The following is a 53,595-nucleotide window of genomic DNA, read 5'->3' on the forward strand; positions in this document are numbered from 1 at the left end:
GATAGGGGGGTTCGGCCGGGCGATCAACGCGCAAATGCGCAGAACCCGCGTCACCCGGCCATTCCCCTGCGCCGGCCCCTATGGGCTGTGCCGCTTGCCCGGGGCCGCGCGCCGGGCTGCCCGGTCGCGACGCCGGCGGTCGCGCATCTCGCGATAGGCGCGGATCATCGGCAGGCTGGCCAGATAGCCCGCCGTCGCGAAAACCACGCCCGGCCCCAGCCCGCCCAGCATATAGGGCAGGAAATAGCCGTGATAGAAGCTTTCCAGGCGTTCCCAGCGCGTCGGTTCGGGGGTGAAGATCGCCCAGACATTGGTCCAGAACTCGGCCCCCGCCCGGGCGAAGACGATCAGCACATCCGAAGTCGGCGGCGCATCCATCGCATTGCCCAAAAGCAGATGGCCCAGCTGGATCGACCCCACGGCGATGAAGGGGAAGGTCAGCGGATTGCCCACCAGCGTGGCCAGCAGCGCCGCGATCACATTGCCGCGCATTGCCCAGGCCAGCAGCGCCCCCAGACCCAGATGCGCGCCGAACAGCGGCGTGAAGGAGACGAAGATCCCCGCCCAGATCCCGCGCGCGATGCGATGCGGTGGATCGGGCAGACGGGTCATCCGCGCCCAGACATAGCGCAGCCCACGCCCCCAGCCGCCCCGCGGCCAGACCGCGGATTGCAGCCGCTCTCGCAGCGGCGGTTTGCTGCGCCGTTTGAAGATCACCTGTCTTCCTTTCCGTGATGCCGTGGCGCCCTGGGGCGCCTTAGGGCTTGCGGGAGGAATCCCGGTAGCGGGACACCTGCGCCACGTCCGTCTCGGCTTCGAGCGCGGTCATGACCATATGCAGATGTTCGACATCCCGAAGGTCGACGTCAACGATCAGCCGGTAAAAATCCGGTTTACGGTCGACGAAGCGCAGATCCGAGATATTGGCCTTCTGCTCGCCGATCAGGGTGCAGATCCGCCCCAGCACGCCCGCATCGTTGGAAATCGTCAGATCCAGCGCGACGGTGTTGCTGGCCGGATGGCGGCCCGATTTCCAGTGCAGATCGACCCAGCGGTCGGTCTGATCTTCGAATTCCTCAAGCGCGGGACAGTCGATCGCATGCGCGACCACGCCCTTGCCGCGATAGGTGATGCCGACGATCCGCTCGCCCGGCAGCGGCTGGCAGCAGGGGGCGCGGCGCATGTCCTGGCCGGGCTGCAGGCCCAGGACGGGGCGCTTTTCATCGACCACCTCGTCCTCGGGCGGGACCAGTTCGGGATAAAGCAGCTCCACCACCCGCCGCGCGGTGATCTCGGCACTGCCCAGCCGCGCCAGAAGATCATCGGCATCGGTCAGGCCCATCACCCGCGCCGCGGTGCCAAGAGCCTTGTCGCTGGCCTTGCGCCCGACATGTTCGAACGCCGCCCGCGCCAGTTCCAGACCCAGCCGGATGAAGCGCCCGCGGTCTTCTTCGCGCAAAGACCGCCGGATCGCCGCCTTGGCGCGGCCGGTGGTGACGATATCCACCCAGGAGGGCTGCGGCTTCTGCCCTTCGGCAGTGATGATCTCGACCGACTGGCCGTTCTTGATCCGCGTCCACAGGGGCACGCGGATGCCGTCGATCTTGGCCGAAACCGTGGAATGGCCGATCCGCGTATGGATCGCATAGGCGAAATCCAGCGGCGTGGCGCCGCGCGGCAGCTGGATCACATCGCCCTTCGGCGTGAAGCAGAACACCTGGTCGGAATACATCTCGAGCTTCACGTTTTCGAGAAACTCGTCGTGATCGCCCTGATCCAGCCTTTCGGTCAGCTGCGCGATCCATTTCGCCGGATCGACTGCGAAAGGGTTCTTGGCCCGCACGCCTTCGCGATAGGACCAATGCGCGGCCACCCCCGCCTCGGCCACTTCATGCATTTCGCGGGTGCGGATCTGCACTTCCACCCGCTTGCCGTCCCGGCCCGAAACCGTGGTGTGGATAGACCGATAGCCGTTCGACTTGGGCTGGCTGATGTAATCCTTGAACCGCCCCGGCACGGCGCGCCAGCGCTGATGGATCACCCCAAGGATGCGGTAGCAATCGGCGACCGTGGCACAGATCACCCGGAAGCCGTAGATGTCGGACAGGCGCGAGAAGGCCAGATCCTTCTCCTGCATCTTGCGCCAGATCGAATAGGGCTTCTTCGCCCGGCCGAACACCGCCGCCTCGATCTGCGCCTTTTCCAGCTCGTGCCGGATATCGCCGGTGATCTTGTGGACGACGTCGCCCGATTCCTTCTGCAAGGTCAGGTAGCGGCGCAGAATCGAATTGCGCGCCTCGGGATTCAGCACCTTGAAGGACAGGTCTTCCAGCTCTTCGCGCATCGACTGCATGCCCATGCGGCCTGCCAGAGGCGCGAAGATCTCCATCGTCTCGCGTGCCTTCTGCTGCTGCTTTTCCGGCCGCATCGAGCGGATGGTGCGCATGTTGTGCAGACGGTCGGCCAGCTTGACCAGGATCACCCGCAGATCCTTGGACATGGCCATGAACAGCTTGCGGAAGTTTTCCGCCTGCTGGCTTTCGGTGGAGGAGAGCTGCAGATTGGTCAGCTTGGTGACACCGTCGACCAGTTCCGCGACCTCATGGCCGAACTTGGCCTCGATCTCGGTATAGGTGGACCTGGTGTCCTCGATCGTGTCGTGCAGAAGTGCTGTGATGATCGTGGCGTCATCCAGCGACTGTTCGGTCAGAATGGCGGCGACGGCGACGGGATGGGTGAAATAGGGTTCGCCCGATTTCCGCATCTGGCCGTCATGCATGGCCTGGCCGTACAGATAGGCCTTGCGGATCAGATCCGCGTTGCAGCGCGGATTGTAGTTGCGGACAAGCGCGATGAGGTCTTCGACGTCGATCATCGCGCTTCCGCGGGCCGGGCCCGAACCGGGCCTGGCGCCGTGCCCCCCTTAATGTTCGCCCTGGGCTTCCATCAGGGCACGCAGGAGCTTTTCTTCCGACATGTCGTCCACGACCGGCCGGTCGATATCCGAGGCCATCATCAGCGCCATCTGATCTTCTTCCGGCTCGTCGACCTCGATCTGGGTCTGGTAGCTTTCGATCATCCGCTCGCGCAGGACCTCGGCCGACTGGGTTTCCTCGGCGATCTCGCGCAGGGAAACGACCGGGTTCTTGTCATTGTCGCGGTCGACGGTCAGCGGAGCGCCGGCCGCAATCTCGCGCGCCCGATGGGCGGCCAGCATCACCAGTTCGAACCGGTTCGGGACCTTGTCAACGCAATCTTCAACCGTCACGCGGGCCATAGGACACCTTTCGTCGCATGGGCTAGGAAGTCGCCTATCTATGCGCGAAAGCCCCGCTTGACAAGCGCGGAATCGCCGCGGCGGGCTACAGCGGCACCAGCGCGGCCCGGTCTTCGGCCGGCAGGGCCGCCAGCATCTGCAGGACGGTCTGGCCCAGGCGCGGATGCGTCCAGTCCGGCGCGATCTCGGCCAGGGGCACCAGCACGAAGGCGCGGTCCTGCAGCCGCGGATGCGGCAGGATCAGCTGGTCGGGCGCGGTGATGCGCTGCGCGTCGGGCGGCAGATTGCGCCAGGCATCCTGGGTCGCGGCGTCGGGCCGCACCGAATCGCCCAGCGCCAGCAGGTCCAGATCCAGCGTCCGCTGCCCCCAGCGCTGCCGCCTTTCGCGCCCGAAGGCCGCCTCGACCCGGTGCAGATCGGCCAGCCAATCCTCGGCCGCGCGCCCTTCGGGACCGGCCAGCCGCGCCGCGGCGTTCACATAATCGGGACCGGATCCGGCGGGGAAGGCGGGCGAGCGGAAGAATCGGCTGACCGCCAGAACTTCATGCCCGAAATAAGCCTTAAGGCTATGCAGGGCTTCCCAAAGCGTTTCGGACGGCGACTGTTCCAGAAACGACATATTCGTGCCCATCGCAACCAAAGCGTGTGACTTTTGTGTAAGCCCTGAAAGTTTCATACCGTATTGTTCACTTGTGGGACCGCCCCTGCGACGCTATCTGCGTTTGGTTCCCCCGACGGATTTGTACCGGAAGGCTCGTTAACAGACGAGAGTTGCAGCGGAAGTTTGGGCGGGACGACATTTCGAGGGGATGAAGGAATGTTCTACAAAGACGAACGGCTTGCGCTGTTCATTGACGGGTCAAATCTCTACGCGGCGGCAAAGGCCCTGGGGTTCGACATCGATTACAAGCTTCTGCGCATGGAATTCATGCGCCGCGGCAAGCTTCTGCGTGCCTTCTACTATACTGCGCTGCTGGAGAACGAGGAATATTCGCCGATCCGGCCGCTGGTGGACTGGCTGCATTACAACGGCTTCACCATGCGCACCAAGCCGGCCAAGGAATATACCGACAGCCAGGGGCGGCGGAAGGTGAAGGGCAACATGGACATCGAGCTGACGGTCGATGCCATGGAACTGGCCGCCCGCCTGGACCATGTGGTGCTGTTCTCGGGCGATGGCGATTTCCGGCCGCTGGTGGAAAGCCTGCAGCGGCAGGGCGTGCGGGTTTCGGTCGTCTCGACCATCCGCTCGCAGCCGCCGATGATCGCCGACGAATTGCGCCGCCAGGCCGATAATTTCATCGAACTGGACGAATTGCGCGATGTGATCGGTCGCCCGCCGCGGGAACCGCGCCCGGCCCCGGCCGAGGAAACCACGGCGGAAGCCAAGTGATGCAATCCGGGATCGGGCCTGCCAGCGGCCCGGCCCCGGCTTACGGATCCGGGCCTCAGCCAGCCCTGCGCCCCAAAGCTTTGCCCCGGGGCCGCCAGCAAGGACCCTCCCGCATGAACCCGCGCCGATGACAGACCCCGCATGACCGGGCTTTTCGGCATGTTCCTGACGGCGCTTGCCGCCGCCTCGCCGCTGCCGCTGCCGTCCGAGCCGGTGTTTCTTGCCATGCTTGCCGCCGGCTGGGCGGCTTTGCCGCTGTGGGGCGCCGCCACGGCGGGCAATGTTCTGGGCGCCTGCATCACCTTCGCCTGCGGCCGCGCCGTCATCCGCTTTCAGGACCGGCGCTGGTTTCCCGCCAGCCGCGCGCAGATGGCCAAGGCCGAGGCCTGGTTCAACCGCTGGGGCCGCTGGTCGCTGCTGGTGACCTTCCTGCCCGGCGGCGATGCGCTGGTGCTGGTGGCCGGCGCCCTGCGCGTGCCGGTGCCGGTGTTTCTGGTCCTGGTCACCCTGGCCAAGGGCGGCCGCTATGCGGCCCTTGCCCTGGCCATGGCGGGGATCTCGGCCGGCGCGGCGTGACCCGGCCTTTACCTTGGCCGGCTTTGCCCCTACCTCTGCCCCCAGGCAACCGGACTGGCGCGCATGACGGACAACCCCGCCCTGACCCTATATCTCGCAGCCCCGCGCGGCTTTTGCGCGGGCGTGGACCGTGCGATCAAGATCGTCGAGATGGCGCTGCAGAAATGGGGCGCCCCGGTCTATGTCCGGCACGAAATCGTGCATAACCGCTTCGTGGTTGAAGGCCTGCGCGCCAAGGGCGCTGTCTTCGTCGAGGAACTGGACGAATGCCCGCCCGACCGGCCGGTGGTGTTTTCCGCCCATGGCGTGCCGAAATCGGTACCGGCCGAGGCGTCGCGGCGCGAGATGATCGCGGTCGATGCAACCTGCCCCCTGGTCACCAAGGTGCATAACGAAGCCGCCCGCCATGCCGAGGCCGGCACGCAGCTGATCTATATCGGCCATGAGGGCCACCCCGAGACCATCGGCACCATGGGCCAACTGCCGCCGGGCGAGGTGCTGCTGGTCGAGACGGTCGAGGATGTGGCCCGCCTGGACGTGCGCGATCCGGGCCGGCTGGCGCTGATCACCCAGACCACGCTTTCCGTCGATGACACGGCTGAAATCGCCGCCGCGCTGAAGGCGCGTTTCCCGGCGATCCAGGTGCCCGCGCATGACGACATCTGCTATGCCACCACCAACCGCCAGGCCGCGGTCAAGGCCATGGCGCCGCAGATCGACGCGCTTCTGGTGATCGGGGCGCCCAATTCCTCGAATTCCAAGCGCCTGGTCGAGGTCGGCCGCGCCGCCGGCTGCAGCTATTCGATGCTGGTCCAGCGCGCCGCCGATATCGACTGGCGCGCGCTTCAGGGCATCCGGGCGGTGGGCGTGACCGCCGGGGCCAGCGCGCCCGAAGTGCTGGTGAACGAGGTGATCGCCGCTTTCCGCGACCGCTATGCGGTCACGGTCGAGCAGGTGGAAACCGCGGTCGAGGCGATCGAGTTCAAGGTGCCGCGCATCCTGCGCGCCCCGGTGGAGAGCGCCTGATGGCCCTGGCCCCGCTTCTGGCGCTGCGCCCGCTTGTGCCGCAGGCCGCCGCGATCCTGCTGTTCTGCCTGGCCCTGGCCGCGCCGCTGCGCGCCCAGGATGTCACGGCTTTCGCGCGCTGGGGCAGCAGTTCCGGCGCGCTTCCGCCGGACCATGCCTGGGATTATACGGTGACCTTCACCACCGATCGCCGCGTGACGGTGGAGTATTGCAAGGGCTATGCGCAGGAGGCGCCCGGCTGCGCCACGGTGTCGCGCCGCCTGTCGCAGGCCGATTATGCGGCACTGCAGGAAAAGCTGGTGCCGCTTCTTGCCGGTCTGGCCGAAGCCCCGCCCCAGCCCGATCCCAACCCGCCGGTTGGCGGCGGGTCCAGCTGGGGCAGCGTGTCCGTCGCGGGCAAGGACATTGCCCTGCCGGGCTTCCCGGTAGATCAGGACTATGTCCGGGTCCGGGCGATCCTGACGCTTCTGGCCGATTACACCCCCAAGGGCGCGATCGACGCTGCCCAGCGCCGCGCGAAGGCGGGCTGAGCATGGCCGATCTTTTCGCCTATACGGATGGCGCCTGCTCGGGCAATCCCGGCCCCGGCGGCTGGGGGGTGCTGCTGCTGGCGCGCGAAGGCGGCGCGGTGATCAAGGAGCGCGAGCTGAAAGGCGGCGAGGCGCAGACCACCAACAACCGGATGGAGCTGATGGCGGCGATCTCGGCGCTGGAAAGCCTGACCCGGCCCTCGGCCCTGACCATCGTCACAGACAGCGCCTATGTGAAGAACGGCGTGACCGAATGGATCCATGGCTGGAAGCGCAATGGCTGGCGCACGGCCGCCAGGGCGCCGGTCAAGAATGCCGAGCTGTGGCAAAGGCTGGATGCGGCACAGGCCACCCATCAGGTCACCTGGCGCTGGATCAAGGGCCATGCCGGCCATGCCGAGAATGAACGCGCCGATGCGCTGGCCCGGGCCGGCATGGCGCCGTTCAAGCCGAAAGCCGCGCCCGCATCCTAACCCCCCGCACGGCAGGGTTGAAGGCGAACGCATGTTCGCCTAGCCTCGGCCCATGCCCCGTACCCGCTCGATCCCCGATACCGAAGTTCTGGCCCTGGCCCGCGGCCTTTACGCCGCAAAGGGCGAGAAGGCGGTCAGCTTCGGCAGTGTCGGGCAGGCCGCCGGACTGGCGCCCTCGACGCTGGCCCAGCGCTATCGCTCGGTCGAGGGCATGCTGGCCGCCGCCGCCATCGCCGGCTGGGATGCGCTGATCGAGGCGAGCGCCCAGGCCGACCAGGCCGCGGCCGACAAGGGGCCGCAGGGCTATCTGAAGCTGATCGACGCCTCGGAGGCGCCGCTTTTGCTGATGCTCGGCAATCGCGACGCGCAGGCGCGGGCGCGCGCAGCCGACTGGCGCGCCGCGGTCGAGGCGGCGCTGATCCGCCGGCTGGGCCAGGGCGACAAGGCGCGCTCGGGCGCGCAGGCGCTGTTTGCCGCCTGGCAGGGGCAGTTGCTGTGGGACGGCAGCGCCTCGGGGCTGAAGGACATCGCCCGCCGCCTGTCTTAGGCCGGCTGTCCTGACGCGCCTATCTGATCCAGGTCTTCCAGGCCCAGATCAGCGCCACCGCCCCCAGAAGCGCGCCGACAAAGCCCGCCGCCGTCGCGAAAGCCACGATCAGCAGCCGCAGCACCAGCCCGCCGATCAGCGCACCGACGATGCCAATCGCAATGGTGGTGGGCAGGTCGGCATCGACCCGCATGATCCGCGTTGCCAGGAACCCGGCCGCGATGCCGATGATGATCAACCAGACAAAGGCCATGCTCGGGCCCCCCTTTCCTGACAAGGAATATGGGGGCTCGACCGCGGCGGCGAAAGGTGGGCCTTCCCCCCGTCGCGCAAAAACGGCCCGGCCTCAGCCCAGCGTTTCTGGCAGGACCAGCCCCTTCAGCACCTCGGCCGCCGGCATCGGCCGCTTGCCCTCGCGCTGCGCCTCGGTCACCTCGACCGCGCCGGTCCCGCAGGCGATGGTGAAGCCCGACAGAACCTGCCCCGGCACCCCGCCGCCTTCGGCCAGGCGCGCGCGCAAGAGCTTGACCCGCTCGGCCCCGATCTGCACCCAGGCGCCGGGGAAGGGCGACAGGCCGCGGATCAGCCGGTCAACCTCGACCGCCGGGCGGGTGAAATCCACCCGCGCCTCGGCCTTGTCGATCTTGGCGGCATAGGTCACGCCGGTCTCAGGCTGCTGCGGCGCGGCCACCAGATCGGGCAGCCGCTCCAGCGCCTGAACGATCAGCCGCGCGCCCAGCGCCGACAGCCGGTCATGCAACCCGGCCGCGGTTTCCTCGGCCCCGATCGCCAGCGCCTCGCGCAACAGCACCGGCCCGGTGTCCAGCCCCGCCTCCATCTGCATGATGCAGACGCCGGTCTCGGCATCGCCCGCCATGATCGCCCGCTGGATCGGCGCCGCCCCGCGCCAGCGCGGCAGAAGCGAGGCATGGATGTTCAGACAGCCCAGACGCGGCGCATCCAGCACCGGCTGCGGCAGGATCAGCCCATAGGCCACCACCACTGCCGCATCGGCGCCCAGGTCCGCGAATTCGGCCTGCGCCTGCGGATCGCGCAGCGTCACCGGATGGCGCACCGGCAGACCCAAGGCCTCGGCCGCGGCCTGCACCGGCGAGGGGCGCAGCGCCTTGCCCCGCCCGGCGGGCCGGGGCGGCTGGGTGTAGACGCACAGGATCTCATGCCGCGCGGCCAGGGCCTGAAGAACGGGCACCGAGAAATCGGGCGTGCCCATGAACACCAGCTTCATCCGCGCCTCCGCAGCTTTTCCGCCTTGGCGATCAGCATCTTGCGTTTCACGCTGGACAGGTGGTCGAAATACATCTTGCCCGCCAGATGGTCGATCTGATGCTGCGCGCTTGTGGCCCAGAGCCCGACGAAATCGCGCTCTTCCACTTGCCCTTCGGCATTCAGGAACCGCACCGTCACCGCGCGCGGCCGGGAAATCACCGCCGAGACGCCGGGCAGGTTGGGGCTGGCCTCTTCATGCTCGCGCAGCTGCACGCTGGCATGCAGCACCTCGGGGTTGGCCATCAGCACCGCCTGCCCCCGCGCCTCGGAACAGTCGACCACCGCCAGCCGCAGCGGCACGCCGATCTGCACCGCGGCCAGGCCGTAACCCGGCATCGCCTCCATCGTATCGACCATGTCGCGCCAGATCGCGCGCACGTCTTCGGTGATCTCGGCCACATCGGCGGCGGGCTGGCGCAGCACCTGCGCGGGCCAGGGAATGCAGATCCGCGCGGTCATGCCAGCACCTCGGCCTCGGCCCGGGCGCGGTCTTCCGGCGCCAGCCGGTCCAGCGTCAGGATGCCGTCCAGATGGTCATATTCATGCTGGGCGCAGATCGCGGCAAAGCCCTGCAGCAGCGCCTCTTGCACCGCACCGTCCAGCCCCTGCCAGCGCAGCCGGATCTCGGCCGCGCGGGTCACCTGCACCGTCGGGCCCGGGATCGACAGGCAGCCCTCGGGGCCGGTCACCACCGCCTCGGACCGCCAGAGGATTTCGGGGTTCGCCATCACCAGGGGCGCCGGTGTGCCCTCTTTCCAGCTGACATCCATCACGAACAGCCGGATCAGCTGCCCCACCTGCGGCGCGGCCAGACCGCGGCCGGGCGCGGCATACATCGTCTCAAGCATGTCTTCGGCCAGAGCCGTCAGGGCCGGCCCCGGCAGGGCGGGCTCGCAAGGGCTGGAAAGCCGGACATCGGGCCAGCGCAGGATCGGCAGGATCATACGGAATACCTCAGCTGTGTGGCGCCGGACTTAGCGCTATCACCGGGTGAAGTCACCCCTGCCCGAGGCTCCGATGCACAAGCCCCTGACCGCCGCCCTTCTGTCGCTGACCCTTGCCGCGCCCGCCCTGGCCGATGGCGGGGTGACCGTCGCCCTGCCCGATCCGGGCAGCGTGGCGCGCGTGGCGGACGAGGCCTTCCTGCATCAGCTGGTGCTGGCCAATGTGGTGGGGATGAATTGCGACGGCTTCCGGCTGACGGATGGCGAATGGGCGCTGATCACCGGCACCGCCGATCTGGTCGCCGCCGCGCTGAAACTGGACACGGCCGCCTATGACAGCGGCTTTTACGGGCCCGCCTTCGACGCGCTGGACCGGCCCGAGACCTGCGCGACCGAAGGCCCGAAGATCGCCCCGCTGATCGAGCGGCTGAAGGCCATGGGCGGCGGCACGACCCCGATCGGCTAAGGCCGGGGCCTATCGGCCAAGGCCGCGTCCGCAGGCGCGAAGGCCGGGGCCGCGGGCGCATGGGCGGCGCGCGTCAGAACCCGCGCGCGCGCTCGCGCTTCAGCTTTTCCATCTTGCGGGTGATCATCTGCCGCTTCAGCGGGCCCAGATAATCGATGAACAGCTTGCCATCGAGATGGTCCATCTCATGCTGCACGCAGGTCGCCCACAGCCCTTCGAAGGTGCGTTCCTGCGGCGCGCCGTCCAGATCGGTCCAGCGCACGGTGACGGCGGCGGGCCGCTTGACCTCGGCATATTGCTCGGGGATCGACAGGCAGCCTTCCTCATAGGTCGACACGTCTTCCGAGGCCCAGACCGTTTCGGGATTGATCAGCACCATCGGCTCGGGCGGGCCGTCCTTGATGCAATCCATCACCAGAACCCGCTTGTTCACGCCCACTTGCGGCGCGGCCAGACCCACGCCCGGCGCGTCATACATGGTTTCCAGCATGTCGGCCGCCAGCCGCTTCACCTCATCGGTGATGTCGGTGACAGGCGCACAGGGCTTTTTCAGGCGCGGGTCGGGATGGATCAGGATGGGACGGATCATGCCCCTGATCTAGGGGAAGCCCCCCGCCCGACGCAAGACCCCGAAGCATGACCCGCCGCGCGCCCCCCCTGATATGACTTTCGCGGGTGACTTCCGCCCGCCGCCCCCGTATCAAATCAGCCGGACCCAACCAGCAGCAGTGCCGATCATGAACTTTGACACGCCGATTTCCCGCCAGGGAACCCATTGTGCGAAATGGGACATGATGCAAAGCCTTTACGGGCTTTCCCCCGAAGAAGGCCTGGCCATGTGGGTGGCCGACATGGAGTTTCGCCCACCCGCCGTGGTGCAGAAGGCGCTGCAGAAGATGCTGGACCATGGCATCTACGGCTATTTCGGCGATGATGCCGCCTATCTGGCCGCGATCCGCTGGTGGATGGAAACCCGGCACGGCTGGTCGCCCGATCCCGCGCATATCTTCACCACCCATGGGCTGGTGAATGGCACGGCGCTGTGCATCGACGCCTTCACCAAGCCGGGCGATGCGGTGGTGCTGATGACCCCGGTCTATCACGCCTTCGCCCGCATCATCCGCGCCGCCGGGCGCGAGGTCACCGAATGCCCGCTGGCGGTGGTGAACGGCCGGCACGAGATGGATTTCGCCGCCTGGGAAACCTGCCTGACCGGGCGCGAGACCATGCTGATCCTCTGCTCGCCGCACAATCCCGGCGGGCGGGTCTGGTCGCGCGACGAATTGCAGGCGGTGGCCGAGTTCTGCAAGCGCCACGATCTGGTGCTGGTCTCGGATGAAATCCATGCCGATCTGGTCTTTCCGGGCGGGCCGCGGCATCTGCCGATGACGCTTGCCGCGCCCGAGGCGCAGGACCGGCTGGTGATGATGACCGCCGCGACCAAGACCTTCAACATCGCCGGCGCCCATACCGGCAATGTCACCATCGCCGATGAGGCGCTGCGCAAGCGCTTTGCCGGGCGGATGAACGCCATGGGCATCTCGCCCAACAGTTTCGGCATGCAGATGGTGACGGCGGCCTATTCGCCCGAGGGGGCGGCCTGGGTCGATGGGCTGATGGCCTATCTCGATGGCAATCGCCGGATCTTCGATGCGGCGGTGAATGCGCTGCCGGGCCTGTCCTCGATGCCGCTGGAAGCCACCTATCTGGCCTGGGTCGATTTCTCGGGCACCGGCATGACGGCCGAGGAAATCCGCGCCCGGGTCGAGGGGCAGGCCAAGATCGCCACCAATTACGGCGAGGCCTTCGGCCAGGGCGGCGCCAGCCATCTGCGCTTCAATCTGGGCGCGCCGCGGGCCCAGGTGGAAGAGGCGGTGGAACGGCTGACCGCGGTCTTTGCCGATCTGCAATAGATGCGGCGAGGCCTTGGCCGGCTTTTCGCGGCGCTGACGCTTCTGGCGGTGATCGCGGCGGCGGCGCTGATCTGGCGCGGCCCGCCCGCCCCGCCGGAGGACCCGCTTTCTGGCCCGATTTCTGGCCCGATCTCTGGACCCGTCGATCTGGTGCTGATCGAGAAATCCGCCCGCCGGATGACGCTGCTCCGCGGCGGGCAAAGCCTGCGGACCTATCGCATCGCCCTGGGCTTTGCCCCCGAAGGCGACAAGGAACGCGAGGGCGATGGCCGCACGCCCGAGGGCCGCTTCACCATCGACCGGCGCAATCCCGGCTCGGCCTATACGCTGTCGCTGGGGATCGACTATCCTCGCCCCGAAGACCGCGCCCGGGCCCGGGCCGGCGGCTATGCGCCGGGCGGCGACATCATGATCCACGGCCAGCCCAATGCGCTCCCCGACGGCCAGGCCCTGCCCGGCGACTGGACGGCCGGCTGCATCGCCCTGACCAATGCCGAGATCCGCGAGATCTGGGCGGTGGTGGATCTGGGAACCCCGGTCGAGATCCGGCCCTGAAACCGCCGGCTCCGCCCCGCCCCCTTGCGCCTGCGGCGTTTCGGCAGTATTGCCCGGCCCCTTCCCGGATTTGTTGAGATCGGCGTCGCTGCGCGCTAGTTTGGGAACAGCCCGGCGCCGGGGCACGTGGACGGCGCGCCATCTGGAGGACCCAAGTCCTGTCCCATTCTGACCCCAAGACGGGGCTTCCGACCGCCCCGCGCGAAGCGCGCCTCGCGCCCGACGATGTCACATCCGAACAGATCCTCGCGGCCGTGCTGGCCTCGGTCGATGACGACAAGGCCGAGGAGATCGTGTCGATCGACCTGCGCGGCCGTTCGGACGTGGCCGATCACATGGTGATCTGCTCGGGCCGGTCGTCCCGCCAGGTCGCGGCGATCGCCGAGAAACTGGCCGACCGGCTGAAACAGGCCTTCGGGATCAATGTGAAGATGGAAGGGCGGGAAACCGGCGACTGGGTGCTGATCGACACCGGCGACGTGATCGTCCATGTCTTCCGCCCGGAAGTGCGCGATTTCTACCAGCTGGAAAAGATGTGGATGCCGGCGGATCAGGCGGCGGCACGGCCGATCTCTGCCAGCAAGGCCTGATGCGGCTGCATCTCTGCGCCGTGGGCCGGCTGCGGGCCGGGCCCGAGCGGGTGCTGATCGACGATTACCTCGACCGTCTGGGCAAGACGGGCCGGGCCCTTGGCTTGGGCCCGGTTGCCGAGCATGAGGTCGAAGACCGCAAGGGCGGCGGCATGCAGGCCGAGGCGCAGCTTCTGGCGCGCGCGGTGCCGGCGGGCGCCGTCCTGTGCATTCTGGACGAACGCGGCCTGCAGCTGACCTCGCCCGATCTCGCCGCCCAGCTGGCGGGCTGGCGCGATGGCGGGCGGCAGGATGCGGCCTTCCTGATCGGTGGCGCCGACGGGCTGGCGCCGGACCTGCGCGCCCGCGCCGATCTGGCGATCAGCTTCGGGCGCATGGTCTGGCCGCATATGCTGGTGCGGGTCATGCTGGCCGAACAGCTGTACCGCGCCGCCACCATCCTTTCCGGATCGCCCTATCACCGGGTCTGAACCGGAGCGCTGCCCCTGCCAATAGAGGGGGCTCTGCCCGTGCGAAAAGAGGGGGGCTCTGCCCCCCGGGCTCCGCCCTCCCCCCGGGATATTTCTGCAGAGAGGAAGGCCAATGCGGCTTTCTTCCTGCCGCCTTCCTCTCTGCAAAAATATCCCCGCCGGAGGCATCCGACGCCGCCACAGGCGCCTCAGCCGCGCAACTCGGGCGTGATCCGCACCGGGCCCGCGGCGCCCTTCAGCTTGGCGCGATAGATCACCACGCCCTCGGTCACCCGCATCACATAGGTGCGGGTTTCCTCGAAAGGCACGGTCTCGATCCAGTCGATCACATCCACCGCCGGATCGCGCGGGTCGCCGAATTCGGTGATCCAGCGCCGCGGCCGGCCGGGGCCGGCATTGTAGCCCGAAGCGACAAGCGCGATCGACGGGCCGAATTCTTCCACCATCTTCGCCAGATAGGCCGAGCCGAGCCGGGCGTTATAGGCCGGATCGGTCATCAGTTTGGCTGACTCGAATTCGATCCCCAGATCCTCGGCCATGTGTTTCGCGGTCGAGGGCAAGACCTGCATCAGCCCGCGCGCATCGGCATGCGACCGCGCCGCCGGGTCGAATTCGCTTTCGCGCCGCGCGATCGCCAAAGCCAGCGCCCGGCTGACCTTCAGCCCCTCGGCCGGCACCAGATCGGGCACGGGGTAATAGGCGAAGGGCAGGATCACCCCGCGCTCGGCGGCGGCCTTGCCGACCAGAACCGCGATATGCGGCTCGTTCATCTGCATCGCCATATCGGCCAGCTGCGCCAGTTCGGCATCCGACAGGCCTTCGCCCAGATGCAGGATGAAGCGCTTGGCCAGCGTCCGGTCGCCGGCCTCGGCCAGAAGCCGCGCCGCCACCAGGACCGAGGCATTGGCGAAACGCGATTGCCGCCAGTCGGCCGGCCGCGTGTCGGACAGAAGCGTCGCGTCCAGATCCAGCCCCAGCCGTTCCGCCGCCAGAAGCCCGTAAAACGCGGTCTGGTGGCGGGCGGCGGCCTTGTAATGCGCCTCGGCCTCGGGCTTGCGGCCGGCCGCCTCTTCGGCGCGGCCCTTCCAGTATTCGCCGCGCGCCATCGAGATCGGGGTCGAGACACCCTCGCGCAGATGGTTGAAATGCCGCAGCGCCCGCGCCGGATCGGCCAGTTTGCGCAGCGCGATGAAGCCCGACAGGAATTCCAGATCGGCATAGGCCGAGCCGCGCGTCAGCCCGTGCTGCGAGGCCAGCGCCAGCGCGTCCTTCGCCCGGCCCTGCCGCATCAGCCAGCGCGCCAGCGTGGCGCGGCGGGGCGCCCAGGCCTCGGGCCGGCCCAGATCCTCGGGCTTCAGCCCAAGGGCCAGTTCGGCCGCGCCGTCGTAATTGTTCTTCTTCATCCTGTAGACGAAGCGTTCATACAACAGCCCCGGATCGCGCTGCAGCCGCTGGGGCACCGCCGCGACCAGCGTATCGACCCCCGCCTCTTCGGCGCGCAAGGCCAGCCGGGCGCGGGCAAGCTTCTGCACATCCGCATCCATCTGCGGCAAAAGCCGCAGCGCCTCGGCCCGGCGGCCGTCCCAGAGCAGGTTTTCCAGCCGCATCGCGTCGGCAGCCTTCACCGCCTCGGGCATCAGCGCGCGCAGCGCCGTCTCTTCCTCGGCGGTGAAGGGCAGGCTGGCCCAGGCCGCCATCGCCTCGGTCTCGGCCCGGGCCGGGCTGCCGGTGGCCAGCGCCGCCCGCACCAGCGCGATCGCGCCCTTGGCAGTGGCCGGCGCCGCGTTGCCGAAATAGCCCAGCACCCGCTGCGGGGTTTCCGACCGCGCCGCGGCCTCTTCTCCCTTCTGCTTCAGAAAGGGCAGGCCCGGCCAGTCGGGGCGGCGCTTCAGGAAATCTTCGTAATCGCCCAGCCGGCCCTCGCCCGTGCGCAGCCATTGCCACAGGATCACGTCCCGCCCCACCCCCGGCGGCGCGGTGGACAGCGCCGCCTCCCATTGCTTGCCCGCGGCCAGTTGCAACGCGGTTTTCATCGCCTGCACCTGATCGGCGCGGGCGGGGGTGGCAAGAAGCAGGACGGTCAGGACAAGGCGCAGGACAAAGGACATGGCCCGGAATCTGGCGCAGCCGCCCGGCGACGACAAGCCACGATCCCGTGGGCAGGCGCAGACGGGCCGCCGCAGGCGCTTGGCAAGGCCTTCGGCCCGCATTATGGAGGCCAGCGGAGGCAGGCGGTGGTCGCCCGCCGCGACAAAAGGATGCGTGTCATGTTCAAGGGGTCAATGCCTGCCCTGGTCACGCCGTTCAAGGACGGCGCTGTGGACATGGAGACGCTGAAAAAACTTGTCGACTGGCAGATCGCCGAAGGCTCGTCGGGCCTGGTGCCGGTGGGCACGACGGGCGAAAGCCCGACGCTGAGCCATGAAGAACATGAGGCCGTGGTCGAGGCGGTGGTCAAGTTCGCCGCCGGCCGGGTGCCGGTGATCGCGGGGGCGGGGTCGAACAACACCGCCGAAGGGATCCGGCTGATCCGCCATGCCGAGAAGGTCGGCGCCCAGGCGGCGCTGGTCGTCACGCCCTATTACAACCGGCCGACCCAGGCCGGGCTGATAGCGCATTTCACCGCGCTGCACGATTGCTGCAGCCTGCCGATCATCATCTACAACATCCCCGGCCGCTCGGTCGTGGACATGCTGCCCGACACGATGGGCCAGCTGGCCAAGCTGCCGCGGATTGTCGGCGTCAAGGATGCGACCGGCAAGATCGAGCGGGTCAGCCAGCAGCGCGCAACCTGCGGCAAGGATTTCATCCAGCTCTCGGGCGAGGATGCGACCGCGCTGGGCTTCAACGCCCAGGGCGGCACGGGCTGCATCTCGGTGACTGCGAATGTCGCGCCGAAACTTTGCGCCGAATTCCAGGCCGCCACGCTGCGCGGCGATTATGCCACCGCGCTGGCCTATCAGGACCGGCTGATGCCGCTGCATGAGGCGATCTTCCTTGAGCCGGGTCTGGCCGGGGCGAAATACGGCCTGTCGCTGCTGGGCCGCTGCACCGAAGAGGTGCGCCTGCCGCTGGTCGGGCTGACCCAGGGCACCAAGGACCGCATCACTGCGGCCATGCGTCATGCGGGGCTGATCAACTGACCGAAGCGCTCGCCCGGGCCGCAAATCTGCGCGGGGCGGGCTTCATGACCGCCTCGATGGCCGGCTTTGCCGTCGAGGATCTGTTCGTGAAATCCGCCTCGGTGCATCTGCCGCCGGGCCAGATCATCCTGACCATGGGCCTTCTGGGCCTGGGCTTCTTCGCGCTTCTGTCGGCGCGGCGGGGCGAGCAGGTCTTTCCCCGCGCCCTTCTGGGCCGCGCCATGCTGCTGCGGTCGGGCTTCGAGATCTCGGGCCGGCTGTTCTATGCGCTGGCGCTGGCGCTGACGCCCCTGTCGACGACTTCGGCCATCCTGCAGGCGACGCCACTGGTGGTGATCGCCGGCGCGGCGCTGCTGTTCGGCGAGCAGGTCGGCTGGCGGCGCTGGGCGGCGGTGCTGGCGGGGCTGGCCGGCGTGATGGTGGTGCTGCGCCCCGGGGTCGAAGGCTTCTCGGTCCTGTCGCTGCTGGCCGTGGCGGGGATGCTGGGCTTTGCCGGGCGCGATCTGGCCACGCGGGCGGCGCCGAAAGTGCTGTCGAACCGGCAACTGGGCACGCTGGGCTTTTCCATGCTGGCCATCGCCGGGGCGTCGATGCTGGCCGTCACCGGCGGGGCGCGGATGCCGGCCCTGCCCGAAGCGGGGCTGGTTCTGGGCGCCACCGTCTTTGGCGTCTTCGGCTATCACATGCTGACCGGCGCCATGCGCACCGGCAGCGTCGCCTCGGTCACGCCCTTCCGCTACACGCGGCTGGTCTTCGCGCTGCTTCTGGCCGCGCTGGTCCTGGGCGAGCGGCCGGATGCGCTGACCATCCTGGGCGGCGCCGTCATCGTTCTGGCCGGGCTTTACGGCCTGTCGCGGCGTGGATAGCGCGCCTGTCGCGCAACAATGGTGCAGCAGCGGCGGTGGCCAGCGATCCGGGCCCCGGCGCGCGCCCGACAACCATGTCGAATCAGCGGCGCCCGGGCGGCGGGATGGCCCAGATTTGTCGCTCAATACGCTGAATTTTATGGATTTATTGGTTACCAAAGGCTGAAGGGCAAAGCGCCTTGGCCCCGGTTCGCCCTGGCGGCCGGCAATCGTTTCGAATTTGCGCGGTCTGACACAATTACGCCCTAATCAGGGCACGAAAATGGTCGAATTGGGGAAGCAATTGGGCAGCAGGCCGGTCAGGATGCCGCAAGTCTTAACAGCGGGACCGGCCACAAGATGGCAACAACCACCCCACAACCTCCCCTTCGGGGGGATCGAGGAAAGATCGCTGTCATGTTCATGCAAGACATCACCCGCTTCGCCTCGGACCCGATCCAGGCCCAGGATGCCAGCCAGGACGCCGCGGCCCCCACCGGCTTTGGCCTGGTGGCCGGCACCCGTGTTGAAACCGAAACCGGCTGGCGCGCGATCGAAACCCTGCACATCGGCGACAGCCTGCACACGCTGGATGGCGGGCTGGCGCGGATCGTGGCGATGAACCGGCGCGAGGTTCTGCCGGGCGAGCCGGTGATCCGCATCGCGGGCGGCACGTTCGATGCCTGCTCGGACCTGCTCTTGATGCCGGGGCAGGATCTGCTGCTGGACACGATGGGCCTGACCGACGCGCCCTATGCCTGCCTTTCGGCCGAAACCCTGGCCGGCCGCCCCGGCGTCAGCCGCGCCGCCACGCCGCGCCGGGTGGAAATCGTCACCCCGATCTTCGCCGAGGAAGAGGCGGTTTGGGCCCAATCCGGCGTGCTGCTGCGCTGCCCGGGCGTGCGGCCCGATGCGGTCTCGGCCTATCCGCGGCTGCAGGCCCGCGCCGCGGGCGTCTTCCTGGATGCGCGCCACCATCGCAGCCTCTGACCCGGCCGGTCGGCGCCGCGCGGCCCGACTGGACAGCCCGACTGGACAGATCGCCGCCGCGCGCCTATCTGGGTCGGATCATGGACAAGAAATCCGACCCCAATTCCAAGCTGATCGCCGAAAACCGGCGCGCCCGCTTCGATTTTCACATCGAAAGCGATCTTGAGGCTGGGATCGTGCTGGAAGGCTCCGAGGTCAAAAGCCTGCGTCAGGGCGGCGCGAACATCGCTGACAGCTACGCTTCGGTCGAGGGCGGAGAGCTGTGGCTGATCAACGGCTACATCGCCCCCTATCGCGAGGCCAAGACCTGGGGCCATGACGAACGCCGCCGCCGCAAGCTTTTGGTATCGAAACGCGAATTGTCCCGGCTGTGGAATGCGACGGCCCGCGAAGGCATGACCGTGGTGCCGCTGCGGCTGTATTTCAACGAACGCGGCATCGTGAAGCTGAAGCTGGGCGTCGCCAAGGGCAAGAAGCTGGCCGACAAGCGCGAAACCAGCGCCAAGCGCGACTGGGACCGGCAAAAGGCGCGGCTGCTGAAACAAGGCGCCTGAAACAGCGCGCCCAGGCTGCCCCTGCGGGATGGGAACGATTCCCCCCGATTCCCCCTGCCTTTATGGCGTCAAACTGTCACACTCTGCCCGCTGAGCCGGCCGGGCTGTCCGGTCGCCAGAATGGGGCATCGAAAATGGAACTGATCCTGCAACTGGTTGCCGGCCTGATCGGCGGCAATGCCGCCGGGGCGGCGTTGAAGAACGGCTCGCTTGGGCCGGTGGTGAACTCGGTCCTCGGGCTGATCGGCGGGCTGGGCGGCGGCCAATTGCTGGCCGCGCTGGGCCTGGGCGGTGCCGGCGATGCCGCCGCTGCGGTCTCCAGCCTGGACATCGGCACCATCGTGCAAAGCCTGCTGGGCGGCGGTGTGGGCGGCGGCGCGCTGGTTGCGATCGCCGGCCTGGTCAAGAAAGCCCTGGCCAAATAAGCCCGGCCGCGCCCCTTTCGGCCCGGGCCGAGGGGGGCGCAAAGCCTTGGCGACGCGGCGCGGGGCGGCTATAGGTCGGCAGACCGCAACCGCCCGAGGCGCCTTCATGACCCAAGCCCTGCAGGACGATCCGCGCACGCTCGTCTCGACCGACTGGCTGGCCCGTCATCTGAACGATCCCGACCTGCGCATCCTGGATGCCAGCTGGTATCTGCCCGATGCCGGCCGCAATGCGCGTGCCGAATACGAGGCGGGCCATATTCCGGGCGCGCGCTTCTTCGACATCGACGAGATCAGCGACCAGCGCAGCGCCCTGCCGCATATGGCGCCGCCGCCCGAGAAGTTCATCAGCCGCATGCGCGCCATGGGCGTGGGCGATGGCCATCAGGTGGTGGTCTATGACGGCGCCGGGCTGTTTTCCGCCGCGCGGGTCTGGTGGCTGTTCCGGCTGATGGGCAAGCAGGATGTGGCGGTGCTGGATGGCGGCCTGCCCAAGTGGAAGGCCGAGGGCCGGGCGCTGGAGGACATGGCCCCGGTGCTGCGCGACCGGCACATCACCGTCTCGCGCCAGAACCATCTGGTGCGCGATGTGACCCAGGTCGCCCATGCCGCCAAGCTGGGCCATGCCCAGGTGCTGGACGCCCGCGCCGCCGCGCGTTTCGCCGGCGAAGCGCCCGAGCCGCGGCCGGGCCTGCGCGCAGGGCATATCCCGGGCGCGCTGAACCTTCCCTTCGGCCAGGTGCTGAATGCCGATGGCACGATGAAGGATGCCGCCGGCCTGAAAGCCGCCTTCGAAGCCGCCGGGGTCGACCTGTCGCAGCCGGTCATCACCTCTTGCGGATCGGGCGTCACCGCCTCGGTTCTGGCGCTGGCGCTGGAGCGGCTGGGCCATCGCGACTGGTCGCTTTATGACGGCTCCTGGGCCGAATGGGGCATGTATGACGATCTGCCGGTGGAAACCGGCCCCGCTCGCAAAGGATAAGGCGATGCTCGAAGCCCTGAACCCGCAGCCGCAGGACAAGATCCTGGCGCTGATCTCGATGTTCCGCGAAGACCCGCGGCCGGTGAAGATCGACCTGGGCGTCGGCGTCTACAAGGATCCGACCGGGCTGACCCCGGTGATGCGCGCCGTGAAGGCCGCCGAGAAGAAGCTGTGGGAGGTCGAGACCACCAAGACCTATACCGGGCTTGCCGGCGAGCCGGCCTATAATGCCGCGATGATCGGGCTGATCCTGGGCCAGGGTTTTGCCGACCGCGCGGCCTCGGTTGCCACGCCGGGCGGGACGGGGGCGATCCGCCAGGCGCTGGAGCTGATCAAGCTGGCGGCGCCAGGCGCGAAGGTGTGGATGAGCAATCCGACCTGGCCGAACCACCCCTCGATCGTGAAATATCTGGGCATGGCTTCGGCCACCTATCGCTATTTCGACGTCGAAAGCTCGACCGTCGATGTCGAGGGGATGCTGGCGGATCTGGCGGGCGTGGCTGCGGGCGATGCGGTGCTGCTGCATGGCTGCTGCCACAACCCGACCGGGGCGAACCTGGCGCCGGCCGATTGGGACCGGGTGATTGCGGTCCTGAAAGATCGCGGCGCGGTGCCGCTGGTCGATCTGGCCTATCAGGGCTTCGGCGATGGGCTGGATGCCGATGCCGATGCCACGCGCAAAGTGGCCGCCGCCTTCCCCGAAGTGCTGATCGCGGCCTCGTGCAGCAAGAATTTCGGCATCTACCGCGAACGCACCGGCATTCTGATCGCGCTGACCAGCCCCGACCGCAAGGCGGTGGTGCAGGGCAATCTGGCCTTCCTGAACCGGCAGAATTACAGCTTCCCCCCCGATCACGGCGCCCGTCTGGTGACGATGATCCTGGAGGATGCCGCGCTGACCGCCGACTGGAAGGCCGAGCTGGAAGAGGTGCGGCAGAACATGCTGGGGCTGCGCAAGCAGCTGGCCGCCGAACTGCGCAAGGCCACGAATTCCGACCGCTTCGACTTCGTGGCCAGCCATCGCGGCATGTTCAGCCGTCTGGGCCTGACCGAGGCGCAGGTCGAAACCCTGCGCAAGGATCATGCGATCTACATGGTCGGCGACAGCCGGATCAACATTGCCGGGCTGAACGCGCAGACCGTGCCGGTCCTGGCCGCCGCGATCGCCAAGGTCATCGGCTGACACAGACCAAAGCGAAAGGGCGCGCCGGCCGGTGCGCCCCTTCCCGGTTCAGTTCCCCTGGCCCAGCACGTCCCTGAGGATCTGCTCGGCCAGATCGTCTTCGGTCATGCCCGGTTTCTGCGGGTTCGAACCGTCGAAATAGGGCACTTCCTCGGGCTGCACGAAATCGTTCGGGTTCACCGTGCCGGCGGGCGGCGCAAAGCCCTCGGGCGTGGGCGAGAAGCGGCTGGCCGGGATCTCTTTCGGCAGCGGCTTCGGTTCGACCCCTTCGTTGATCCGCACCATGACTTCGTGCCAGATCTCGGCCGGCAGACCGCCGCCGGTGACGCCGGTCAGCGGCGTGTTGTCGTCATAGCCGATCCAGACCCCCACCACGTAATCCGCGGTGAAGCCCACGAACCAGGCGTCGCGGGCCGAGTTCGTGGTGCCGGTCTTGCCCGCGGCCTCGCGCCCATCCAGCCGCGCGCGGGTGCCGGTGCCCTTCTCGATCACCTGGGTCATCATGTAGATCAGCGCATGCGAGGCGGTTTCGGTGATCACCCGCTCGCCGATGCCGCCGCCCTGGCCGAACAGCGCGGTATCCTCGCCCTTCAGCTTCAGCGCCACCAACCCGTAAGGCGTGACCGACGAGCCGCCGTTCAGGATGCCCGCATAGGCGCCGGTCATGTCGATCAGCGTCGATTCGCTGGCGCCCAGCGCCAGGGCCGGGCCATCGGCCAGATTGGTCGCGACGCCGAATTCGGTTGCGACCTTCTTCACCAGATCGCGGCCCACCAGTTCCTGGATCTTCACCGCCGGAATGTTGCGGCTTTCGGCCAGGGCCTGGGTCAGGGTGATCACGCCCTTGAACTTGCCGTCGTAATTCTTCGGCGCATAGGTGCCCGAGCCGGGGACATAGATCGACCAGGGGCTGTCATCGACATAATCCAGCGGCGAATAGCCCAGATCCATGGCGACGGCGTAGATGAAGGGCTTGAAGGCCGATCCGGTCTGCCGCAGCGCCTGGGTGGCGCGGTTGAAATCGCCCGCCATCGGCTTGTCGCGCCCGCCGACCATGGCCCGCACCGCGCCATCCGCGCTCATCACCACCACGGCGGCCTGGGCCTTGGACCCGGCCTTGACCTTGTTCTCGAACACCCAGGCCAGCGCCTCTTCGGCCTTGGCCTGCAGCTTCTGGTCCAGCGTCGTCTCGATCGTCACGTCTTCGGTCGTGTCGCGCGCCAGATAATCGGGCGTCGTCTCCATCACCCAATCGGCGAAGAAGCCGCCGGTGTTCTGCTTGGCCGCGTGGCTCAGCTCGGCCGGATGGTCCAGCGCATCCTGCGCCTCGGCATCGGTCAGATAGCCCTGGTCATGCATCAGCCCGATCACCACCGCCGCCCGGTCGCGCGCCCGCTTCATGCTTGAGGTCGGCGCATAGGTCGACGGCGCCTTCAACAGCCCCGCCAGCATCGCCGCCTCGGCCGGGGTCACATCCGCCGCCGATTTGCCGAAATAGCGCTGCGACGCCGCTTCAAAGCCGCGCGCGCCGGCGCCCAGATAGGCGCGGTTGAAGTAGATCGTCAGAATGTCCTTCTTGGAGTATTTCACCTCCATCGCCATGGCATAGGGCACTTCCTTGATCTTGCGCCACATGCCGCCGGACCGGCAGTCGGACTCGTAGGCGGCCTCGGTCTTCCATTGCGCGGAATCATAGGCGACGCCCAGGCACAGAAGCTTTGCCACCTGCTGGGTGATGGTCGAGCCGCCATTGCCCTCGAACGGGCGGCGGCCTTCCGCCAGGTTGATGCGGATGGCCGAGATGATGCCGCGCGGGCTGACGCCCAGATGCCAGAAGAAGCGCTTGTCTTCGGTGGCCACCACCGCGTTGACCAGATGGGGCGACACGCTGTCGGCCGTCAGGTTGCTGCCGAAGGTCTCGCCGCGCCAGGCGAAGACCTGGCCGTCGCGATCAAGCAGCGTGACCGAGCCGCGGGCCCGGCCATCCAGCAGATCGTCCAGGGGCGGCAGCTTGGCATAGAAGAAGAAGACCGCGCCGGCCAGAACCAGCGCGCCCACCGCGGTGACGCGCCACAGCACGCCCCAGATCATCCGCCACAGAAACAGGAAACCCCGCATCAGGAACCCATGCTGGCGCCGCGGCGGCCGCCGGGGGGCCGGCGGCTTTTTCGGAGCCGATTTCTTTTGTGTTGCAGCAGCTTGGCCTGAATAACGCCTATCCGCCACCAGGCGCCCGCCGCCGCCTTTTCCTGTCGCCATCGCCTGTATGCCCGCCGGTTTCGTGCGTGTTCTTCTCGCGCCGGAATCTATCCTGCTTTGGGTCCGATGCGAAGACCATGCTCTGGCGATTCGCGTGTCAACTTTGCCCAAATTTTGGGCCGACGACACTGTATGCACAGTTTTTGTGCAGTATTGGCCGGCAACACCGCCTTCAGCCCTGCCCTATTCTTGTGCTGCACGCCGATTGCACGCCCTTGTGTTCAGCAAGGGCCCGCTTCCCGGGCCCGCACAAAATCAGAGGGGAAGGACGTGAAACTCATCATTGCAGCAATCAAGCCGTTCAAGCTCGACGAGGTCCGCGAAGCGCTGACCGCGATCGGCGTGCGCGGCATGATGGTGACCGAGATCAAGGGCTTCGGCAGCCAATCCGGCCATACCGAAATCTATCGCGGCGCCGAATATGCCGTGAATTTCGTGCCGAAGGTCCGGCTTGAAATCGTCGTCGCCGACGCGCTGTCCGACCAGGTGGTCGAGACCATCCGCTCGACCGCCAAGACCGACAAGATCGGCGACGGAAAGATTTTCGTCCTCGACGTGGAACATGCCGTGCGCGTGCGCACCGGCGAAACCGATGACGAAGCGCTGTAAGCGCCCTGGGGTAGAGGGGACAGAGACAAGATGAATTACCGCAACACATTTGCCGGCCTGGGCGCGCTTTCGGCCGCGCTGATGGCCAGCCTGCCCGCCTGGGCGCAGGAGGCGACCGAAGCCGCCACCGAGACCGTCACCGAAGCCGCTGCCGCGGTGGTGCCGGTCATCGACAAGGGCGACGTGGCCTGGATGATGACCTCGACCGTGCTGGTGCTGTTCATGACCGTGCCGGGCCTGGCGCTGTTCTATGGCGGCCTGGTGCGCACCAAGAACATGCTGTCGGTCCTGATGCAGACGACGCTGATCGCCGCCGTGGTGATGGTGATCTGGATCGTCTACGGCTATTCCTTCGCCTTCGGCGGCGGCACCTCGCCCTATTGGGGCGGTCTGGCCAAGATGTTCCTGGCCGGCGTGACGGTCGACAGCACCGCCGCGACCTTCTCGGAAGGCTACGTCCTGCCGGAATACCTGTTCATCGCCTTCCAGATGACCTTCGCTGCCATCACGCCGGCGCTGATCATCGGCGGCTTTGCCGAGCGGATCAAATTCTCGGCGGCGATCCTGTTCTCGGTCCTGTGGGTGACCTTCTCGTATTTCCCGGTCGCCCATATGGTCTGGGATGCCGCGGGCCTGATCTACAACTGGTCGGCGATCGACTTTGCCGGCGGCACCGTGGTGCATATCAACGCCGGTGTCGCGGCGCTGGTCGCCTCGATCATGATCGGCAAGCGTGTCGGCTACGGCAAGGACAACATGGCGCCGCATTCGATGACGCTGACCATGGTCGGGGCCTCGATGCTGTGGGTCGGCTGGTTCGGCTTCAACGTCGGCTCGAACCTGGAAGCCACGGCGGGCGCCACGCTGGCGATGATCAACACCTTCCTGGCCACGGCCGGCGCGATCATCGGCTGGTGCCTGATCGAAGTGCTGACCCGCGGCAAGGCCTCGATGCTGGGCGCGGCTTCGGGCATGGTGGCCGGCCTTGTGGCCATCACCCCGGCCTGCGGCACCACCGGTCCGGTCGGCGCCATCGTCCTGGGCTTCATCGCCGCCATCGCCTGCTACTTCTTCGTGACCACGGTGAAGCACAAGCTGGGCTATGACGACAGCCTTGACGTCTTCGGCGTGCATGGCATCGGCGGGATCATCGGCGCCATCGGCACCGGCATCCTCTGCGCCCCCTCGCTGGGCGGCACGGGCTTCATCGTCGAGGCCGGCACGATGGGCGCCCAGGTCGCTGCCCAGTTCAAGGGTGTGGTCGTGACCATCCTGTGGTCGGGCGTCGTCTCGGTGATCGCCCTGTTCATCGTCAAGGCCCTGACCGGGTTGCGCGTCAAGGAAGATGCCGAACGCGAAGGCCTGGACCTGACCTCGCATGGCGAGCGCGCCTACAACTACTGATCGCAAGCTTCGCCGGGACGGTCCTCCCCCGTCCCGGCACCTCGGCGCCGGCACAGCGGTTCTCCTCCCCCGCCCGCCGGTTGCACAGAAGAACGGCCCGTGTCGCAGGACACGGGCCGTTTCTTTTGCCTTGCGCAGGGAAAGCGCCGGGTCAGACCCTTTTCAGATCCTCGATCAGCGCATCCACATCGCCGCGGCGCTTGTCCAGCATGGCGCCGATCTCGGTGCGTTCCGAGGCCAGCATGTTCACGCCTTCGATGATGATGTTGAAGAACAGGCTCTTGCCCGCCTTGTCGCTGACATGCCAGCGCACCTCGAACGGGCTTTCGCCCTTCAGATAGGCGGTCGAGATCACCTCGGAATAGCTTTTCAGCGGCCGCGCATCGTTGACCTCGATCTTGCCGCCAATGAATTCGCGGAAGCGCCGGCCGTATTTGCGGCTGATATAGCCCTGGAAGGCCTTGGTGAAGGCGGTCATCTGCGCCGGGCTTGCCGAACGCGCGGCCACGCCCAGGGCGGACCGGGCAATGGTCGGCACATCGGCATAGCGCACGAAGACCTGCTCGAAGGCGGGGTACATCTGCTTTTCGGACTTGCCCGAGCTGATCACCGCATTCACCTCGGCGACCACCTTGTCGATCAGGGCACGGGCCTGATCGGTGTTCAGGGCGGCGGCGGGCAGGGCGCCGAACGCGGCCGCGGCGGCGAAGCCTGCGCCGACAAAGGCCCGACGGGAGAGCATGGGATTACTGGCCATAGGGATCCTCGTAGGGGTCGATGAAACCGTCGCCACCGCCGGCCGCGCCGCCTTCAGATCCAGGCTCGGCCTGGCCCAGTTCGAAGCGGCGATTCTGCAGATAAAGAAGGCGCGCCTGCGCGTAGCTGTCAGCGCTTTCATATAGAATCGAATCCACCGTATTTGAATAACGGTAGCGATCATTAAGCCGTGAAAGCGCCTTCACCACGGTCATCGCCGTGGCATCGTCATCCTTGAACACCGAATTCAGCGGGTCGAAGGCGATATCGACCACCGTGCCCACCGCATCGCGCGCGGTCGAGGGGCCGAAGACCGGCAATTCGACATAGGGCCCTTCGCCCACGCCCCAGACATGCAGCGTCTCGCCGAAATCGGTCTTGGCATCGGGGATGCCCGCATCGTCGGCCACGTCGAACAGCCCGCCAATGCCGAAGACCACATTCACCGCAAAGCGCGCGGCCGTGCTTCCGGCATCCTGAATATTGCCTTGCAACAGATGGTTGGCGAAAATCCCGGGCTGCGACAGCGTATCGGCGACGTTCGACACGCTTTGCCGCACCGGCTCGGGCACGACCGTGCCATAGACCTTGGAGACCGGCCGCACCGCGACCGTATCCAGCCCCTTGTTCAGCCCATGCACGGCCCGGTTCGCAGGTTCCAGCGGATCATAGATCCCTTGCGAGCTGGTGCCCCCCGCGCAGGCCGCCAGCACCAGCGGCAGCGCCAGAAGCGCCGCATGTCCAGAACCGGGTTTGCACCGTACCGACCTTGCCGCGCCCATCCGCATCATCCTGCCTTGCCCGTCCCGCCTGGGTCCCATGCCGCGCCCTGCGCTGCAGCTGCAGCAACGCCCGGCAGCAAGCCTTACGGCTTGCCTTATCGTCTGACAACCGCCATTCGTAGAGCCATATCCGGGACGGCAAGGATCGGCCTGAAAATGACATTTGAGACACGGCACGACGGGGCCCGCGGCCGATCGGAACTGACAGCGGCCCGCCGCCTGTCGCGCATGGCCTTTCTGTCGGCCTTCCTGTTTTCGGTCTTCGTCAACCTGCTGATGCTGACCGCGCCGATCTACATGATGCAGGTCTATGACCGGGTGCTTGTGTCGCGATCCGAGCCCACGCTGGTTGCGCTGACCCTGCTGATGGCCTTCCTGTTCCTGATCATGGGGCTTCTCGACAATGTCCGCGCGCGCGTCCTGGCGCGGATCGGCCTGCGCTTTCAAGAGGCGCTGGATGGCCGTGTCCTGTCGGCCGCCTTCCGCCGGCTGACCGTGGCCCCGCGCGACACCAACGCGCTTTCCGCCCAGCGCGATCTGGATTCGGTGGCACGGCTTTGGACCTCGCCGCTGCTGGTCGCGCTGATGGACCTGCCCTGGGCGCCGTTCTTTGCCGCGGGCCTGTTCGTCTTCGATGTCTGGATGGGGGTTCTGGCCCTGGCCGGCGCGGCGCTGCTGTTCCTGTTCACCCTGGCCAATCAGGCGATGACCGAGGCGCGGCTGAACCAGGCCACGCTGTCGGGCCTGGCGGCCGACCGGCAGGCCGAGAACCTGAAATCGGAATCCGAGCTGATCCGCGCCCTGGGCATGACCGGCCACGCCTTCGCCCGCTGGCAGCAGCTGCGCGCCAGGGCGCAGGTCCAGGCCGCCGGCGCCACCGACACCGCCTCGGCCTTCGCCTCGCTGTCGCGCACTTTCCGGCTGTTCCTGCAATCGGCGATGCTGGGCCTGGGCGCCTGGCTGGTCCTGCATGGCGACCTGTCGCCCGGCGCGATGATCGCGGGCTCGGTGCTGATGGGCCGCGCCCTGCAGCCGATCGAGATTGCCGTGTCGCAATGGTCGGTGCTGACCCGCGCCCGGGCCGCGCGCGACCGGCTGTCGCAGCTTCTGTCCGACATGCCGCCCGAACCCGTCCGCACCGCCCTGCCGCGCCCCGCCGCCCGGCTGGAGGCCCAGGGCCTGGTCGTGGTCCCCCCGGGCGAGACGCAGCCCACGCTGCGGGGCGTCTCGTTCACGCTGATGCCGGGCCAGGCGATGGGGGTGATCGGCGCCTCGGGCTCGGGCAAATCGACGCTGGCGCGCGCGCTGATCGGGCTGTGGCGGCCCTCGGCCGGGCGGGTACGGTTGGATGGCGCCACGCTGGACCAATACGATCCCGACGTGCTGGGCAGCTATATCGGCTATCTGCCGCAGCGGGTGACGCTGTTCGACGGCACGATCGCCGAGAACATCGCCCGGCTCGATGGCCAGGCCGATCCGGCCCGCATCGTCGAGGCGGCGAAGAAGGCCGCCGTGCATGAGATGATCCTGCAACTGCCGCAGGGCTATGACACGCCGGTTTCCACCATGGGCGGGCGGCTGTCGGGCGGGCAGATCCAGCGCGTCGGCCTGGCGCGCGCCTTCTATGGCGATCCGGTGATCCTGATCCTGGACGAGCCGAATTCGAACCTGGACAATGAAGGCTCGCTGGCGCTGAACCAGGCGATCCGCGCCGCCAAGGCCGAAGGGCGGGCCGTGCTGATCATGGCGCATCGCCCCGCGGCCATTCAGGAATGCGATCTGCTGATGGTGCTGAAGGACGGGCTGGTCCAGGCCCAGGGCCCGCGCGAGAAGGTGCTGCGCGAGACGGTGAAGAACGCGGGCGAGATCACCCGCTCCAGCGCCCCGGGAGGCGTGTCATGAGCGAGGCCGACAAAAGCCGCCCCGATGCCGCACAAGCCGATGCGATGCCCGAACCGCAGCCCGTGCCGCCCGGCGCGGTGCATCTGGGCTTTGGCGCCGGCATGGGCGCGATCGGGCCCGGAATGGCGACCGGGCCGACCGTCGGCCTTCCCGCACAACCGCAGCCGCAACCCCAGCCGCAGCCGGGCCCCGCCGCGCCCGCCCAGGCGCAGCCGGCCCCGCCCGCCACCGCCGCCGCGCCTGCCGCCGATCCCGCCCCGCCCCGCGACCTGCCGCGCGACCTTCCGGTGCCGGTGCCGCCCCTGCCCGCCCCGCGGCCAGGCCCGCGTTTCGATGCCGTCAGCGCCGATGCACCCGGCGGCGGCCGGCCCGCCTGGTCATCGCGCGGCCCGCTGATCCAGGGCTTCCTGGCGCTGATCGTCCTGGTCTTCGGCTTCGGTCTTTGGGCCAGCCTTGCCTCGATCTCGGGCGCGGTCGTCGCCTCGGGCCGTGTCGAGGTCGAGCAGAACCGCCAGGTCGTGCAGCATCCCGATGGCGGCGTGGTCAAAGAGATCGCGGTGGTCGAAGGCCAGACCGTCGCCGCCGGCGACGTGCTGATCCGACTGGACGGCGCGCAGATCCGCTCGGAATACGCGATCGCCGATGGCACGCTTAGCGAATTGCGCGCCCGCAAGGCCCGGCTGCAGGCCGAACGCGACGGCGCCGCCGCCATCGACTTTCCCGCCGATCTTCTGGCCGATGCCGCCGCCCGCCCCGAAGTGGCCGAACAGGTCGAGGGCCAGGCGAAACTGTTCGACGCCCGGGCCGACACCTCGGCCCGCGAAGCCGAACAGCTGGGCCAGCGCATCGAACAGATCCACTCGCAGATCGAAGGGATCGACGCGCAATCCGAAGCGCTGAAGACCCAGCTTTCGCTGATCCGCGAGGAACTGGCCAATCAGCAATCGCTGCTGGACAAGGGGCTTGCCCAGGCCTCGGCCGTGCTGGCCCTGCAGCGCGAAGAGGCGCGGCTTCAGGGCCTGGTCGGCGATCTGGCCTCGCAGCGCGCCGAGGCGGAAGAGCGCATCACCGAAAACCAGGTGCAGATCGGCCGTATCGCCGTGGTGCGCCGGGAAGAGGCGACCAGCGAATTGCGCGATCTGGGCGCGCAGGAACTGGAACTGGCCGAAAAGCGCCGCGCCCTGGCCGAGGAAATCGCAAGGCTGGATATCCGCGCCCCGGTCTCGGGGGTGGTGCTGGGTCTGGCCGTCACCACGCCGCAATCGGTGGTCCGCCCGGCCGATCCGCTGCTGTATATCGTGCCGCAGGACCGGCCGCTGCTGATCTCGGCCCAGGTGCCGCCGATCCATATCGACGAGATCCATGTCGGCCAGGGGGTGGAACTGGTGTTCTCGGCCTTCTCGTCGCGCACGACGCCGCATCTGCAGGGCCGGATCAGCATGGTCTCGGCCGATGCCTTCACCGACCAGACCACCCATGCGTCCTTCTACCGGATCGAGGTCATGCTGCAGCAAGGCGAGGTCGACAAGCTGGGGGGCATGACGCTGCTGCCCGGCATGCCGGTCGAGGCCTTCATCCAGACCGAGGCGCGCTCGCCCGCGGCCTATCTGCTGAAGCCCTTCACTGATTACTTCAATCTCGCCTTCCGCGAGAACTGACCCCGCCGGCATCGGGCGCGCGTCCCGCCGCCTTGCCCTGCCCCGCACCGGCCGTTAGGGTCGCGGCGCATCTGAACCAGGAGAACGCCATGTCGATCGAATCCCGCCTTGAACAGCTTGGCGTCACCCTGCCCGCCGCCCCGGCCCCGGCGGCGAATTACGTGCCCTTCGTCATCACCGGCAATCTGGTGCATATCTCGGGCCAGATCAGCCAGAATGCCGATGGGCTGATCAAGGGCAAGCTGGGCGTCGATGTCACGGTCGAGCAGGGCGCCGAAGCGGCGAAATGCTGCGCACTGTCGCTGCTGGCGCAGCTGAAGGCGGCCTGCGGCGGCGATCTGTCGCGCGTGGTGCGGGCGGTCAAGCTGACCGGCTTCGTCAACTCGGCCCCCGATTTCACCGACCAGCCCAAGGTGATCAACGGCGCCTCGGATTTCCTGGTCGCCGCCCTGGGCGATGCCGGCCGCCATGCCCGCTCGGCCGTCTCGGCCGGATCGCTGCCGCTGGGCGTCGCGGTTGAAATCGACGCGATCTTCGAAATCCGCTGAGCCCTGCCATGACCGCCCCCCGTCCGGCCCTGCCCGGCGCCTTCCTGCGCCTTCCCATCGCGCATCGCGCCCTGCATGACCGGGCGGCGGGGCGGATCGAGAATTCCCCTGCCGCGATCCGCGCCGCGATCGCGCATGGCTATGCGATCGAGATCGACCTGCAATTGTCGAAAGACGGCGTGGCCATGGTGTTCCATGACGACCAGCTTGACCGGCTGACCGCCGAACAGGGGTTTGTCCGCAGCCGCACCGCGGCCGAACTGGGCCAAATCGCCCTGACCGGCGGGACTGACACGATCCCGAGTTTCGCCGAAGTGCTGGATCTGGTCGCGGGCCGGGTGCCCTTACTGGTCGAGATCAAGGACCAGTCGCTGATGATGGGCCCGACCGATGGCAGGCTGGAAGCGGCCACGGCCGAAGCGCTGAAGGGCTACAAAGGCGATGTGGCGGTGATGTCCTTCAACCCCGCCGCGATCCATCACATGGCGCGCCTTGCGCCCGATCTGCCGCGCGGCCTGACCACCGCCGCCTATGATGCGGAAAGCTGGGCACCGATGCCCGAGGACATGTGCGCCCATTTCCGCGCCATCCCCGATTACGACGCGACCGGATCAAGCTTCATCAGCCACGAGGCCGCCGATCTGCCCCACCGCCCGCGCGTGGCCGAGTTGAAAGCCAAAGGTGCTGCGATCCTGTGCTGGACGATCCGTTCCGCGCAGGAAGAGGCCGCGGCGCGGGCGATTGCCGCGAATGTGACCTTCGAGGGCTATCTCTCGGCCCTGCCCGCTTGACGGCCCGGCGCTTCGCGCCCAGCTTCATCCGGGCTGACGACGCGGCGCGCCGCCCCAGAATGCCCGAGACATGGCCGAGATACAGCTTCACGACAGCCTGACCGAGATCGACGCCCGGGTCTGGGATGCGCTGGCCGCGCCCGAACAGGCGACCGGCCGGCCGCTGGACCCGTTCACCACCCATCGCTTCCTGGCCGCGCTCGACCGCTCGGGCTCGACCGGGCAAGGCACGGGCTGGCTGCCGAAGCCGCTGATCCTGCAGGAAAACGGCCAGCCGCTGGCCGCGCTGCCGCTTTATGCCAAGACCCATAGCCAGGGCGAATACATCTTCGATTTCGGCTGGGCCGAGGCGTTCGAGCGCGCGGGCGGGCGCTACTATCCAAAGCTGCAGGTCGCCGTTCCGTTCACCCCCGCGACCGGCCGCCGCTTTCTGGGCCCGCCCGAGCACCGCGCGGCCCTGGCCCAGACCGCCATCGGCCTGACCCGCGCCAATGCGCTGTCCTCGCTGCACATCACCTTCTGCACCGCCGACGAGGCCGCGGCGCTGGCCGGCCAGGACGGGCTGATGCATCGCGTCAGCCAGCAGTTCCACTGGCTGAACCGCGGCTATGCCAGCTTCGACGATTTCCTGGCCGACCTGTCCAGCCGCAAGCGCAAGATGATCCGCAAGGAACGCGACACCGCCCGCGCCGCCGGGCTGACGATCCGCGCCCTGACCGGCGACCGGATCGAGCCGCAGCACTGGCAGGCCTTCTGGCGCTTCTATCAGGACACCGGCAGCCGCAAATGGGGCCGCCCCTATCTGACCCGCGCCGCCTTCACCGCGTTTCATGACACGATGCGCGACGACATGCTGCTGGTCCTGGCCTTCAACGGCGACCGTCCCGTCGCGGGCGCCCTGAACTTCATCGGCCGCGACACGCTTTACGGCCGCTACTGGGGCGCGGTCGAGGATCATCCCTGCCTGCATTTCGAACTGTGCTACTATCAGGCCATCGACTGGGCCATCGCCAACGGGCTGCAAAGGGTCGAGGCCGGGGCGCAGGGCGAACACAAGCTGGCCCGCGGCTATCTGCCCGCGGAAACCCATTCGCTGCACTGGATCGCCGATCCCGGCTTCCGCCGCGCCGTGGCCGATTACCTGGCCCAGGAACGCGCCGCGGTGGATGAAGAGATCGAAATCCTCACCGCCTATGGCCCGTTCCGGCGCATCGCGCAGGACTAAGGCCAAGCGGGGTTTTGCCCGGCGCCCGGCAGGCGTAGGGTCGCGAAAAACCCTGATGAGGCCTTTGAGTCGATGCTGACCTTCTACACCAACCCGATGTCGCGCGGCCGGATCGCCCGGTTCATGCTGGAAGAGATCGGCCAGCCCTATGAAACGGTGTTCCTGGATTTCGGCCCGCAGATGCAGACGCCCGAATACCGCGCGATCAACCCGATGGGCAAAGTGCCGGCGCTGGTGCATGACGGGCATGTCGTCACCGAAGCGGCGGCGATCTGCACCTATCTGGCGATGACCTTCCCGGAAAAGGGCCTGATGGCCGATGACAAGGCCGCCTTCTTCCGCTGGATGTTCTTTGGCGCGGGCCCGCTGGAACAAGCGGTCGTCAACAATTCCTTCGGCTGGGTGCCGAAGACCCCGCAGGATTCCGGCCGCACCGGCTATGGCAGTCTTGACCGGGTCAGCCTCAGCCTGACCCAGCATCTCAGCAAGCACGCCTATTTCGCCGATGACCGTTTCACCGCCGTCGATGTCTATGTCGGCAGCCAGATCGGCTGGGGCCTGCGCTTCGGAACCCTTCCGGCCAATGACACGTTGACCCGCTACTGGGACCGGATCCGGTCCCGCCCGGCGCTGGCGGCCGCCAATGCCAAGGATGATGCCGCCCTGCCCCCGAAGGAGTGACCATGCCCGCACCGTCTCTGACGCAAGACGACCGCGCCCGCCTTCTGCCCGCCCTGGGCGAGACCGGCTGGCAGGCCGTGCCCGACCGTGACGCCATTCGCAAGATCTGGAAGTTCCGCAGCTTTTCCGAAGCCTGGGGCTTCATGTCCCGCAGCGCCCTGAAGGCCGAGGCGCTGAACCATCACCCGGAATGGACCAATGTCTACAATGTGGTGGATGTGACGCTGTCCACCCATTCGGCCAGTGGCCTGACGCAGCTGGACATCGACCTTGCCAAGGCGATGGACCGCTTCGCGGGCCCGGCCGAGACGCAAACCGATCACGGCGCGCCGATCGCCTGCCTGTGCGGCCAGCCCCAGAAGGGCTGACCGCCGTTGCCCGGCCCCGGGGCTGGATCGCCCCCGGGGCCGGGTCGCAAGCCGTCAGATCTGGCCAAGCAGCGTCTCGCCGCCCGAAATCTCGCACTGGCCGGCGTTTTCCTCGATGTTCAGCTGTTGCACCACGCCATCCACCGCATAAAGCGCATAGCGCAGCGAGCGGCCATACAGCCCCGCCTGCGGCCGGTCGAATTCCATCCCGATCGCCTTGGTGAATTCCGAACCCGCATCGCCCAGCATGGTGATGCCCGCCTTGGTGGCGCCCGTCGCCTCGCCCCAGGCCTTCATCACGAAAGGATCGTTGACCGAGACGCAGACGATCTCGTCCACGCCCTTGGCGCGGAACTTGTCGGCATTGCGGGCAAAGCTGGGCACATGGGCGGTGCTGCAGGTGCCGGTATAGGCGCCGGGCAGGCCGAAGATCACAACTTTGCGGCCCTTGGTCAGCGCCGCCATGCTGACGCCTTCCGGCCCCGCCTCGCCCATGCGCAGCAGCGTGGCATCCGGCAGCGTCGCCCCTTTGGTCAATTTCGTCATCTTTCCGTCCTCGCGCGTTGAACCTGTCTGCGCTCAGGTTATAGGGTCGCGGCCGGACAATGCCAGAGGGGGACGCCATGCGCATCGTGATCGTCGGGGCCGGACAGGCAGGGGCGGCGCTTGCCGCAAAGCTGCGCGCCCTGGGCCATCAGGGCCCGGTCACCCTGCTGGGCGCGGAGGCCGCCCCGCCCTATCAGCGCCCGCCCTTGTCGAAGGCCTATCTTCTGGGCGAGATGGAGGAGGAACGGCTTTGGCTGCGCGCGCCGGATTTCTGGGCCGAGCAGGACATCACCCTGAAACTGGGCCAGCCGGTCAGCGGGATCGACCCGGCCGCCAGGACCGTGACCGTCGGCGCCGAGACGCTGGCCTATGACGCGCTGGCGCTGACCACCGGCTCGGCGCCCCGCCGCCTGCCCGCCGCGATCGGCGGCGACCTGGACGGCGTCTATTGCGTGCGCGGTCTGGCCGATGTCGATGCGATGCGGGCCGAATTCGCCCTGGGCAAGCGCGTGGTGATCGTGGGCGGCGGCTATATCGGGCTGGAAGCGGCGGCGGTGGCGGCGAAGCTGGGCTTGCAGGCCACGGTCCTGGAAATGGCGCCGCGCATCCTGCAGAGGGTCGCCGCCCCCGAAACCTCGGATTACGTGCGCGCCCTGCATCAGCGCCAGGGCGTGACGATCCGCGAGGCGACGGGTCTGACCCGGCTGCTGGGTGACACGCGCGTCACCGGCGTCGCGCTCAGCGATGGCAGCATGCTGCCGGCCGATTTCGTCATCGTGGGCGTCGGCATCACCCCCAACACCGCGCTTGCCGAAGCGGCGGGGCTGGCGCTCGACAACGGTATCGCCGTGGACGAGATGGGCCGCACCTCGGACCCGGCGATCTGGTCGGCCGGCGATTGCGCCTCGTTCCCCTATCAGGGCCGCCGCATCCGGCTGGAATCGGTCGGCAATGCCATCGACCAGGCCGAGGCGGTGGCGGCCAATATCCTGGGCGCCGGCGCGCCCTATCGGGCAAAGCCCTGGTTCTGGTCGGATCAGTTCGACCTGAAACTGCAGATCGCCGGGCTGAATGCAGGCTATGACCGGGTGGTCAGCCGCGGCGGCGAAGGCGGGGCGGCGTCGTTCTGGTATTATCAGGGCGAGAGGCTGCTGGCGGTCGATGCAATGAACGATCCGCGCGCCTATATGGTCGGCAAGCGGCTGATCGAGGCAGGCAAAAGCCCCGCACCCGAGGCGCTGGCCGCGGCCGAAGACCTGAAGGTGCTGCTGAAATGAGAATCATCGGCGGCGCCCGCCGCGGCTTGCTGCTGGCCGAGGTCGGCGAAGGCGATCCGGCCGCGCATCTGCGCCCCACCTCGGACCGGGTGCGCGAGGCGATCTTCAACCTCTTGATCAACGGCGGCTATCCCGATGTGCTGACCGGCGCGCGGGTGCTGGATCTGTTCGCCGGCACCGGCGCCTTGGGGCTGGAGGCGCTGTCGCGCGGCGCGGCGCGGGTGGCTTTCGTCGACGATGGCGCCAAGGCGCGGGCGCTGTTGCGCGCCAATATCGAGAAGATGCAGGCCATGGGCACCACCGATGTCTGGCGCCGCGACGCCACCCGCCTGGGCGAAAATCGCGGCGCGCCCTATGGGCTTGTGTTTCTGGACCCGCCCTATCACAAGGGCCTGGGCGAAGCCGCCCTGGCCTCGGCCCGGGCCGGCGGCTGGCTGGCCCCCGGCGCGATGGTCGTCTGGGAAGACGGTGCAGCCCCCGCTCCTCCGGCCGGGTTCGACCCGCTGGACCAACGCAAATATGGCGATACCGTCGTCACCCTGTTGAAAGCCCCTGCATGACGCCTCCGCAAGCCGTTCTGTTCGATTGCGACGGGGTGATCGTCGACAGCGAAGGCCCGACGTTCGATCTGCTGATCCAGGATCTTGCCCTGCACGGGCTGCACCTGACCCGCCACCAGCTGGAAAGCGACTATATCGGCGGCACGATTGAAAGCGTGGCGCAGAAGGTGCGCGCCGGTGGCACAGCGCTGCCCGAGGATTGGGTCGCGCGTTTCTATGACCAGATGTATGCCCTGCTGGCCGAAGGCATTGCGCTGGTGCCGGGCGTGGTTCAGGTCTTCGACGCGCTGGATGCGGCAGGCATTCCCTATGCGGTCGGCTCGAACGGCACGCCGCACAAGATGCAGATCACCCTGGGCCAGCACGGGCTGATCCCGCGCTTTCGCGCCGTTCTGTCGGGCCAGGCGATCGGCAAGCCGAAACCCGCGCCCGATCTGTATTTCGCCGCCGCCGCCGCCTGTGGCGCCGACCCGGACCGCTGCGTGGTGATCGAAGACAGCCCCTCGGGCGCCCGCGCCGCGCTGGCCGCCGGCATCCCCTGCCTTGGCTTCGCGGCCCAGGGCCCCGATGCGCCCCCCGCCCGCCGGCTGACCGCGCTGGGCGTACCGCTGTTCTCGGGCATGGACGAATTGCCCGGGCTTCTGGGGCTTTAACCCCGCCTTCCCCCGCGCAGATCAGATGACGCGGCGTTGCGGATGACTTCCGCGCCGGCCCACGGCAGGATCGGCGCAAGGGAGAATGCCATGACCAGCCACAGCCACCTTCTGTCCCCGATCACGCTGTCGGGCGTGACCCTGCGCAACCGGGCCCTGATGGGGTCGATGCATACCGGGCTGGAGGAAACCGGCGACTGGTCGCGCGTCGCCGCCTTCTATGCCGCGCGCGCCCGCGGCGGGGCCGGGCTGATCGTCACCGGCGGCATGGCGCCCAATCGCGAAGGCGGCGTCTTTCCCGGCGCGGCGGGGCTGTTCTCGGAAAAGGACATCGCCCATCACCGCCAGGTCACCGATGCCGTCCATGCCGAAGGCGGCCATATCGCGATGCAGATCCTGCATGCCGGCCGCTATGCCTATTCGCCCGATTGCGTCGCGCCGTCGCCGATCAAATCGCCGATCTCGCCCTTTCCGCCCCGGGACCTGGACGAAGCAGGGATCGAGAAGCAGATCGCCGATATCGCCACTGCCGCCGCCCGCGCCGTCGAAGCCGGCTATGACGGGGTCGAGGTCATGGGGTCCGAAGGCTATTTCCTGAACCAGTTCCTGGTGGCCCATACCAACCGCCGCACCGACGCCTGGGGCGGGTCTTATGAAAACCGCATGCGCCTGCCGGTCGAGGTGGTGCGCCGCGTGCGGGCCGCGCTTGGCCCCGACAAGGTGCTGATCTACCGCATCTCGCTGATCGACCTGGTCCCCGACGGATCGACCTGGGACGAGGTGATCACCCTGGCCCGCGCGATCGAGGCCGCCGGGGCCAGCGTCCTGAATACCGGCATCGGCTGGCACGAGGCGCGGGTGCCCACCATCGCCACGTCGGTGCCGCGCGCGGGCTTTGCCGATCTGACCGCGCGGCTGCGGCCCGAGGTGACGATCCCGGTCATCGCCTCGAACCGGATCAACGCGCCGGATGTGGCCGAAGACCTGCTGGCGTGCGGCATGGCCGATATGGTGTCGATGGCGCGGCCCTGGCTGGCCGACCCCGATTTTATCGCCAAGACCGCGGCGGGCCGCGCCCAGGACATCGCGCCCTGCATCGCCTGCAACCAGGCCTGCCTGGACCACACCTTCTCGGGCAAGCTGACCTCTTGCCTCGTCAACCCCCGCGCCTGCCATGAAACCGAACTGACCCTTGCCCCGGCCGCGAAGGCGAAGCGCATCGCCGTGGTCGGCGCCGGCCCCGCCGGCATGACGGCCGCGATCACCGCGGCGCAGCGCGGCCATGCCGTCACCCTGTTCGAAGCCGCGCCCCGGCCCGGCGGGCAATTGCATCTGGCGGCCTCGATCCCCGGCAAAGAGGAATTCAAGGGCCTGATCGACTGGTTCACGGGCCAGCTGACCCACCCGAACATCACCCTGCGCCTGGGCGAAGCGGCCAGCGCGGAAAGCCTGCAAGCCTATGACGAGGTGATCCTGTCGACCGGCGTCACCCCGCGCGACCCGGGCATCCCGGCCGAGCCGGGCGCCCATGTGCTCAGCTATGTCGAGGTGCTGCAAGGCGCGCCGGTGGGCCCGCGCGTGGCGCTGATCGGGGCGGGCGGGATCGGCTTTGACGTGGCCGAATTCCTGGCCGAAGCCGGGCCCAGCCCGACGCTGGACCTGGCGGCCTGGCGCCGCGAATGGGGGGTCACGCCGCCCTGGCTGGCGCGCGGCGGCCTGGCCCGGCCGCAGCCCGAGGCGCCGGCGCGGCAGATCTGGCTGTTGCAGCGCAAGCCCGAGAAACCGGGCCGCAAGCTGGGCAAGACCACCGGCTGGATCCACCGTGCCACGCTGGCCGCCAAGGGGGTGCAGATGCTGGGCGGGGTCAGCTATGACCGGATCACCCCCCAAGGCCTGTGGATCACCAGCGGCGACGCGCCCGAACTGCTGCCGGTTGACACGGTCGTTCTCTGCGCCGGCCAGACCCCGGCCCGAAGCCTGTCCGACCAGCTGGACCGCGCAGGCCTTGCCCATCACCGGATCGGCGGCGCCGATGTCGCGGCGGAACTGGATGCCAAACGCGCGATCGACCAGGCGATGCGGCTGGCGGCGGCCATGTAAGCCTCGGGGCAAGCCGCGGGGCAAGACGCGGGGCCCCGGGGAACCTGCATCTGCCGCTCAGCGTTTCCTTGCCATCAACGATCCCCGGTATTACCCCGGATAGAACAAAGCCTTGCCGCGGTTCTGCCCGATTCCCCGGGCATTCAGGGCGGTGACGGCGTATCTGCTGCCGCCATTTTGCTGCCAAGGGGAAGAGAATGGACCGACTGACCGAAATGGAGGCTTTTGCCACGGTGGTTGACCAGGGCGGCTTCACCGACGCAGCAAAGAAGATGGGCATCTCGAAATCCGCGGTTTCGAAACATGTCTCGGCGCTGGAAGCGCGGCTGGGCGCGCGGCTTTTGAACCGTACCACCCGCCGCGTCTCGCCCACCGAGATCGGCCTGGCCTATTACGACCGCGCCCGCCGCGTGCTGAACGACGCGGGCGAGGCGGATGCGCTGGTCACCTCGATGCAATCGGCGCCCTCGGGGCTGTTGCGCATCTCGGTCGCCACCGATTTCGGGGTGAACCTGCTGTCGCCGATCCTGGGGGATTTCCTGCTGGAATATCCCGAAATCACCGTGAACATGGTGCTGAACAACCGCTATGTGGAACTGATCAGCGAAGGCTTTGACATGGCGATCCGGGTGGGAGAGCTGGAAGACAGCAGCCTGCGCGCCCGCAAGCTGACCGAAACCACCAAGCGGATGATCGGCGCGCCGGACTATTTCCAGAAATTCGGCCGGCCGATGAAGATCGACGATCTGAACGACCACAAGCTTCTGCATTATTCGAACCAGGCCAATGGCAATGTCTGGAAGATCACCGCGCCCTCGGGCGAAAAGCGCCAGGTCCGCTCGAATGGCTGGCTGACGGTGAATGACGGCCAGTCGCTGCTGAATGCCGCCATTGCCGGGCTGGGCATCGCCTTCCTGCCCTCGTTCCTTTACGCTGATGCGATGCGCAAGGGCCAGGTGGAAGAGGCGATTCCGGGCCTGCCGGTCGAGGTTCTGGGCATTTACGCGGTCTATCCGCCGGGCCGGTTCACCCAGCCCAAAGTGCGCGCCTTCATCGACTTCCTGGCCCGCCGCTTCATCGACAAAGGGCCCGACAACTGGTGATCGCGCCCCGGGCGTAGCAGATTTTAGCTGAAAATCCGCGCGCTTACGGCGCAGGCACCGCCTCGACCCGGCGATTGGACCGCCGGCCCTCTTCGGTCAGATTGGTGTCGCGCGGCGCCAGCGGGCCCACGCCGTCTGCCGAAATCTGGCCCGCCGCCACGCCATAATCCTTGATCAGCGTCTCGCGCACCGCCTCGGCCCGCCGCTTCGACAGCGCCACATTGGCCGACAGCCCGCCCGAGGCATCGCTATGCCCGACCAGCGCCAGGCTGCGCGCCGGATCGGCCGCCAGCCAGGCCGCCAGATCGCGCAACGAGGCGTAATCGCCCGGCTCCAGCGTGGCCGAGCCCGATCCGAAGACCAGATCTTCCAGAACGACCGGCAGACCGGCCTCCAGCCGCGGCAGCGGCGCGGCCGCCACCGGGGCGTCGCCCGGGCCCGCCACAGGCGCGATCGGCGCAGGCGGCGCAACCGGCGCGACAGGGGCCACAGGATCAGCCGGATCGGCACCCGGATCGGCACCCGGATCGGGCAGGTCGCTGCCCGGCAGGGCCGGCAGCGGCTCGGCCCCGACGCGGATCACCTGCACGAAAGCCGTATCGCCCGCGCGGCTGACCAGCAGGCTCAGCACTTCATCCGGGCCGCGCCGGGCGGCAAGAAAGCTGAAATCGCCCAGATCGACATGCATCCCCGGCTCGGCCATCACCTCGGTCGCGAAACGAAAATCGAAGCCGCCGCAAACCCGCGCGACACAGTCGAAGACCACGCGATAGCCGGCCGCCTCGATCTGCGCGCGCAGCGGCGCCAGCACATCCAGAAGCGAGGCGCCCGGCGCCTTCAGCCGATAGGCGCGGCGATCCACCATCCCCTCGACCTTGTCGCTGGGCAGCGCCCCGGCGGCAAAGGGCCCGACCGGCAGCGCATAGGCGGCATGTTCGGCCGGTTCGGTCGCGACCGACAGGACCGGGAAGGGAAAGTCCAGCTGCCAGCCCTGCGCAGCCAGGGCCGAGCCCTGGGCCAGCCCGGCCGCCACCAGCCAGGGCGCCAGACGGCGCAGCCAGCGCCCTTGGGCGCCCAGCACGGCAAGTCGGTGTCGCATCGGCAGGGCAGAACCTTTCATCATCTTCTGGCGCGATAATGATAGGCCGCGACGGGCTCCATCCCCAGGCGGTCATACAGCGCCCGGGCGGCGTCATTCCGCTTGGTCACCACCAGAGACAGCCGTTCCGCCCCCGTCTCGGCCGCCCAGTTCGCCGCGGCGCGCAGAAGATGGCCGCCCAGCCCCTTGCGCCGCTGCGCCGGATCCACCTCGACCGCATGGACCATGGCCTCGCGCCCCGTCGCGCCATCGGCACAGGCCACGAAGGCCATGCCGGCCGGCCGGTCGTCGATCCGGCCCAGGATCGCGGCCTTCGGTCCGGTGACCCGGTCCATCACCGCCAGCCGTTCCGGGCCGATCCCGCCTTCGGCCCAAAGCGCGGCCGCCGCCGCCAAAGGCGGCCAGTGCGGGAAGGCGGTCAGAAAGGGCAGATCACCCTGCAGACGCGCCACCGGCGCCGCATAGGCGATCACCGGATCGACAAGCGCATGGCCCCGCGCCGCCAGAGCCGCATCCAGCGCCTCTTCGCCCGGGCGGATCAGGAACAGCGGCGCATCCATCGCCGCCTCGGCCGCATCCAGCGCGGCGTCGTCCCATGCGCCCTCGGCCGTCGCAGCCGAGACCCGCTTGCCGCCCCCCGCCCCGTCGCGCAGGGCAAAGGGCCCGACCTGCCAGCGCCGCGCCGGCGGCCAGGTCGCCTCCATCGCGGAAAAGAACCAGCCGCTCATCCGAACAGCGCCATCAGCCGCTGCATCGCCGCATCCAGCCGGGCCGGATCGCTGCCACGGATCACCAGATTGGTGCCATAGACCCCGTTCTGGCTGAACGGATAGGACCCCATCGACAGATCGGGGAAAGCCTGCGCCAGCGCGCCGAACTCGGCCGCGATCTCGCCCTCGCCGCGCATCACCCGCAAGGACTGGCTCAAGAGCGGCGCCCCGCCGGTCAGCCCGGGCAGGACCGAGGCCAGCATCGCCTCGAATATCGTCGGCACGCCCGCCATCACATGGACATTGCCCAGCGTGAAACCGGGCGCAACCGAGATCGGGTTGTCGATCAGCACCGCGCCATCGGGAATGCGGGCCATGCGCTGGCGGGCTTCGTTGAATTCGGTGCCCTGCCGGTCGTAATGCGCCTGCAACAGCGCCATCGCATCGGCGCGATGACCGATCTTCGCCCCCATCGCCTCGGCCACCGCATCGGCGGTGATGTCGTCATGCGTGGGCCCGATCCCGCCCGAGGTGAACAGATGGTCATGCCCCGCCGACAGCGCCCGCACCGCCGCCACGATCGCCGCGTGATCGTCGGGCACCAGCCGCGCCTCGACCAGGTCGATGCCGCAGCGCGTCAGCTCTTTGGCCAGGTAATGCAGGTTCGAATCGCGGGTGCGCCCCGACAGGATCTCATCGCCGATCACCAGCATTGCTGCCCGCGGATTCGCCATTGCCAGCCCCCTTCTGCCGCTTTGCCCCCGGTATAGACCCGGCATCGGCGCAGGGGAACTCCCCGTACCTGCCCTGCCTCTGGCCTTTCCGCGCCGCTGCCCCTATGTAAGGGCCCCGAAGAGAGGCCCGACGATGGACGAAACCCGCGCTCGCATCACCCGTGACGGTATCCGCATCTATGAAGAGGCGGACTATGCCGGCATGCGCGCCGCCGGCCGGGTGGCCGCGGAGATCCTGGATCAGGTGGCCGCGCTGGTGAAGCCCGGCGCCACCACCGCCGAGATCGACACCTTCATCACCGAAGAGATCGAGCGCCGCGGCGTGATCTCGGCCACGATCGGCTACAAGGGCTACAAGCACGCCTCGTGCATCTCGGTCAATCATGTGGTCTGCCACGGGATTCCGGGCGCCAAGGTGCTGGCCGACGGCGATATCCTGAACATCGACGTCACCGTGATCGTCGATGGCTGGTTCGGCGATACCAGCCGGATGTATGTGGCCGGCGCCCTGCCCCGCAAGGCGGAACGGCTGATCGAGGTCACCCATGAATCGCTGATGCGCGGCATTGCGGCGGTGAAGCCGGGCAATACGTTCGGCGATATCGGCCATGCGATCCAATCCTATGTGGAACAGAACCGCATGTCGGTGGTGCGCGATTTCTGCGGCCACGGCCTGGGCCGGGTGTTCCACGCGCCCCCGAATGTGCTGCATTACGGCCGCGCCGGCACCGGGCCGGTGCTGGAAGAGGGGATGATCTTCACCATCGAGCCGATGGTCAACCTGGGCCGCCCCGAAACCAAGGTTCTGGCCGATGACTGGACCGCGGTCACCCGCGACAAGTCGCTTTCGGCGCAATACGAACATTCGGTCGGCGTGACCGCGACGGGCTGCGAGATCTTCACCCTGTCGCCCGCCGGCAAGTTCTTCCGCACCTGGGAATGACCGCCGGGCCCGGCGCTTTGCCCCGGCCCGGTCTTTGCGCATAGCCATTCCATTTCTGCACAACGGTTGCGCAAATCGCATACCGGGTTTTCTGCACACATTCGCATACGAAGATTGCGAACCGCCCCGCGGATCTTTAGCTGCAGCGCAGTCAGGGAGGACTGAATGCAGGACCGCATCCGCAACCCCGAGCTTCGCAGCCGTGTCATGTCTGCCCAACAGGCGGCGGCGCTGATCCGCGACGGCATGGTCGTCGGCATGTCGGGCTTCACCCGCGCGGGCGAGGCGATGGCCGTGCCCCTGGCCCTGGCCGAACGCGCCCGGACCGACCCCCTGCGCATCACCCTGATGACCGGCGCCTCGCTGGGCCATGACCTGGACAAGATCCTGGCCGAGGCGCATGTGACCGCCCGCCGCATCCCCTTTCAATCCGACCCGGGCCTGCGCCGCGCCATCAATGCGGGCGAGGTGATGTTCATCGACCAGCACCTGTCGGAAACGGTCGAGCAGCTGCGCACGCGGCAATTGCCCGGCGTCGACGTCGCGGTGATCGAGGCCGCGGCCATCACCGAAGACGGCGGCATCATCCCCACCACCTCGATCGGCAATTCCGCCTCTTACGCGATCCTCGCGAAACAGGTGATCGTCGAGATCAACACCGCCCAGCCCCTGTCCTTCGAAGGGCTGCACGATGTCTTCATCCCGATCTATCGGCCGAACCGCATGCCGATCCCGGTCGTCGCCCCCGACAGCCGCATCGGCCTGCCCTATATCCCGATCCCGCCGGAAAAGATCGCCGCCATCGTGCTGACGGAAAAGCACGATTCCTCGGCCACCATCCTGCCGCCCGACGATGACACCCGCGCCATCGCCGGCCATCTGATCGACTTCTTCCAGGGCGAAGTGCGCGCCGGCCGGATGGACAACCGCCTTGCCCCCCTGCAGGCCGGGATCGGCACCATCGCCAATGCGGTCTTGCACGGGCTGATCGACAGCCCCTTCCATGACCTGAAAATGTATTCCGAAGTCCTGCAGGATTCGACCTTCGACCTGATGGATGCGGGCAAGCTGACCTATGCCTCGGGCTCGTCCATCACCCTGTCGGCGGCGAAGAATGCGCAGGTCATGCCGCATTTCGACCGCTACAAATCGCGGCTGATCCTGCGCCCGCAGGAAATTTCCAACCACCCCGAGGTCGTGCGCCGCCTGGGCCTGATCGCCATCAACACCGCGCTGGAATTCGACATTTACGGCAATGTGAATTCGACCCATATCATGGGCACGCAGATGATGAACGGCATCGGCGGCTCGGGCGATTTCGCCCGCAATGCGCTGATCTCGGTCTTCGTGACCAAGTCGATCGCCAAGGGCGGCGCGATTTCCTCGGTCGTGCCGATGGTCAGCCATGTCGACCATACCGAGCATGACGTGGATGTGCTGGTGACCGAACAGGGCCTGGCCGATCTGCGCGGCCTGGCGCCGCGCGAACGCGCCCGCGCGATCATCGCCCATTGCGCCCATCCCGACTGGCGCGCCCCGCTGGCCGATTACTTCGACCGCGCGCTGGCCCTGGGCGGCCATACGCCGCATCTTCTGGAAGAGGCGCTGTCCTGGCATGTGCGGCTGCGCAAGACCGGCCGCATGTGACGCCTTCCAAACCGCTTTGAATGCTCCTATCCTTTCGCCACAAGCGAAAGGAATCGGGCATGTCCAGCATTCGCGTCACCGTCTGGGGCGAAAACGTCCATGAACAGAAATCGGCCGTGGTGCGCGGCCTTTATCCGCAGGGCATGCATCAAAGCATCGCCGATGCGCTGAACGCCGCCGGCGGGATTGCGGCCACGACCGCCACGCTGGACCAGCCCGACCATGGCCTGCCGCCCGGCCGGCTTCAGGAAACCGATGTGCTGATCTGGTGGGGCCATGCCGCCCATGGCGAGGTTTCCGATGCCGTGGTCGACCGGGTCTGCGATGCCGTCTGGTCGGGCATGGGGGCGATCTTCCTGCATTCCGCGCATTTCTCCAAGCCATTCAAACGCTTGATGGGCACGCCCTGCAACCTGACCTGGCGCGAAGCGGGTGAGCGGGAACGGCTTTGGCTGACCTCGCGCAACCATCCGATCGCCGCGGGCCTGCCCGATCATTTCGAGCTGGAAAACGAAGAGATGTATGGCGAACCCTTCGGCATCCCCGAACCCTTGGAGACGGTCTTCATCTCATGGTTCCAGGGCGGCGAGGTCTTCCGCTCGGGCGTGACCTACAAACGCGGCGCCGGCAATGTGTTCTACTTCCGCCCCGGGCATGAAACCTATCCGACCTATCACGACGGAAACGTCCAGCGGGTGATCGCCAACGCGGTGCGCTGGGCGCATAATCCGGCCGCCCGGCTGGCCGATCCGAACCGCGCGCCGAACGTGCCGGTTGAAACCGCTTTGGAACCGATCGAACAGCGCGGCGAGACCCTGCATGCCAAGGGCGAAGCGGGGTTCCGGTGACCATCCGTCTGCTGATCCTGGGCACGGGCGGCATGGCCAATTCCCATGCCGAAGCCTTCGCCGCCATTCCCGGCGTGGCGCTGGTGGCGGGCGTCGACACCCGCCCGGCGGCGCTGGCCGCCTTTGCCGAAAAACACGCCATCCCGCATCGCTTCGAAAGCCTGGACGAGGCGCTGGCCTGGGGCCAGTTCGACGCGGTGGCCAATGTCACCCCCGACGCCGCCCATCACGCCACCACCCTGCCGCTGCTGGCCGCGGGCAAGCATGTGCTGTGCGAAAAGCCGCTGGCCACGAATGCCGCCGATGCGGCCGAAATGGCCGCAGCCGCGGCGCGGGCCGGCACCATCGCCATGGTCAACCTGACCTATCGCAACGTGCCCGCCCTTCAGGAAGCCGCACGGCTGGTGCGTACGGGCGCTTTGGGCCCGATCCGGCATTTCGAGGCCAGCTATCTGCAAAGCTGGCTGACCCAGCCCGCCTGGGGCGATTGGCGGACCGAGCCGCAATGGCTGTGGCGCCTGTCGACCGCGCATGGATCAAAGGGCGTGCTGGGCGATGTCGGCATCCATATTCTCGACTTCGCGACCTTCATCGCCGGCGAGGCGGCGGTCGAGGTCTCGGCCCGGCTGGCCACCTTCGACAAGGCGCCGGGCGGGCGGATCGGGGACTATCCGCTTGATGCCAATGACAGCGCCACGATGCAGCTACGGCTGTCGGGCGGGGCGCTGGGGGTGGTGCATGCGACGCGGTTTGCCACCGGCCATCTGAACGACCTGCGGCTGCGGATCTATGGCGAGGCGGGCGGGCTGGAGGTGCGGTTCGAAGCCGCCGTCAGCACGCTGTCGGCCTGTCTGGGCGAAGACCGGCTGACCGCGACCTGGCGCCCGGTCGATTGCCCGCCGGTGCCGACCGTCTATCAGCGCTTCATCGCGGCGATCCGGGGTGAGGGCCCGGCCGAGCCCGATTTCGCCCGTGGCGCCGATCTGCAGCGCCTTCTGGACGCGGCCGAAGCCAGCGCCGCGGCCAGCGGCACCGCCCAGCGCCTGTAAGGCGCGCGCCCGCGGCGGCGGCCTAGCCCGCCGTTTCCAGGCAATGGCGACGGAAGGCGCGTTTCAGCATGTCCAGCTCGGCCCGCAAAAGGTCGATCTCGGCCCGCAGGTCGTCTTCCATCGGCACGCCGGTGATCACGGTGAAATGCGCCAGCGTCTCGCCGCCCGAGCGGATCAGGAAGGTCTGCACCCCCTCGCTCAGCAGATCCGAGGGGATCGGCACCCGCACCGCATAATCGCCCTCGCGCCCCGGAACCGGCGTGACCGCCACCCCGGCCAGCGGCTTTTCCAGATGCAGCACATCCAGCTTCGGCGGCACCGCCCCCGCCCCGGTCAGCACACCTTCCCAGATCCCGGCCCGGATCCGCGTCTGCGTCAGCTTCAGATCGTCAGACATGCGCGCCCCCTACAGCTCGGCCCTGGGCCTGCGGCTGACCGTCACGTCGCGCAGGATGATCTGGTTCATCTCGGGCCCTTCGAAGATCAGATCGACCCAAAGCTTCTCGATCCGCTTCTCGTTGACCTTGGTATAGGCCAGGTCGAATTCGACCATCACCTCTTCATCGGTCAGGGGCAGTTCCCGCACGATCTGCTCGACATTCGGCCCGTGTTTCACGTTCAGCCGCACGAAGATTTCCAGCGGCTTCTCCATCTCGACGATCACGTCCAGCCGGATCAGATGGCGCAGCTTCAGCCCCTGCGCGGCTTCGGGCGGCAGGTCCAGCACCAAAGACAGGAACGAGCCGTCAAAGCGGAACACATCCATGCGGAAGCCAAAGGGGGCAACATCGGCCTCGCGCGTGTTGCGGATCTGGCGGACGGTCAGTTCCGACCGGCGGCAATCGTGAAAGATCGTGGCCCCGTCGCAGATCTGCGCCCGGCCGGGCACCGAAGACAGGCCCGGCGCGGCGATCTGGCCCTTCCACAGATCGGGCCGCCAGGCCCAATCCGTGCCGGCCTGTTTGCGGATCGCCGTGGCGCCGATCACCGGCAGGGCCAGCCGGTATTCGGCCTGATGGATCACCCGGTCCAACTCGCGCCGCAACTGCCGGGCGCGGCTGCGCTGGCTGCGCAGGCTGTCCAGCCCCATCTGCGCGGCTTCATTGGCCACGCGCGCCCAGCGCGCCAAGGCGCGGCGGAAGACCAGCCGGTCCATCACCCTGTCGAAGCGCCGCGTCATCGTTTCTGCCTGGATGCCCCTTGCCGGATTTCTCCGGGAATTGTCGAATGTCCGGAAACACGACCACTAGACTCGAAAAGTGTTAACAAGCCAAGCCCCTGGCCCGCCTTCAGCCGCCATTCGCGGCAACGAAACCCGCCACCGCGCGGTCCAGCAGGCTGCGCCCGGCCGCCTCGGGCAGGGTGGCGCCCTTGGTTCCGGTGACCGAGATCGACACCAGCCGCCCCTTCAGCCCCAGGATCGCCCGCCAGTAATCGCCCGCCTGCCGGTCGGCCACCCGCATCACGAAGACCCCGCCCGACAGGCCGGTCTTCAGCACCCGCACCGATCCCGCCCGCCCGTCGCGCGCCAGCGCCGCCCGCCCGGGCCCCGAGGTGAACCAGGCGCTTAGCGCCGGCCCGCCCGATTTCAGCACCTGGGCCGAGCCGACGGGCCCCGCGCTGAGCGTGATCAGCGCCGGCGCCACCGTATCGGCATCGGTGCAACGCCCCATCAGCACCACGGCGCCGGTCTGGGTTTCATGGCTGGCGCTGCGGTCGATGCAATAGCCGGGCGGGGCCGACACCCGCATCTCGCCTGCCAGGAAACTGGCCGTGCGCGGCAGGGCCTGGCCGGGCGGCCCCTCGACCGGCACGCAGGCCGACAGCGCGGCAGCCAGACCTGCAACCCAAAGGACAGACGCCCTGAACAGCCAAAAAGACATGATGCACCCGCACATAGGGCCCGCCGGCCCCCGGCCGCGCAACCCCTGCGGCCCCTTGCGGAATTAGCTTTGTGCCGCCGACCTGGCAAGAGCCGCGTCAGCCCGGCGCAGCGGCTGCGGCGCGAAAGATCAGGGCAGCGTGCCGAACAGAACCGGCGCGCCCGCCCAAAGCGTCAGGAAGCCCAGGCCCATCAGCACGCAGCTGCGCCAGGACGACACTCTCCTGCGGCGATCCGGTATACGCAGCCACTCTTCCATCACTCGGTCTCACCACTCCACGCAGGGTTGTCTTCCCCTGTCTTATAGCGGGGCGGGCGCGGGCATTCATCCCCGCCAGGGTGCAACAAGCTGTTTCCAGATCGCCTCCAGGGCGAAGCGGGCAGCCTGCCCCGCGCCCCCGCGCGCCACCCTTCCCCTCTGGCCTGCTTTGCGCTAATCCGGCCGCGCAAAGGAAGGACCGCGCCCATGAAATTCTCCCTGTCCTGGCTGGCCGATCATCTCGACACCACCGCCTCGGTCGACGAGATCGCCGAGGCGCTGACCGATCTGGGCCTGGAGGTCGAAGGCGTCGAGAACCCCGCCGCGGCTTTGGGCGATTTCCGCATCTGCCGGGTGATCGAGGCGGTGCAGCACCCGAATGCCGACCGGCTGCGGGTCTGCCGCGTGGCAACCTGGCCGGGCGGGCCGGGGTCCGAGATGGTTGAGGTGCAGGTGGTCTGCGGCGCGCCCAATGCGCGCACCGGGCTGGTGGGCGTCTTCGCCCCGCCCGGCACCCATGTGCCCGGCACCGGGGTCGACCTGAAGCCCGGGGTGATCCGCGGCGTCGAATCGAACGGCATGCTGTGTTCGGAACGCGAGCTGGAACTGTCCGATGACCATAACGGCATCATCGAACTGCCCGAAGACGCGCCCCTTGGCGCCCGCTTCATCGATTACAAGGGCCTGAACGACCCGGTGATCGAGATCAAGGTGACGCCGAACCGCCCCGACGCCCTGGGCATTCATGGCATCGCCCGCGATCTGGCGGCGCGCGGCATCGGCAAGCTGAAACCCGTCGTGGTGCCGCAGATCAAGGGCGGCTTCGCCTCGCCCGTTTCGGTCGCGATCGACCCGGCGCTGAAGGAAAAGGGCTGTCCGCATTTCGCCGGCCGGCTGATCCGCGGTGTGAAGAACGGCCCCTCGCCCGACTGGCTGCAGGCGCGGCTGAAGGCGGTCGGGCTGCGGCCGATCTCGGCGCTGGTCGATATCACCAATTTCTTCACCTATGCCTGGAACCGCCCGCTGCATGTCTTCGATGCCGGCAAGATGACCGGCGCGACCCTGCGCATCCATCCCGCCCGGGGCGGCGAGGAAATGCTGGCGCTGGATGGCAAGACCTATGCGCTGAAGCCGGGGATGATGGCGATTTCCGACGATGCCGGGGTCGAAAGCCTGGCCGGCATCATGGGCGGCGAGGCCTCGGGCTGTTCCGAGACCACGACCGATGTCTTCCTGGAAAGCGCCTATTGGGACCCGATCACCATTGCCGCCACCGGCCGGGCGCTGAAGATCAACTCGGATGCGCGCTATCGGTTCGAACGCGGCGTCGATCCGGCCTTCACTCTGCCGGGCCTGGATATGGCCACCCAGATGGTGCTGGATCTGTGCGGCGGCGAAGCCTCGGATCTGGTGCAGGATGGCGCCGCGCCCGAGACGACCCGCAGCTACCGGCTGAACCCGGCCCGGGTGATCAGCCTGGTCGGCATGGAGATTCCCGAAGCCGAACAGCGCCGCTCGCTTGAGGCTTTGGGCTTCGTGCTGAACGGCAATGACGCGACCCCGCCCTCGTGGCGGCCCGATGTGCTGGGCGAGGCCGATCTGGTCGAGGAAGTGGCCCGGGTGGCCAGCCTGACCAAGCTGCAGGGCGCGCCGATGAAGCGCAGCCAGCCCGGCGTGCCGCGGCCGATCCTGACCGCGCAGCAGGTGCGCGAAAAGGCGGCGCGGCGGCAGATCGCGGCGCTGGGCTACAATGAATGCGTGACCTACAGCTTCATCGAGGCCAAGGCCGCGGCGCTGTTCGGCGGCGGCTCGGATGCGGTGCGGGTGGAAAACCCGATCTCGTCCGAGATGACGCATCTGCGCCCCGACCTGCTGCCCGGGCTTCTGGCGGCGGCGGCGCGCAACCAGGCGCGCGGCTTCGCCGATCTGGCGCTGTTCGAGGTTGGCCCCGTCTTCCAGGGCGGCGAGCCGGGCGAGCAGCATCTGCAGGCGACCGGCCTTCTGGTCGGCGCGGCGGCCCCGCGCGATCCCTATGGCTCGCGCCGGCCGGTGGATCTTTTCGATGCCAAGGCCGATGCCGAGGCGGTTCTGGCCGCCCTTGGCGCGCCGGCCCGGGTGCAGATCAGCCGCAAGGCGGCGGGGTGGTGGCATCCCGGCCGCTCGGGGGTGGTCGGGCTGGGGCCGAACACGCTGGCCACCTATGGCGAGGTGCATCCCCGCGTCTTGCAGGCCATGGGGGTCAAGGGCCCGGCGGTGGCCTTCACCGTTCTGGTGGCCAATGTGCCGCTGCCCAAGGTGAAATCGCCCACCCGGCCCGCGCTGGCGATCAGCGATCTGCAGGCGGTGGACCGCGATTTCGCCTTTGTCGTCGATGCTGGGGTCGAGGCGCTGGTCGCGGTGAACGCCGCCCAGGGCGCCGACAAGGCGCTGATCGAAAGCGTGCGGGTCTTTGACCAGTTCACCGGCGAAAAGGCCGAGGCGCAGATGGGCGCGGGCAAGAAGTCGATCGCGCTGACCGTGCGGCTGCAACCGGTCGACAAGACCCTGACCGAAGTCGAGATCGAAGCGGTCTCGGCCAAGATCGTTGAGAAGGTCACCAAGGCCACCGGCGGCACGCTGCGCGGCTAGGCCACTACGCGGCGCATGCCGGCGGGCGCAGACCCCGCCGGCGGGACCAGGCAAGGCGCCCCCTCAGGCCGCCAGCAAGACCTTGGCCTCAAACCGTTTCAGCGTCGGCCGGGCGGCGGGCCAGGCGCCGCCCAGACCGGCCAGCTCGGGGAACAGCGTCAAAAGCTCGTCCCGCGCCGCCTCGTCCAGGCCGCCCACCGTGCGGTCGCCCGGCTGGAAGCTTTCGCTCCAGGCGCCATCGGCCAGCACCACCTCGTGGCGGTCGAACAGCAGATGCAGATAGGTGACCTCGGTCTCGGCCGCCTCGGTCACGCCGGGCAGCCCCAGCAGATGCTCGGCCCGCACCAGCACTTCGTCGGCGCCGAACAGCAGTTCGGCCCGCGGCCCGGCCATCAGCATCCGGTG

The 53,595-nt window shown here is 68.0% G+C and carries 59 protein-coding genes (1 of these 59 cut by a window edge); 37 read left to right on the forward strand and 22 right to left on the reverse strand.

Annotated elements, in window-relative coordinates; genetic code table 11:
• Positions 1–78: 78 nt before the first annotated feature.
• From K1Y73_RS02120 to folK, 4 genes are all read right to left on the reverse strand, one after another.
• Positions 79–717 carry a DUF2062 domain-containing protein gene (locus tag K1Y73_RS02120; RefSeq protein ID WP_225026266.1) on the reverse strand — a complete coding sequence of 213 codons (639 nt, stop codon included), beginning with the start codon at positions 715–717 and terminating at the stop codon, positions 79–81.
• A 40-nt stretch (positions 718–757) separates the two neighbouring features.
• Complete coding sequence (locus tag K1Y73_RS02125; protein WP_225026267.1) at positions 758–2,875, reverse strand: RelA/SpoT family protein; 2,118 nt, start codon at positions 2,873–2,875, stop codon at positions 758–760.
• Between the two features lie 48 nt (positions 2,876–2,923).
• A complete protein-coding gene (gene rpoZ / locus K1Y73_RS02130) occupies positions 2,924–3,277 on the reverse strand; it encodes a DNA-directed RNA polymerase subunit omega (protein ID WP_225026268.1) in 354 nt (117 codons plus the stop codon).
• Positions 3,278–3,362: 85 nt separating this feature from the next.
• Positions 3,363–3,953 (reverse strand): 2-amino-4-hydroxy-6-hydroxymethyldihydropteridine diphosphokinase, encoded by a 591-nt coding sequence (gene folK / locus K1Y73_RS02135; RefSeq protein ID WP_318248211.1) that lies wholly within the window; start codon positions 3,951–3,953, stop codon positions 3,363–3,365.
• A gap of 141 nt (positions 3,954–4,094) precedes the next feature.
• On the opposite strand from folK, the gene K1Y73_RS02140 reads away from it, so the two are divergent.
• From K1Y73_RS02140 to K1Y73_RS02165, 6 genes are all read left to right on the forward strand, one after another.
• Entirely contained in the window at positions 4,095–4,670 is a 576-nt protein-coding gene (locus K1Y73_RS02140) for a LabA-like NYN domain-containing protein (RefSeq protein ID WP_225026270.1), read from the forward strand.
• Between the two features lie 141 nt (positions 4,671–4,811).
• Positions 4,812–5,246: a YqaA family protein gene (locus K1Y73_RS02145; protein WP_225026271.1), complete on the forward strand. Its 435-nt coding sequence runs from the start codon at positions 4,812–4,814 to the stop codon at positions 5,244–5,246.
• A gap of 63 nt (positions 5,247–5,309) precedes the next feature.
• The gene (gene ispH / locus K1Y73_RS02150; RefSeq protein WP_225026272.1) at positions 5,310–6,272 is read left to right on the forward strand and encodes a 4-hydroxy-3-methylbut-2-enyl diphosphate reductase; all 963 of its coding nucleotides are present in this window, start codon (positions 5,310–5,312) and stop codon (positions 6,270–6,272) included.
• Positions 6,272–6,802, forward strand: coding sequence for a hypothetical protein (locus K1Y73_RS02155; protein ID WP_225026273.1), 531 nt, complete (start codon positions 6,272–6,274; stop codon positions 6,800–6,802). Before ispH ends, K1Y73_RS02155 begins: the two co-directional genes overlap by 1 nt.
• Positions 6,803–6,804: 2 nt before the next feature.
• On the forward strand, positions 6,805–7,275 hold the full coding sequence (gene rnhA, locus K1Y73_RS02160) for a ribonuclease HI (RefSeq protein ID WP_225026274.1): 471 nt from the start codon (positions 6,805–6,807) through the stop codon (positions 7,273–7,275).
• A gap of 52 nt (positions 7,276–7,327) precedes the next feature.
• Positions 7,328–7,822: a transcriptional regulator gene (locus K1Y73_RS02165; protein ID WP_225026275.1), complete on the forward strand. Its 495-nt coding sequence runs from the start codon at positions 7,328–7,330 to the stop codon at positions 7,820–7,822.
• 19 nt (positions 7,823–7,841) lie between these two features.
• Here the strand turns inward: K1Y73_RS02165 and K1Y73_RS02170 are convergent, their stop codons facing one another.
• The 4 genes from K1Y73_RS02170 to def (K1Y73_RS02185) all read right to left on the reverse strand — a co-directional run bounded on the left by K1Y73_RS02170 (position 7,842) and on the right by def (K1Y73_RS02185) (position 10,053).
• Positions 7,842–8,075 (reverse strand): GlsB/YeaQ/YmgE family stress response membrane protein, encoded by a 234-nt coding sequence (locus tag K1Y73_RS02170; protein ID WP_225026276.1) that lies wholly within the window; start codon positions 8,073–8,075, stop codon positions 7,842–7,844.
• A gap of 93 nt (positions 8,076–8,168) precedes the next feature.
• Positions 8,169–9,068: a methionyl-tRNA formyltransferase gene (gene fmt, locus K1Y73_RS02175; RefSeq protein ID WP_225026277.1), complete on the reverse strand. Its 900-nt coding sequence runs from the start codon at positions 9,066–9,068 to the stop codon at positions 8,169–8,171.
• Positions 9,065–9,568, reverse strand: coding sequence for a peptide deformylase (gene def, locus K1Y73_RS02180; RefSeq protein WP_225026278.1), 504 nt, complete (start codon positions 9,566–9,568; stop codon positions 9,065–9,067). The genes fmt and def (K1Y73_RS02180) overlap by 4 nt, the downstream gene beginning before the upstream one ends.
• On the reverse strand, positions 9,565–10,053 hold the full coding sequence (gene def, locus K1Y73_RS02185) for a peptide deformylase (RefSeq protein ID WP_225026279.1): 489 nt from the start codon (positions 10,051–10,053) through the stop codon (positions 9,565–9,567). Before def (K1Y73_RS02185) ends, def (K1Y73_RS02180) begins: the two co-directional genes overlap by 4 nt.
• 73 nt (positions 10,054–10,126) lie before the next feature.
• Here def (K1Y73_RS02185) and K1Y73_RS02190 point away from each other — a divergent pair, with 73 nt between their 5' ends.
• Complete coding sequence (locus tag K1Y73_RS02190) at positions 10,127–10,519, forward strand: hypothetical protein (RefSeq protein ID WP_225026280.1); 393 nt, start codon at positions 10,127–10,129, stop codon at positions 10,517–10,519.
• A gap of 73 nt (positions 10,520–10,592) precedes the next feature.
• Here the strand turns inward: K1Y73_RS02190 and def (K1Y73_RS02195) are convergent, their stop codons facing one another.
• Positions 10,593–11,108 carry a peptide deformylase gene (gene def, locus K1Y73_RS02195; RefSeq protein ID WP_225026281.1) on the reverse strand — a complete coding sequence of 172 codons (516 nt, stop codon included), beginning with the start codon at positions 11,106–11,108 and terminating at the stop codon, positions 10,593–10,595.
• Positions 11,109–11,256: 148 nt separating this feature from the next.
• Between def (K1Y73_RS02195) and K1Y73_RS02200 the strand changes: the two genes are divergently transcribed.
• The 4 genes from K1Y73_RS02200 (at position 11,257) to rlmH (ending at position 14,047) form a co-directional block, all read left to right on the forward strand.
• Positions 11,257–12,432 carry a MalY/PatB family protein gene (locus tag K1Y73_RS02200; RefSeq protein ID WP_225026282.1) on the forward strand — a complete coding sequence of 392 codons (1,176 nt, stop codon included), beginning with the start codon at positions 11,257–11,259 and terminating at the stop codon, positions 12,430–12,432.
• Positions 12,433–12,987, forward strand: a complete 555-nt coding sequence (locus K1Y73_RS02205) for a L,D-transpeptidase family protein (RefSeq protein WP_225026283.1) — start codon at positions 12,433–12,435, stop codon at positions 12,985–12,987. It abuts the gene before it with no gap.
• 254 nt (positions 12,988–13,241) lie between these two features.
• Positions 13,242–13,577 (forward strand): ribosome silencing factor, encoded by a 336-nt coding sequence (gene rsfS / locus K1Y73_RS02210; RefSeq protein WP_404819048.1) that lies wholly within the window; start codon positions 13,242–13,244, stop codon positions 13,575–13,577.
• Positions 13,577–14,047 (forward strand): 23S rRNA (pseudouridine(1915)-N(3))-methyltransferase RlmH, encoded by a 471-nt coding sequence (gene rlmH, locus K1Y73_RS02215; protein ID WP_225026284.1) that lies wholly within the window; start codon positions 13,577–13,579, stop codon positions 14,045–14,047. The genes rsfS and rlmH overlap by 1 nt, the downstream gene beginning before the upstream one ends.
• Positions 14,048–14,235: 188 nt before the next feature.
• On the opposite strand, the gene K1Y73_RS02220 is transcribed toward rlmH, so the two are convergent.
• A complete protein-coding gene (locus K1Y73_RS02220; protein WP_225026285.1) occupies positions 14,236–16,155 on the reverse strand; it encodes a lytic transglycosylase domain-containing protein in 1,920 nt (639 codons plus the stop codon).
• A 159-nt stretch (positions 16,156–16,314) separates the two neighbouring features.
• On the opposite strand from K1Y73_RS02220, the gene dapA reads away from it, so the two are divergent.
• The 7 genes from dapA to K1Y73_RS02255 all read left to right on the forward strand — a co-directional run bounded on the left by dapA (position 16,315) and on the right by K1Y73_RS02255 (position 22,169).
• A complete protein-coding gene (dapA, locus tag K1Y73_RS02225) occupies positions 16,315–17,190 on the forward strand; it encodes a 4-hydroxy-tetrahydrodipicolinate synthase (RefSeq protein WP_225026286.1) in 876 nt (291 codons plus the stop codon).
• Positions 17,191–17,234: 44 nt separating this feature from the next.
• Entirely contained in the window at positions 17,235–18,056 is an 822-nt protein-coding gene (locus K1Y73_RS02230; RefSeq protein WP_225026287.1) for a DMT family transporter, read from the forward strand.
• Between the two features lie 396 nt (positions 18,057–18,452).
• Entirely contained in the window at positions 18,453–19,025 is a 573-nt protein-coding gene (locus K1Y73_RS02235) for a Hint domain-containing protein (RefSeq protein WP_225026288.1), read from the forward strand.
• A gap of 80 nt (positions 19,026–19,105) precedes the next feature.
• Complete coding sequence (gene smpB, locus K1Y73_RS02240; RefSeq protein WP_225026289.1) at positions 19,106–19,579, forward strand: SsrA-binding protein SmpB; 474 nt, start codon at positions 19,106–19,108, stop codon at positions 19,577–19,579.
• Between the two features lie 134 nt (positions 19,580–19,713).
• Positions 19,714–20,004, forward strand: a complete 291-nt coding sequence (locus K1Y73_RS02245; protein WP_225026290.1) for a hypothetical protein — start codon at positions 19,714–19,716, stop codon at positions 20,002–20,004.
• 118 nt (positions 20,005–20,122) lie between these two features.
• Positions 20,123–20,986: a 3-mercaptopyruvate sulfurtransferase gene (gene sseA / locus K1Y73_RS02250; RefSeq protein WP_225026379.1), complete on the forward strand. Its 864-nt coding sequence runs from the start codon at positions 20,123–20,125 to the stop codon at positions 20,984–20,986.
• 4 nt (positions 20,987–20,990) lie between these two features.
• Entirely contained in the window at positions 20,991–22,169 is a 1,179-nt protein-coding gene (locus K1Y73_RS02255) for an amino acid aminotransferase (RefSeq protein ID WP_225026291.1), read from the forward strand.
• A gap of 48 nt (positions 22,170–22,217) precedes the next feature.
• Here K1Y73_RS02255 and K1Y73_RS02260 read toward each other — a convergent pair whose 3' ends face one another.
• Positions 22,218–24,428 (reverse strand): transglycosylase domain-containing protein, encoded by a 2,211-nt coding sequence (locus tag K1Y73_RS02260; protein WP_225026292.1) that lies wholly within the window; start codon positions 24,426–24,428, stop codon positions 22,218–22,220.
• 270 nt (positions 24,429–24,698) lie between these two features.
• Here K1Y73_RS02260 and K1Y73_RS02265 point away from each other — a divergent pair, with 270 nt between their 5' ends.
• Positions 24,699–25,037, forward strand: coding sequence for a P-II family nitrogen regulator (locus K1Y73_RS02265; RefSeq protein ID WP_225026293.1), 339 nt, complete (start codon positions 24,699–24,701; stop codon positions 25,035–25,037).
• Positions 25,038–25,067: 30 nt separating this feature from the next.
• The gene (locus K1Y73_RS02270; protein ID WP_225026294.1) at positions 25,068–26,441 is read left to right on the forward strand and encodes an ammonium transporter; all 1,374 of its coding nucleotides are present in this window, start codon (positions 25,068–25,070) and stop codon (positions 26,439–26,441) included.
• 151 nt (positions 26,442–26,592) lie between these two features.
• Here the strand turns inward: K1Y73_RS02270 and K1Y73_RS02275 are convergent, their stop codons facing one another.
• Positions 26,593–27,198 carry an MlaC/ttg2D family ABC transporter substrate-binding protein gene (locus K1Y73_RS02275; protein ID WP_404819049.1) on the reverse strand — a complete coding sequence of 202 codons (606 nt, stop codon included), beginning with the start codon at positions 27,196–27,198 and terminating at the stop codon, positions 26,593–26,595.
• Entirely contained in the window at positions 27,188–27,979 is a 792-nt protein-coding gene (locus K1Y73_RS02280; protein WP_225026295.1) for an MlaA family lipoprotein, read from the reverse strand. Before K1Y73_RS02280 ends, K1Y73_RS02275 begins: the two co-directional genes overlap by 11 nt.
• 156 nt (positions 27,980–28,135) lie before the next feature.
• Here K1Y73_RS02280 and K1Y73_RS02285 point away from each other — a divergent pair, with 156 nt between their 5' ends.
• The 7 genes from K1Y73_RS02285 (at position 28,136) to K1Y73_RS02315 (ending at position 35,152) form a co-directional block, all read left to right on the forward strand.
• Positions 28,136–29,881, forward strand: coding sequence for a type I secretion system permease/ATPase (locus tag K1Y73_RS02285; protein WP_225026296.1), 1,746 nt, complete (start codon positions 28,136–28,138; stop codon positions 29,879–29,881).
• Positions 29,882–30,003: 122 nt separating this feature from the next.
• On the forward strand, positions 30,004–31,539 hold the full coding sequence (locus tag K1Y73_RS02290; RefSeq protein WP_404819052.1) for an HlyD family type I secretion periplasmic adaptor subunit: 1,536 nt from the start codon (positions 30,004–30,006) through the stop codon (positions 31,537–31,539).
• Between the two features lie 89 nt (positions 31,540–31,628).
• Entirely contained in the window at positions 31,629–32,087 is a 459-nt protein-coding gene (locus tag K1Y73_RS02295) for a RidA family protein (RefSeq protein WP_225026297.1), read from the forward strand.
• 8 nt (positions 32,088–32,095) lie between these two features.
• Positions 32,096–32,878 carry a glycerophosphodiester phosphodiesterase family protein gene (locus K1Y73_RS02300; protein WP_225026298.1) on the forward strand — a complete coding sequence of 261 codons (783 nt, stop codon included), beginning with the start codon at positions 32,096–32,098 and terminating at the stop codon, positions 32,876–32,878.
• A gap of 70 nt (positions 32,879–32,948) precedes the next feature.
• On the forward strand, positions 32,949–34,103 hold the full coding sequence (locus K1Y73_RS02305; protein WP_225026299.1) for a GNAT family N-acetyltransferase: 1,155 nt from the start codon (positions 32,949–32,951) through the stop codon (positions 34,101–34,103).
• Positions 34,104–34,175: 72 nt separating this feature from the next.
• Positions 34,176–34,784, forward strand: a complete 609-nt coding sequence (locus tag K1Y73_RS02310) for a glutathione S-transferase family protein (RefSeq protein ID WP_225026300.1) — start codon at positions 34,176–34,178, stop codon at positions 34,782–34,784.
• Positions 34,785–34,786: 2 nt separating this feature from the next.
• Positions 34,787–35,152 carry a 4a-hydroxytetrahydrobiopterin dehydratase gene (locus K1Y73_RS02315; protein WP_225026301.1) on the forward strand — a complete coding sequence of 122 codons (366 nt, stop codon included), beginning with the start codon at positions 34,787–34,789 and terminating at the stop codon, positions 35,150–35,152.
• Positions 35,153–35,206: 54 nt separating this feature from the next.
• Here K1Y73_RS02315 and K1Y73_RS02320 read toward each other — a convergent pair whose 3' ends face one another.
• Positions 35,207–35,698, reverse strand: coding sequence for a peroxiredoxin (locus tag K1Y73_RS02320; protein ID WP_225026302.1), 492 nt, complete (start codon positions 35,696–35,698; stop codon positions 35,207–35,209).
• A gap of 77 nt (positions 35,699–35,775) precedes the next feature.
• On the opposite strand from K1Y73_RS02320, the gene K1Y73_RS02325 reads away from it, so the two are divergent.
• From K1Y73_RS02325 to K1Y73_RS02345, 5 genes are all read left to right on the forward strand, one after another.
• The gene (locus tag K1Y73_RS02325; RefSeq protein WP_404819050.1) at positions 35,776–36,975 is read left to right on the forward strand and encodes an NAD(P)/FAD-dependent oxidoreductase; all 1,200 of its coding nucleotides are present in this window, start codon (positions 35,776–35,778) and stop codon (positions 36,973–36,975) included.
• Positions 36,972–37,535: a 16S rRNA (guanine(966)-N(2))-methyltransferase RsmD gene (rsmD, locus tag K1Y73_RS02330; RefSeq protein ID WP_225026304.1), complete on the forward strand. Its 564-nt coding sequence runs from the start codon at positions 36,972–36,974 to the stop codon at positions 37,533–37,535. Before K1Y73_RS02325 ends, rsmD begins: the two co-directional genes overlap by 4 nt.
• Complete coding sequence (locus K1Y73_RS02335; RefSeq protein ID WP_225026305.1) at positions 37,532–38,188, forward strand: HAD family hydrolase; 657 nt, start codon at positions 37,532–37,534, stop codon at positions 38,186–38,188. The genes rsmD and K1Y73_RS02335 overlap by 4 nt, the downstream gene beginning before the upstream one ends.
• A 90-nt stretch (positions 38,189–38,278) precedes the next feature.
• Positions 38,279–40,288: an NADPH-dependent 2,4-dienoyl-CoA reductase gene (locus K1Y73_RS02340; RefSeq protein ID WP_225026306.1), complete on the forward strand. Its 2,010-nt coding sequence runs from the start codon at positions 38,279–38,281 to the stop codon at positions 40,286–40,288.
• Between the two features lie 197 nt (positions 40,289–40,485).
• Positions 40,486–41,391 (forward strand): LysR family transcriptional regulator, encoded by a 906-nt coding sequence (locus tag K1Y73_RS02345; protein ID WP_225026307.1) that lies wholly within the window; start codon positions 40,486–40,488, stop codon positions 41,389–41,391.
• Between the two features lie 43 nt (positions 41,392–41,434).
• Here the strand turns inward: K1Y73_RS02345 and K1Y73_RS02350 are convergent, their stop codons facing one another.
• Genes K1Y73_RS02350 through K1Y73_RS02360 form a run of 3 tightly spaced genes read right to left on the reverse strand, consistent with a single transcriptional unit; the run spans position 41,435 to position 43,934 of the window.
• The gene (locus tag K1Y73_RS02350) at positions 41,435–42,490 is read right to left on the reverse strand and encodes an OmpA family protein (RefSeq protein ID WP_225026308.1); all 1,056 of its coding nucleotides are present in this window, start codon (positions 42,488–42,490) and stop codon (positions 41,435–41,437) included.
• Between the two features lie 20 nt (positions 42,491–42,510).
• Entirely contained in the window at positions 42,511–43,218 is a 708-nt protein-coding gene (locus K1Y73_RS02355; RefSeq protein WP_225026309.1) for a GNAT family N-acetyltransferase, read from the reverse strand.
• Positions 43,215–43,934 carry a competence/damage-inducible protein A gene (locus K1Y73_RS02360; protein WP_225026310.1) on the reverse strand — a complete coding sequence of 240 codons (720 nt, stop codon included), beginning with the start codon at positions 43,932–43,934 and terminating at the stop codon, positions 43,215–43,217. Before K1Y73_RS02360 ends, K1Y73_RS02355 begins: the two co-directional genes overlap by 4 nt.
• 133 nt (positions 43,935–44,067) lie before the next feature.
• Here K1Y73_RS02360 and map point away from each other — a divergent pair, with 133 nt between their 5' ends.
• From map to K1Y73_RS02380, 4 genes are all read left to right on the forward strand, one after another.
• Complete coding sequence (map, locus tag K1Y73_RS02365) at positions 44,068–44,877, forward strand: type I methionyl aminopeptidase (RefSeq protein ID WP_225026311.1); 810 nt, start codon at positions 44,068–44,070, stop codon at positions 44,875–44,877.
• A 165-nt stretch (positions 44,878–45,042) separates the two neighbouring features.
• Positions 45,043–46,524, forward strand: a complete 1,482-nt coding sequence (locus K1Y73_RS02370; protein WP_225026312.1) for an acetyl-CoA hydrolase/transferase family protein — start codon at positions 45,043–45,045, stop codon at positions 46,522–46,524.
• Positions 46,525–46,583: 59 nt separating this feature from the next.
• On the forward strand, positions 46,584–47,372 hold the full coding sequence (locus K1Y73_RS02375; protein ID WP_225026313.1) for a ThuA domain-containing protein: 789 nt from the start codon (positions 46,584–46,586) through the stop codon (positions 47,370–47,372).
• A complete protein-coding gene (locus K1Y73_RS02380) occupies positions 47,369–48,421 on the forward strand; it encodes a Gfo/Idh/MocA family protein (RefSeq protein WP_225026314.1) in 1,053 nt (350 codons plus the stop codon). Before K1Y73_RS02375 ends, K1Y73_RS02380 begins: the two co-directional genes overlap by 4 nt.
• 22 nt (positions 48,422–48,443) lie before the next feature.
• On the opposite strand, the gene K1Y73_RS02385 is transcribed toward K1Y73_RS02380, so the two are convergent.
• From K1Y73_RS02385 to K1Y73_RS21970, 4 genes are all read right to left on the reverse strand, one after another.
• Positions 48,444–48,818, reverse strand: coding sequence for a hypothetical protein (locus K1Y73_RS02385; RefSeq protein WP_225026315.1), 375 nt, complete (start codon positions 48,816–48,818; stop codon positions 48,444–48,446).
• Between the two features lie 9 nt (positions 48,819–48,827).
• Entirely contained in the window at positions 48,828–49,601 is a 774-nt protein-coding gene (locus K1Y73_RS02390) for a DUF6478 family protein (RefSeq protein ID WP_225026316.1), read from the reverse strand.
• Between the two features lie 109 nt (positions 49,602–49,710).
• A complete protein-coding gene (locus K1Y73_RS02395; RefSeq protein ID WP_225026317.1) occupies positions 49,711–50,304 on the reverse strand; it encodes a cation transport ATPase in 594 nt (197 codons plus the stop codon).
• 129 nt (positions 50,305–50,433) lie between these two features.
• The gene (locus K1Y73_RS21970) at positions 50,434–50,562 is read right to left on the reverse strand and encodes a hypothetical protein (RefSeq protein WP_263626480.1); all 129 of its coding nucleotides are present in this window, start codon (positions 50,560–50,562) and stop codon (positions 50,434–50,436) included.
• Between the two features lie 207 nt (positions 50,563–50,769).
• Between K1Y73_RS21970 and pheT the strand changes: the two genes are divergently transcribed.
• Positions 50,770–53,190, forward strand: coding sequence for a phenylalanine--tRNA ligase subunit beta (gene pheT / locus K1Y73_RS02400; protein ID WP_225026318.1), 2,421 nt, complete (start codon positions 50,770–50,772; stop codon positions 53,188–53,190).
• 63 nt (positions 53,191–53,253) lie between these two features.
• On the opposite strand, the gene K1Y73_RS02405 is transcribed toward pheT, so the two are convergent.
• A protein-coding gene (locus K1Y73_RS02405) for a Hint domain-containing protein (protein ID WP_225026319.1) crosses the window boundary here: on the reverse strand, positions 53,254–53,595 show its 3' end. Its footprint extends 2,202 nt past the window's final position; only the last 342 of its 2,544 coding nucleotides appear in the window; the start codon falls outside the window, past its right edge; the stop codon is at positions 53,254–53,256.

Origin of the sequence: Xinfangfangia pollutisoli, assembly GCF_020179405.1 — a bacterium.
GTDB classification, from domain to species: Bacteria; Pseudomonadota; Alphaproteobacteria; order Rhodobacterales; family Rhodobacteraceae; genus Pseudogemmobacter; species Pseudogemmobacter pollutisoli.

What these genes read in the sequence shown, in the direction of transcription:
- K1Y73_RS02125 (WP_225026267.1), bottom strand. Translation starts at nt 2,875, where the DNA reads ATGATCGACGTCGAAGACCTCATCGCGCTTGTCCGCAACTACAATCCG.
- rpoZ (WP_225026268.1), bottom strand. Translation starts at nt 3,277, where the DNA reads ATGGCCCGCGTGACGGTTGAAGATTGCGTTGACAAGGTCCCGAACCGG.
- folK (WP_318248211.1), bottom strand. Translation starts at nt 3,953, where the DNA reads ATGAAACTTTCAGGGCTTACACAAAAGTCACACGCTTTGGTTGCGATG.
- K1Y73_RS02140 (WP_225026270.1), top strand. Translation starts at nt 4,095, where the DNA reads ATGTTCTACAAAGACGAACGGCTTGCGCTGTTCATTGACGGGTCAAAT.
- K1Y73_RS02145 (WP_225026271.1), top strand. Translation starts at nt 4,812, where the DNA reads ATGACCGGGCTTTTCGGCATGTTCCTGACGGCGCTTGCCGCCGCCTCG.
- ispH (WP_225026272.1), top strand. Translation starts at nt 5,310, where the DNA reads ATGACGGACAACCCCGCCCTGACCCTATATCTCGCAGCCCCGCGCGGC.
- K1Y73_RS02155 (WP_225026273.1), top strand. Translation starts at nt 6,272, where the DNA reads ATGGCCCTGGCCCCGCTTCTGGCGCTGCGCCCGCTTGTGCCGCAGGCC.
- rnhA (WP_225026274.1), top strand. Translation starts at nt 6,805, where the DNA reads ATGGCCGATCTTTTCGCCTATACGGATGGCGCCTGCTCGGGCAATCCC.
- K1Y73_RS02165 (WP_225026275.1), top strand. Translation starts at nt 7,328, where the DNA reads ATGCCCCGTACCCGCTCGATCCCCGATACCGAAGTTCTGGCCCTGGCC.
- K1Y73_RS02170 (WP_225026276.1), bottom strand. Translation starts at nt 8,075, where the DNA reads ATGGCCTTTGTCTGGTTGATCATCATCGGCATCGCGGCCGGGTTCCTG.
- fmt (WP_225026277.1), bottom strand. Translation starts at nt 9,068, where the DNA reads ATGAAGCTGGTGTTCATGGGCACGCCCGATTTCTCGGTGCCCGTTCTT.
- def (WP_225026278.1), bottom strand. Translation starts at nt 9,568, where the DNA reads ATGACCGCGCGGATCTGCATTCCCTGGCCCGCGCAGGTGCTGCGCCAG.
- def (WP_225026279.1), bottom strand. Translation starts at nt 10,053, where the DNA reads ATGATCCTGCCGATCCTGCGCTGGCCCGATGTCCGGCTTTCCAGCCCT.
- K1Y73_RS02190 (WP_225026280.1), top strand. Translation starts at nt 10,127, where the DNA reads ATGCACAAGCCCCTGACCGCCGCCCTTCTGTCGCTGACCCTTGCCGCG.
- def (WP_225026281.1), bottom strand. Translation starts at nt 11,108, where the DNA reads ATGATCCGTCCCATCCTGATCCATCCCGACCCGCGCCTGAAAAAGCCC.
- K1Y73_RS02200 (WP_225026282.1), top strand. Translation starts at nt 11,257, where the DNA reads ATGAACTTTGACACGCCGATTTCCCGCCAGGGAACCCATTGTGCGAAA.
- K1Y73_RS02205 (WP_225026283.1), top strand. Translation starts at nt 12,433, where the DNA reads ATGCGGCGAGGCCTTGGCCGGCTTTTCGCGGCGCTGACGCTTCTGGCG.
- rlmH (WP_225026284.1), top strand. Translation starts at nt 13,577, where the DNA reads ATGCGGCTGCATCTCTGCGCCGTGGGCCGGCTGCGGGCCGGGCCCGAG.
- K1Y73_RS02220 (WP_225026285.1), bottom strand. Translation starts at nt 16,155, where the DNA reads ATGTCCTTTGTCCTGCGCCTTGTCCTGACCGTCCTGCTTCTTGCCACC.
- dapA (WP_225026286.1), top strand. Translation starts at nt 16,315, where the DNA reads ATGTTCAAGGGGTCAATGCCTGCCCTGGTCACGCCGTTCAAGGACGGC.
- K1Y73_RS02230 (WP_225026287.1), top strand. Translation starts at nt 17,235, where the DNA reads ATGACCGCCTCGATGGCCGGCTTTGCCGTCGAGGATCTGTTCGTGAAA.
- K1Y73_RS02235 (WP_225026288.1), top strand. Translation starts at nt 18,453, where the DNA reads ATGTTCATGCAAGACATCACCCGCTTCGCCTCGGACCCGATCCAGGCC.
- smpB (WP_225026289.1), top strand. Translation starts at nt 19,106, where the DNA reads ATGGACAAGAAATCCGACCCCAATTCCAAGCTGATCGCCGAAAACCGG.
- K1Y73_RS02245 (WP_225026290.1), top strand. Translation starts at nt 19,714, where the DNA reads ATGGAACTGATCCTGCAACTGGTTGCCGGCCTGATCGGCGGCAATGCC.
- K1Y73_RS02255 (WP_225026291.1), top strand. Translation starts at nt 20,991, where the DNA reads ATGCTCGAAGCCCTGAACCCGCAGCCGCAGGACAAGATCCTGGCGCTG.
- K1Y73_RS02260 (WP_225026292.1), bottom strand. Translation starts at nt 24,428, where the DNA reads ATGGCGACAGGAAAAGGCGGCGGCGGGCGCCTGGTGGCGGATAGGCGT.
- K1Y73_RS02270 (WP_225026294.1), top strand. Translation starts at nt 25,068, where the DNA reads ATGAATTACCGCAACACATTTGCCGGCCTGGGCGCGCTTTCGGCCGCG.
- K1Y73_RS02275 (WP_404819049.1), bottom strand. Translation starts at nt 27,198, where the DNA reads ATGGCCAGTAATCCCATGCTCTCCCGTCGGGCCTTTGTCGGCGCAGGC.
- K1Y73_RS02280 (WP_225026295.1), bottom strand. Translation starts at nt 27,979, where the DNA reads ATGGGCGCGGCAAGGTCGGTACGGTGCAAACCCGGTTCTGGACATGCG.
- K1Y73_RS02285 (WP_225026296.1), top strand. Translation starts at nt 28,136, where the DNA reads ATGACATTTGAGACACGGCACGACGGGGCCCGCGGCCGATCGGAACTG.
- K1Y73_RS02290 (WP_404819052.1), top strand. Translation starts at nt 30,004, where the DNA reads ATGGCGACCGGGCCGACCGTCGGCCTTCCCGCACAACCGCAGCCGCAA.
- K1Y73_RS02295 (WP_225026297.1), top strand. Translation starts at nt 31,629, where the DNA reads ATGTCGATCGAATCCCGCCTTGAACAGCTTGGCGTCACCCTGCCCGCC.
- K1Y73_RS02300 (WP_225026298.1), top strand. Translation starts at nt 32,096, where the DNA reads ATGACCGCCCCCCGTCCGGCCCTGCCCGGCGCCTTCCTGCGCCTTCCC.
- K1Y73_RS02305 (WP_225026299.1), top strand. Translation starts at nt 32,949, where the DNA reads ATGGCCGAGATACAGCTTCACGACAGCCTGACCGAGATCGACGCCCGG.
- K1Y73_RS02310 (WP_225026300.1), top strand. Translation starts at nt 34,176, where the DNA reads ATGCTGACCTTCTACACCAACCCGATGTCGCGCGGCCGGATCGCCCGG.
- K1Y73_RS02315 (WP_225026301.1), top strand. Translation starts at nt 34,787, where the DNA reads ATGCCCGCACCGTCTCTGACGCAAGACGACCGCGCCCGCCTTCTGCCC.
- K1Y73_RS02320 (WP_225026302.1), bottom strand. Translation starts at nt 35,698, where the DNA reads ATGACGAAATTGACCAAAGGGGCGACGCTGCCGGATGCCACGCTGCTG.
- K1Y73_RS02325 (WP_404819050.1), top strand. Translation starts at nt 35,776, where the DNA reads ATGCGCATCGTGATCGTCGGGGCCGGACAGGCAGGGGCGGCGCTTGCC.
- rsmD (WP_225026304.1), top strand. Translation starts at nt 36,972, where the DNA reads ATGAGAATCATCGGCGGCGCCCGCCGCGGCTTGCTGCTGGCCGAGGTC.
- K1Y73_RS02335 (WP_225026305.1), top strand. Translation starts at nt 37,532, where the DNA reads ATGACGCCTCCGCAAGCCGTTCTGTTCGATTGCGACGGGGTGATCGTC.
- K1Y73_RS02340 (WP_225026306.1), top strand. Translation starts at nt 38,279, where the DNA reads ATGACCAGCCACAGCCACCTTCTGTCCCCGATCACGCTGTCGGGCGTG.
- K1Y73_RS02345 (WP_225026307.1), top strand. Translation starts at nt 40,486, where the DNA reads ATGGACCGACTGACCGAAATGGAGGCTTTTGCCACGGTGGTTGACCAG.
- K1Y73_RS02350 (WP_225026308.1), bottom strand. Translation starts at nt 42,490, where the DNA reads ATGCGACACCGACTTGCCGTGCTGGGCGCCCAAGGGCGCTGGCTGCGC.
- K1Y73_RS02355 (WP_225026309.1), bottom strand. Translation starts at nt 43,218, where the DNA reads ATGAGCGGCTGGTTCTTTTCCGCGATGGAGGCGACCTGGCCGCCGGCG.
- K1Y73_RS02360 (WP_225026310.1), bottom strand. Translation starts at nt 43,934, where the DNA reads ATGGCGAATCCGCGGGCAGCAATGCTGGTGATCGGCGATGAGATCCTG.
- map (WP_225026311.1), top strand. Translation starts at nt 44,068, where the DNA reads ATGGACGAAACCCGCGCTCGCATCACCCGTGACGGTATCCGCATCTAT.
- K1Y73_RS02370 (WP_225026312.1), top strand. Translation starts at nt 45,043, where the DNA reads ATGCAGGACCGCATCCGCAACCCCGAGCTTCGCAGCCGTGTCATGTCT.
- K1Y73_RS02375 (WP_225026313.1), top strand. Translation starts at nt 46,584, where the DNA reads ATGTCCAGCATTCGCGTCACCGTCTGGGGCGAAAACGTCCATGAACAG.
- K1Y73_RS02385 (WP_225026315.1), bottom strand. Translation starts at nt 48,818, where the DNA reads ATGTCTGACGATCTGAAGCTGACGCAGACGCGGATCCGGGCCGGGATC.
- K1Y73_RS02390 (WP_225026316.1), bottom strand. Translation starts at nt 49,601, where the DNA reads ATGACGCGGCGCTTCGACAGGGTGATGGACCGGCTGGTCTTCCGCCGC.
- K1Y73_RS02395 (WP_225026317.1), bottom strand. Translation starts at nt 50,304, where the DNA reads ATGTCTTTTTGGCTGTTCAGGGCGTCTGTCCTTTGGGTTGCAGGTCTG.
- K1Y73_RS21970 (WP_263626480.1), bottom strand. Translation starts at nt 50,562, where the DNA reads ATGGAAGAGTGGCTGCGTATACCGGATCGCCGCAGGAGAGTGTCGTCC.
- pheT (WP_225026318.1), top strand. Translation starts at nt 50,770, where the DNA reads ATGAAATTCTCCCTGTCCTGGCTGGCCGATCATCTCGACACCACCGCC.